General features: G+C 67.8%; 52 protein-coding genes, 2 tRNA genes and 1 pseudogene (1 of these 55 running past the window's edge). 16 read left to right on the forward strand and 39 right to left on the reverse strand.

Annotated elements, in window-relative coordinates:
* Positions 1-549 precede the first annotated feature (549 nt).
* The 23 genes from murA to argS all read right to left on the reverse strand — a co-directional run bounded on the left by murA (position 550) and on the right by argS (position 25,826).
* Positions 550-1,809, reverse strand: a complete 1,260-nt coding sequence (gene murA, locus ACWCPQ_RS17570; protein WP_449899906.1) for a UDP-N-acetylglucosamine 1-carboxyvinyltransferase — start codon at positions 1,807-1,809, stop codon at positions 550-552.
* A 154-nt stretch (positions 1,810-1,963) separates the two neighbouring features.
* On the reverse strand, positions 1,964-2,596 hold the full coding sequence (locus ACWCPQ_RS17575; protein ID WP_449899908.1) for a cob(I)yrinic acid a,c-diamide adenosyltransferase: 633 nt from the start codon (positions 2,594-2,596) through the stop codon (positions 1,964-1,966).
* Positions 2,597-2,692: 96 nt separating this feature from the next.
* Positions 2,693-3,115 (reverse strand): DUF2550 domain-containing protein, encoded by a 423-nt coding sequence (locus tag ACWCPQ_RS17580; RefSeq protein ID WP_449899910.1) that lies wholly within the window; start codon positions 3,113-3,115, stop codon positions 2,693-2,695.
* A gap of 256 nt (positions 3,116-3,371) precedes the next feature.
* Positions 3,372-3,752, reverse strand: a complete 381-nt coding sequence (locus tag ACWCPQ_RS17585; protein WP_449899912.1) for a F0F1 ATP synthase subunit epsilon — start codon at positions 3,750-3,752, stop codon at positions 3,372-3,374.
* Positions 3,753-3,758: 6 nt separating this feature from the next.
* Positions 3,759-5,207, reverse strand: a complete 1,449-nt coding sequence (gene atpD / locus ACWCPQ_RS17590) for a F0F1 ATP synthase subunit beta (protein ID WP_449899914.1) — start codon at positions 5,205-5,207, stop codon at positions 3,759-3,761.
* Between the two features lie 24 nt (positions 5,208-5,231).
* A complete protein-coding gene (locus ACWCPQ_RS17595; RefSeq protein ID WP_449899916.1) occupies positions 5,232-6,203 on the reverse strand; it encodes a F0F1 ATP synthase subunit gamma in 972 nt (323 codons plus the stop codon).
* Between the two features lie 58 nt (positions 6,204-6,261).
* Positions 6,262-7,899, reverse strand: coding sequence for a F0F1 ATP synthase subunit alpha (atpA, locus tag ACWCPQ_RS17600; RefSeq protein ID WP_449899918.1), 1,638 nt, complete (start codon positions 7,897-7,899; stop codon positions 6,262-6,264).
* 81 nt (positions 7,900-7,980) lie between these two features.
* The gene (locus ACWCPQ_RS17605) at positions 7,981-8,790 is read right to left on the reverse strand and encodes a F0F1 ATP synthase subunit delta (protein ID WP_449899920.1); all 810 of its coding nucleotides are present in this window, start codon (positions 8,788-8,790) and stop codon (positions 7,981-7,983) included.
* Between the two features lie 19 nt (positions 8,791-8,809).
* On the reverse strand, positions 8,810-9,370 hold the full coding sequence (locus tag ACWCPQ_RS17610; protein WP_449899922.1) for a F0F1 ATP synthase subunit B: 561 nt from the start codon (positions 9,368-9,370) through the stop codon (positions 8,810-8,812).
* Between the two features lie 5 nt (positions 9,371-9,375).
* Positions 9,376-9,624: an ATP synthase F0 subunit C gene (locus tag ACWCPQ_RS17615; RefSeq protein ID WP_030522398.1), complete on the reverse strand. Its 249-nt coding sequence runs from the start codon at positions 9,622-9,624 to the stop codon at positions 9,376-9,378.
* A gap of 77 nt (positions 9,625-9,701) precedes the next feature.
* A complete protein-coding gene (atpB, locus tag ACWCPQ_RS17620; RefSeq protein ID WP_449899924.1) occupies positions 9,702-10,427 on the reverse strand; it encodes a F0F1 ATP synthase subunit A in 726 nt (241 codons plus the stop codon).
* Positions 10,428-10,822: 395 nt separating this feature from the next.
* On the reverse strand, positions 10,823-11,290 hold the full coding sequence (locus ACWCPQ_RS17625; protein WP_449899926.1) for a hypothetical protein: 468 nt from the start codon (positions 11,288-11,290) through the stop codon (positions 10,823-10,825).
* Positions 11,291-11,300: 10 nt separating this feature from the next.
* Positions 11,301-12,467: an MraY family glycosyltransferase gene (locus ACWCPQ_RS17630; protein WP_449899928.1), complete on the reverse strand. Its 1,167-nt coding sequence runs from the start codon at positions 12,465-12,467 to the stop codon at positions 11,301-11,303.
* Between the two features lie 61 nt (positions 12,468-12,528).
* The gene (locus ACWCPQ_RS17635; RefSeq protein WP_449899931.1) at positions 12,529-13,194 is read right to left on the reverse strand and encodes an L-threonylcarbamoyladenylate synthase; all 666 of its coding nucleotides are present in this window, start codon (positions 13,192-13,194) and stop codon (positions 12,529-12,531) included.
* A 984-nt stretch (positions 13,195-14,178) separates the two neighbouring features.
* A complete protein-coding gene (gene prmC, locus ACWCPQ_RS17640) occupies positions 14,179-15,069 on the reverse strand; it encodes a peptide chain release factor N(5)-glutamine methyltransferase (RefSeq protein WP_449899933.1) in 891 nt (296 codons plus the stop codon).
* A gap of 42 nt (positions 15,070-15,111) precedes the next feature.
* On the reverse strand, positions 15,112-16,188 hold the full coding sequence (gene prfA / locus ACWCPQ_RS17645) for a peptide chain release factor 1 (protein WP_449899935.1): 1,077 nt from the start codon (positions 16,186-16,188) through the stop codon (positions 15,112-15,114).
* Positions 16,189-16,287: 99 nt separating this feature from the next.
* Positions 16,288-16,518: a 50S ribosomal protein L31 gene (gene rpmE / locus ACWCPQ_RS17650; protein ID WP_030522405.1), complete on the reverse strand. Its 231-nt coding sequence runs from the start codon at positions 16,516-16,518 to the stop codon at positions 16,288-16,290.
* Positions 16,519-16,816: 298 nt separating this feature from the next.
* A complete protein-coding gene (gene rho / locus ACWCPQ_RS17655; RefSeq protein WP_449899938.1) occupies positions 16,817-18,886 on the reverse strand; it encodes a transcription termination factor Rho in 2,070 nt (689 codons plus the stop codon).
* A gap of 312 nt (positions 18,887-19,198) precedes the next feature.
* Entirely contained in the window at positions 19,199-20,146 is a 948-nt protein-coding gene (gene thrB, locus ACWCPQ_RS17660) for a homoserine kinase (RefSeq protein ID WP_449899940.1), read from the reverse strand.
* A gap of 26 nt (positions 20,147-20,172) precedes the next feature.
* Positions 20,173-21,312 carry a threonine synthase gene (gene thrC, locus ACWCPQ_RS17665; protein WP_449899942.1) on the reverse strand — a complete coding sequence of 380 codons (1,140 nt, stop codon included), beginning with the start codon at positions 21,310-21,312 and terminating at the stop codon, positions 20,173-20,175.
* Positions 21,309-22,670 (reverse strand): homoserine dehydrogenase, encoded by a 1,362-nt coding sequence (locus tag ACWCPQ_RS17670; protein WP_449900245.1) that lies wholly within the window; start codon positions 22,668-22,670, stop codon positions 21,309-21,311. Before ACWCPQ_RS17670 ends, thrC begins: the two co-directional genes overlap by 4 nt.
* A 23-nt stretch (positions 22,671-22,693) precedes the next feature.
* Positions 22,694-24,109 carry a diaminopimelate decarboxylase gene (lysA, locus tag ACWCPQ_RS17675; protein ID WP_449899944.1) on the reverse strand — a complete coding sequence of 472 codons (1,416 nt, stop codon included), beginning with the start codon at positions 24,107-24,109 and terminating at the stop codon, positions 22,694-22,696.
* Positions 24,110-24,167: 58 nt separating this feature from the next.
* Positions 24,168-25,826: an arginine--tRNA ligase gene (gene argS, locus ACWCPQ_RS17680; protein WP_449899946.1), complete on the reverse strand. Its 1,659-nt coding sequence runs from the start codon at positions 25,824-25,826 to the stop codon at positions 24,168-24,170.
* A gap of 92 nt (positions 25,827-25,918) precedes the next feature.
* Between argS and ACWCPQ_RS17685 the strand changes: the two genes are divergently transcribed.
* The 3 genes from ACWCPQ_RS17685 (at position 25,919) to ACWCPQ_RS17695 (ending at position 27,763) form a co-directional block, all read left to right on the forward strand.
* Positions 25,919-26,869 carry a DUF3105 domain-containing protein gene (locus tag ACWCPQ_RS17685; protein ID WP_449899948.1) on the forward strand — a complete coding sequence of 317 codons (951 nt, stop codon included), beginning with the start codon at positions 25,919-25,921 and terminating at the stop codon, positions 26,867-26,869.
* The gene (locus ACWCPQ_RS17690; RefSeq protein ID WP_449899950.1) at positions 26,869-27,597 is read left to right on the forward strand and encodes a DUF305 domain-containing protein; all 729 of its coding nucleotides are present in this window, start codon (positions 26,869-26,871) and stop codon (positions 27,595-27,597) included. The genes ACWCPQ_RS17685 and ACWCPQ_RS17690 overlap by 1 nt, the downstream gene beginning before the upstream one ends.
* Before the next feature lie 93 nt (positions 27,598-27,690).
* Positions 27,691-27,763 (forward strand) — tRNA-Arg (locus ACWCPQ_RS17695).
* Positions 27,764-27,841: 78 nt separating this feature from the next.
* Here the strand turns inward: ACWCPQ_RS17695 and ACWCPQ_RS17700 are convergent.
* Positions 27,842-29,050 (reverse strand): FAD-dependent oxidoreductase, encoded by a 1,209-nt coding sequence (locus ACWCPQ_RS17700; RefSeq protein ID WP_449899953.1) that lies wholly within the window; start codon positions 29,048-29,050, stop codon positions 27,842-27,844.
* A 318-nt stretch (positions 29,051-29,368) separates the two neighbouring features.
* Between ACWCPQ_RS17700 and ACWCPQ_RS17705 the strand changes: the two genes are divergently transcribed.
* The 3 genes from ACWCPQ_RS17705 (at position 29,369) to ACWCPQ_RS17715 (ending at position 31,283) form a co-directional block, all read left to right on the forward strand.
* Positions 29,369-30,538 carry a helix-turn-helix domain-containing protein gene (locus tag ACWCPQ_RS17705; protein WP_449899956.1) on the forward strand — a complete coding sequence of 390 codons (1,170 nt, stop codon included), beginning with the start codon at positions 29,369-29,371 and terminating at the stop codon, positions 30,536-30,538.
* Positions 30,539-30,781: 243 nt separating this feature from the next.
* A complete protein-coding gene (locus ACWCPQ_RS17710) occupies positions 30,782-30,985 on the forward strand; it encodes a hypothetical protein (protein ID WP_449899959.1) in 204 nt (67 codons plus the stop codon).
* Positions 30,975-31,283: a hypothetical protein gene (locus ACWCPQ_RS17715; RefSeq protein ID WP_449899961.1), complete on the forward strand. Its 309-nt coding sequence runs from the start codon at positions 30,975-30,977 to the stop codon at positions 31,281-31,283. Before ACWCPQ_RS17710 ends, ACWCPQ_RS17715 begins: the two co-directional genes overlap by 11 nt.
* Before the next feature lie 24 nt (positions 31,284-31,307).
* On the opposite strand, the gene ACWCPQ_RS17720 is transcribed toward ACWCPQ_RS17715, so the two are convergent.
* Complete coding sequence (locus tag ACWCPQ_RS17720; protein ID WP_449899964.1) at positions 31,308-31,781, reverse strand: nitroreductase family deazaflavin-dependent oxidoreductase; 474 nt, start codon at positions 31,779-31,781, stop codon at positions 31,308-31,310.
* Positions 31,782-32,080: 299 nt separating this feature from the next.
* The gene (locus tag ACWCPQ_RS17725; protein WP_449899966.1) at positions 32,081-33,112 is read right to left on the reverse strand and encodes a hypothetical protein; all 1,032 of its coding nucleotides are present in this window, start codon (positions 33,110-33,112) and stop codon (positions 32,081-32,083) included.
* 176 nt (positions 33,113-33,288) lie between these two features.
* On the opposite strand from ACWCPQ_RS17725, the gene ACWCPQ_RS17730 reads away from it, so the two are divergent.
* Both ACWCPQ_RS17730 and ACWCPQ_RS17735 read left to right on the forward strand, forming a co-directional pair.
* A complete protein-coding gene (locus ACWCPQ_RS17730) occupies positions 33,289-33,840 on the forward strand; it encodes an Rv0361 family membrane protein (protein ID WP_449899968.1) in 552 nt (183 codons plus the stop codon).
* A complete protein-coding gene (locus ACWCPQ_RS17735) occupies positions 33,824-35,269 on the forward strand; it encodes a metallophosphoesterase (protein WP_449899970.1) in 1,446 nt (481 codons plus the stop codon). Before ACWCPQ_RS17730 ends, ACWCPQ_RS17735 begins: the two co-directional genes overlap by 17 nt.
* 135 nt (positions 35,270-35,404) lie before the next feature.
* On the opposite strand, the gene ACWCPQ_RS17740 is transcribed toward ACWCPQ_RS17735, so the two are convergent.
* Positions 35,405-35,476 (reverse strand) — tRNA-Cys (locus ACWCPQ_RS17740).
* A 180-nt stretch (positions 35,477-35,656) separates the two neighbouring features.
* Here ACWCPQ_RS17740 and ACWCPQ_RS17745 point away from each other — a divergent pair.
* Positions 35,657-36,214, forward strand: coding sequence for a MarR family winged helix-turn-helix transcriptional regulator (locus tag ACWCPQ_RS17745; protein WP_449899972.1), 558 nt, complete (start codon positions 35,657-35,659; stop codon positions 36,212-36,214).
* A gap of 142 nt (positions 36,215-36,356) precedes the next feature.
* On the forward strand, positions 36,357-37,442 hold the full coding sequence (locus tag ACWCPQ_RS17750; RefSeq protein WP_449899974.1) for a hypothetical protein: 1,086 nt from the start codon (positions 36,357-36,359) through the stop codon (positions 37,440-37,442).
* Here the strand turns inward: ACWCPQ_RS17750 and ACWCPQ_RS17755 are convergent.
* The 6 genes from ACWCPQ_RS17755 to ACWCPQ_RS17780 form a co-directional block, all read right to left on the reverse strand.
* Positions 37,429-38,205, reverse strand: coding sequence for an enoyl-CoA hydratase (locus ACWCPQ_RS17755; protein ID WP_449899976.1), 777 nt, complete (start codon positions 38,203-38,205; stop codon positions 37,429-37,431). The genes ACWCPQ_RS17750 and ACWCPQ_RS17755 overlap by 14 nt on opposite strands.
* Positions 38,206-38,487: 282 nt before the next feature.
* On the reverse strand, positions 38,488-39,378 hold the full coding sequence (gene mmsB, locus ACWCPQ_RS17760) for a 3-hydroxyisobutyrate dehydrogenase (RefSeq protein ID WP_449899978.1): 891 nt from the start codon (positions 39,376-39,378) through the stop codon (positions 38,488-38,490).
* Positions 39,378-40,463 (reverse strand): enoyl-CoA hydratase/isomerase family protein, encoded by a 1,086-nt coding sequence (locus tag ACWCPQ_RS17765; RefSeq protein ID WP_449899981.1) that lies wholly within the window; start codon positions 40,461-40,463, stop codon positions 39,378-39,380. Before ACWCPQ_RS17765 ends, mmsB begins: the two co-directional genes overlap by 1 nt.
* Positions 40,464-40,500: 37 nt before the next feature.
* A complete protein-coding gene (locus ACWCPQ_RS17770; protein WP_449900247.1) occupies positions 40,501-41,652 on the reverse strand; it encodes an acyl-CoA dehydrogenase family protein in 1,152 nt (383 codons plus the stop codon).
* A gap of 5 nt (positions 41,653-41,657) precedes the next feature.
* Positions 41,658-43,157: a CoA-acylating methylmalonate-semialdehyde dehydrogenase gene (locus ACWCPQ_RS17775; RefSeq protein ID WP_449899983.1), complete on the reverse strand. Its 1,500-nt coding sequence runs from the start codon at positions 43,155-43,157 to the stop codon at positions 41,658-41,660.
* Positions 43,158-43,337: 180 nt separating this feature from the next.
* Positions 43,338-44,474, reverse strand: coding sequence for a DUF2157 domain-containing protein (locus ACWCPQ_RS17780; RefSeq protein WP_449899985.1), 1,137 nt, complete (start codon positions 44,472-44,474; stop codon positions 43,338-43,340).
* A gap of 125 nt (positions 44,475-44,599) precedes the next feature.
* Here ACWCPQ_RS17780 and ACWCPQ_RS17785 point away from each other — a divergent pair, with 125 nt between their 5' ends.
* Positions 44,600-45,658: an amidohydrolase family protein gene (locus ACWCPQ_RS17785; RefSeq protein WP_449899988.1), complete on the forward strand. Its 1,059-nt coding sequence runs from the start codon at positions 44,600-44,602 to the stop codon at positions 45,656-45,658.
* A gap of 161 nt (positions 45,659-45,819) precedes the next feature.
* Here the strand turns inward: ACWCPQ_RS17785 and ACWCPQ_RS17790 are convergent, their stop codons facing one another.
* Positions 45,820-46,536, reverse strand: coding sequence for an SWIM zinc finger family protein (locus ACWCPQ_RS17790; protein WP_449899990.1), 717 nt, complete (start codon positions 46,534-46,536; stop codon positions 45,820-45,822).
* 47 nt (positions 46,537-46,583) lie between these two features.
* A complete protein-coding gene (locus ACWCPQ_RS17795) occupies positions 46,584-49,394 on the reverse strand; it encodes a DEAD/DEAH box helicase (protein WP_449899992.1) in 2,811 nt (936 codons plus the stop codon).
* Positions 49,395-49,704: 310 nt separating this feature from the next.
* Between ACWCPQ_RS17795 and ACWCPQ_RS17800 the strand changes: the two genes are divergently transcribed.
* On the forward strand, positions 49,705-50,067 hold the full coding sequence (locus tag ACWCPQ_RS17800) for a hypothetical protein (protein WP_449899994.1): 363 nt from the start codon (positions 49,705-49,707) through the stop codon (positions 50,065-50,067).
* Positions 50,068-50,121: 54 nt separating this feature from the next.
* Positions 50,122-50,829 (forward strand): HNH endonuclease family protein, encoded by a 708-nt coding sequence (locus tag ACWCPQ_RS17805; RefSeq protein ID WP_449899996.1) that lies wholly within the window; start codon positions 50,122-50,124, stop codon positions 50,827-50,829.
* Between the two features lie 33 nt (positions 50,830-50,862).
* Here ACWCPQ_RS17805 and ACWCPQ_RS17810 read toward each other — a convergent pair whose 3' ends face one another.
* The 4 genes from ACWCPQ_RS17810 to pdhA form a co-directional block, all read right to left on the reverse strand.
* Positions 50,863-51,687, reverse strand: coding sequence for a sulfurtransferase (locus ACWCPQ_RS17810; RefSeq protein WP_449899998.1), 825 nt, complete (start codon positions 51,685-51,687; stop codon positions 50,863-50,865).
* Positions 51,688-51,790: 103 nt separating this feature from the next.
* Positions 51,791-53,224, reverse strand: coding sequence for a dihydrolipoamide acetyltransferase family protein (locus ACWCPQ_RS17815; protein WP_449900001.1), 1,434 nt, complete (start codon positions 53,222-53,224; stop codon positions 51,791-51,793).
* Positions 53,225-53,266: 42 nt separating this feature from the next.
* Complete coding sequence (locus ACWCPQ_RS17820; protein ID WP_449900004.1) at positions 53,267-54,241, reverse strand: alpha-ketoacid dehydrogenase subunit beta; 975 nt, start codon at positions 54,239-54,241, stop codon at positions 53,267-53,269.
* Positions 54,238-55,368, reverse strand: a complete 1,131-nt coding sequence (gene pdhA, locus ACWCPQ_RS17825) for a pyruvate dehydrogenase (acetyl-transferring) E1 component subunit alpha (RefSeq protein ID WP_449900006.1) — start codon at positions 55,366-55,368, stop codon at positions 54,238-54,240. The genes ACWCPQ_RS17820 and pdhA overlap by 4 nt, the downstream gene beginning before the upstream one ends.
* Before the next feature lie 144 nt (positions 55,369-55,512).
* On the opposite strand from pdhA, the pseudogene ACWCPQ_RS17830 reads away from it, so the two are divergent.
* The 3 genes and pseudogenes from ACWCPQ_RS17830 to ACWCPQ_RS17840 form a co-directional block, all read left to right on the forward strand.
* Positions 55,513-55,998, forward strand: a pseudogene (locus ACWCPQ_RS17830) (Lrp/AsnC family transcriptional regulator); the annotation flags it as partial.
* A 151-nt stretch (positions 55,999-56,149) separates the two neighbouring features.
* Positions 56,150-56,995, forward strand: coding sequence for an SDR family oxidoreductase (locus tag ACWCPQ_RS17835; protein WP_449900008.1), 846 nt, complete (start codon positions 56,150-56,152; stop codon positions 56,993-56,995).
* A gap of 169 nt (positions 56,996-57,164) precedes the next feature.
* Positions 57,165-57,671: the 5' portion of a TetR family transcriptional regulator gene (locus ACWCPQ_RS17840; protein WP_449900010.1), read on the forward strand. 198 nt of this gene lie beyond the right edge of the window; only the first 507 of its 705 coding nucleotides appear in the window; its start codon is at positions 57,165-57,167; the stop codon falls past the right edge of the window.

Below are 57,671 nucleotides of genomic sequence, written 5' to 3' on the forward strand. Positions count from 1 at the left end.
CAGCGTTCGTCCTGAGCCAGGATCAAACTCTCCGTTGAAGACTCACAATCACACCCGAAGGCGCAATCAAAAGTACAAACTAGAGTCCGAAAACCTAGCAAAACAAATCGCCAGCTGGAATTTAGCTGACTTAAATGTTCGGCCCTCCACACGGGGGTATGAAGAACCGAAACCAAATTAAATATTTGGCACTGACATTCATCAACACACTATTGAGTTCTCAAAGAACACACGCACACACTTTCTCGCGGCCTTTAAGCCGTCCGATCTGTGAGGCAACTTCTAAAGCTTAGCTCATCCGTTTTCCCGATTGCAAATCGGTGTCCCGGTCGAACCAGTGTGATAGTCAGGCGCTCATCGTCCTACCTCGTTTCCCTGGTCCCTCCGGCTCGGCGTTTCCGCCTCGCTCCGGGCCCCGGGTCGGTGTCCGTGTCGCTCTGACTTGGATAAAGTTACGTGGCATCTAATTCAATGTCAAATCGCCTGGTCAAGAGCGGTTTTCAGCGACTGTTTCCGAGACCGTTTCCGAACTCGGGCCGCCGAAAACGATCAAGTTCCCACTCCGACCCGTTCCACCCCGGCTCCGAGGGCCTGGAGCTTCTCCACGAAGTTCGGATATCCACGGTCGATATGGAAGACGTCGTGCACTTCGGTGACCCCGTCGGCGACCAGCCCGGCCAGCACCAGGCCGGCACCGGCGCGGATATCCGAGGACCAGACCGGGGCACTGGACAACCTGGGGATGCCCCGGACCACCGCGTGATGTCCGTCGGTCCGTGCATCGGCGCCCAGCCGGATCATCTCCTCCACGAAACGGAAACGCGCTTCGAAGACGTTCTCGGTGATCATCGAGGTACCGTCCGCGATCGCCGCGAGGCCGATCGCCATCGGCTGCAGATCCGTGGGGAAACCCGGGAACGGCAGCGTGGAGAAGTTGACCGCGCGCGGGCGATCGGGCTGAACCACTCGGAAACCGTCCGGTTCGAACGAGATCCGCGCACCGGCCGAGCGCAGTTTGTCCAGGACGAGAGCCAGGTGCTGCGGATTGACTCCGGTCACCCGGACATCGCCCATCGTCATGGCGGCGGCGATACCCCAGGTGGCCGCGACGATACGGTCGCCGATCACCCGGTGCGTGATCGGCGACAGCCGTTTCACGCCGTGAATGGTCAGCACCGAGGTGCCCGCACCGTGGATACGCGCACCCATCTGGGTGAGCATGGTGCACAGGTCGACGATGTCGGGTTCGCGGGCAGCGTTGTCGATCACCGTCTCCCCCTGCGCCAGGACCGCGGCCATGAGGATGTTCTCGGTGGCGCCGACCGACGGGAAGTCCAGGCGGATCCGCGCACCCTGCAGCTCGTCGGCCCGGGCGACCACGCATCCGTGCTCGATCTCGCTGGTGGCACCGAGCAGCCGGAGCCCCGCCTGGTGCATATCCAGCGGCCGGGAACCGATCGCGTCACCACCGGGCAGCGCGACCACTGCTCGCTTGCATCGGGCCATCAGCGGTCCGAGCACACAAACCGAGGCCCGGAACTGCGTCACCGCCGGGAAGTCCGCGTGGTACTTGGGTTCGGCCGGGGTGTCGATGGTCACCACATCGCCGGTGATCGTGACATCACAACCGAGACCGCGCAGTACCTCTGCCATCAACGGCACATCGAGGATGTCCGGGCAGTTCGTGATGGTGGTCGTGCCTTCGGTGAGCAGAGCAGCGGCCATCAGCTTCAGGACGCTGTTCTTGGCGCCTCCGACCGAGACCTCACCGACCAGCCGGTTGCCGCCAGTTACCAAAAACCGTTCCATGCCGCCTCTCCGAGTATTCGGCGCACCAGTGAGTGCAAGGATAGAGCGCCCGCGATCGCATCACGCCGCCGGTCGAGACAACGCCGAACCATCGCGCGCGGCGGCCCCGCGACCCCATCACCAGGAGCAGTTTCCACCGTCGGGACGGAATCCGTCAGCTTTCGGACGGAGGCCCGGCGCCGGGCTCCTCCGAAGCCGGCCCACCGGCTTCAACGACCCGGCCACCGCCGGGCTGCCAGAGCACGTCACCCGCCGGATTGGTGTACCGGCTGAGGATGAACAACAGATCCGAGAGCCTGTTGAGGTACTTCGCCGGCAGGACAGCGGTGTCCTCGGGATGGGCCGCCACCGCCGCCCACGCCGATCGCTCGGCGCGCCGGACGATCGTGCGCGCGGTGTGCAGTAGCGCGGCCAGCGGGGTACCGCCGGGCAGGATGAACGAATTCAGCGGCGCCAGTTCGGCATTGAACCGGTCACACCACCGCTCCAGGCGCGCGATATAGTCCGCGGTGATCCGCAGCGGCGGATACTTCGGGTTCTCCACCACCGGAGTCGACAGATCCGCGCCCGCGTCGAACAGGTCGTTCTGGACCCCGCGCAGGACGGCTGTCAGTTCCGGATCCGGGCCGCCGAGCGCAATCGCGACTCCGAGGGCGGCATTGGCCTCGTCGCAATCGGCGTAGGCGACCAGCCGCGGATCGGTCTTCGGCACCCGGGAGAAATCACTGAGACCGGTGGTCCCGTCGTCGCCGGTGCGGGTGTAGATCCGCGTCAGGTGCACGCTCACAGGACCCACCCTAAACGCTCGCGCCGACCGGGCGGTGTTTCCGCGGATGCGCATTTGCGCCGCAACCACGGCATCGACCGGGACGACGAAGCGACCTCAGTGGCCGCGGAGCCGGCGCGCGCGTTCCGAGGGCCGCGACTCCACCCAGGACAGGAACGCGGTGAGCGCAGCCCGGTCGAGGGCCAGCTCGTAATCGCCGTTGCGATCGGATACACCGATGACCGCGATCCCCTCGGTCATGATGTCGTACTCGTCACCCTGCGGGCCGCGGCGTTCGCCGATCTCGATACCGCGGCGGTGGATCACCGAATCGGCGCCGAGTTTGAGACTGGTGAGCTTGTAGAAGACGAGATGGTCCTCGTCGTAGCGGATGACGCCGTGACGCCAGCGCTCACCGCCGCGAGCCGGGAGTACGCGCAGGATGGCCGCGGTGCCGCCGCGCCGCAACATGACCAGGCGATAACTGGAAACCAGAGCCAATGCGACCAGCACGAGCACCAGAATGATCAGAAACACCATCCCGGTCTGCAATGCTGCACATCCCTTCGCTCGAGGCGATCGCCGGATCGGACCGGCAGATGCACCCGCCGCCATTCAACCACGAACCAGTTTACAAATCGCACGGGGATGTCTCCGATAATGCGACGTCATCGATCCCGGCGGCCGCCGACGGCAACGTGCGGGTGAACCCGCCGCCGCCGAAACGGCTCCGGCCGGCGACGAGGATTCGCCGCCGGCCGGAGCCGAAATGATTCTGTTGTGCTCCCGAAGGAGATCAGGACGCCGCTTCGGCCTGTTCCACCGCGCGGACCCGGCCCTGCGCGACCCGCTGAGCCTCCGCGGAGGCCGACCCGTCGGACAGCACCTGACGTGCGGCCGCGATATCGACCTCGGTGGAGAACTCGGCGGACTCGGCCAATACCCGCACCGTATCGGCGGTGACCGAGAAGAACCCACCGTGTACCGCGGCAACGATCCGGGTGCCGTCGGTATCGACGATCGTCACGGTGCCGCCCTCGACCAACTGGCCGAGGAGAGGCTCGTGACCGGGCATGATGCCGATCTGTCCCTCGGTGGTCTGGGCGCTGACGAAACTCGCCCGGCCCGACCAGAGCCGCCGCTCGACCGCGACGAGATCAACTGACATATCCGCCATGGAGGGCTACTTTCCGGCGATCTTCTTCGCGGCCGCCTCGACATCGTCGAGACCACCGCAGCTGTTGAACGCCTGCTCCGGGAAGTGGTCGAATTCGCCCTTGCAGACCCGGTCGAAGTCGTCGACGGTCTGCTCCAGCGGCACGACCGAACCGGGCTGACCGGTGAACTTCTCGGCCACGATGAAGTTCTGGCCGAGGAACTTCTCCAGGCGCCGGGCCCGGCCGACGAGGACCTTGTCCTCTTCGGAGAGCTCGTCCATACCGAGGATGGCGATGATGTCCTGCAGTTCCTTGTACTTCTGCAGGATCCGCTTCACCTCGTTGGCCACCGCGAAGTGCCGGTCGCCGACGATCGATGCCTCGAGGATACGAGAGGTCGAGGTCAGCGGGTCGACGGCCGGGTAGATACCCTTCTGCGAAATCGGGCGGGAAAGCTCGGTGGTCGCGTCCAGGTGGGCGAAGGTGGTCGCCGGCGCCGGGTCGGTGTAGTCGTCGGCAGGGACGTAGATCGCCTGCAGCGAGGTGATCGAACGACCACGGGTCGAGGTGATGCGCTCCTGCAGTTCACCCATCTCGTCGGCCAGGGTGGGCTGGTAACCGACAGCGGAGGGCATACGACCCAGCAGGGTCGAAACCTCGGAACCGGCCTGGGTGAACCGGAAGATGTTGTCGATGAACAGCAGCACGTCCTGGTGCTTCACATCGCGGAAGTACTCCGCCATGGTCAGCGCCGACAGGGCGACGCGCATACGGGTGCCCGGCGGCTCGTCCATCTGGCCGAAGACGAGGGCGGTGTCCTGGAGGACGCCCATCTCTTCCATTTCCAGGTGCAGATCGGTGCCCTCACGGGTGCGCTCACCGACGCCGGCGAACACCGAGGTACCGGAGAACTCCCGCGCGATACGAGTGATCATCTCCTGGATCAGCACGGTCTTACCGACACCGGCACCACCGAACAGACCGATCTTGCCGCCCTTCACGTACGGGGTCAGCAGGTCGAGCACCTTGACGCCGGTCTCGAGGATTTCGGTCTTACCCTCGAGCTGGTCGAAGCTCGGCGGCTTGCGGTGGATACCCCACTGCTCACCGTCCCGGCCCAGGCCGGGGCTGTCGAGGCAGTCGCCCAGGGCGTTGAACACGTGCCCCTTGACGACATCGCCGACCGGCACCGAGATCGGCTTCCCGGAGTCACGGACCTCGGCGCCGCGGACCAGGCCGTCGGTGGGCTGCATCGAAATGGTGCGCACGATGTTGTCACCGAGGTGCTGGGCGACCTCGAGGGTCAGCGTCTTGGCCACCGACTTCAGGGTGATCTCGGCGGCGAGGGCGTTGAACAGTTCCGGGATGGAGCCCCGCGGGAATTCGACGTCCACGACGGGGCCGATGACGCGGACCACGCGGCCCGTGGCGGCGCCGGTCCGGCTCGACTCTTCTCGAGTAACAGCTGCGGTCATTTGTCTGGTTTCTCTTCCTGCGTCTCAGTCGCGTTCCGAGCTGGCCGCCAGGGCATTCACGCCGCCGACGATTTCGCTGATTTCCTGCGTGATGTTGGCCTGCCGCAACGAGTTGGCCTGGCGAGACAGGGAACTCGCCAATTCGTTGGCGTTATCGGTGGCCGCCTTCATTGCGGTGCGCCGAGCGGCGTGCTCGGATGCCGCTGCGTCGAGCAACGACGCGTAGATCCGCGTGTTGATGTACTTGGGCAGCAGCGCCGCCAGCAGCACATCGGCGTCGGGCTCGAATTCGTACTGCGCGCTCACCTCGGCCGTGGGCGAATCGGACAGCATGTCCTCGCCCAGATCGAAGTTCTCGTCGACGAAGGAGATCTGGATCGGCGCCATCCGGCGCACCTCCGGCGTCTGCGACAGCATGCTCACGAACCGGGTGTAGACGATATGGAGCTCGTCCACGCCCGCGATCGAATCGGTGCCGTCCGGTGCCGGGACCTCGCCCGCGGACCCGGCCATGAAGCTGTCGACCAGGTGGTTACAGGCCGCCGAGGCATCCGGGTAGGACGGCTGCTGGGAGAACCCTGTCCACGAGGCGACCGGCCGGCGGTCACGGAAGGTGTAGTACGTCAGGCCCTTGCTGCCCATGACGTAGAGCACCGGTTCCTTGCCCTCGTCGCGCAGGGTGGTCATCAACTCCTCGGCGCGTTTGAGCACATTGGAGTTGTAGCCACCGCACTGGCCGCTGTCGCTGGTGATCACCAGTACCGCGGCACGCTTCGGATCGGGGCGTTCGGTGAGCAGCGGGTGCGACAGACTCTTCGACGCACTCGCCAGCTCCGCGACCACCTTGGTGATCTCCTCGGAGTACGGCTTGGCGGCCGCGACCCGAGCCTGGGCCTTGGTGATCCGCGAGGTCGCGATCAGTTCCTGGGCCTTGGTGATCTTCTTGATCGAGTTGATACCACGAATACGGGAGCGCAGCTCGCGCAAGGTAGCCATCGGTTCACACTCCCCTCATTCGCGGCGTGACAGGAAAACAGCGCATGGTTCGCCCGGTCTACTTCTCGACGTGCTTGCGGGTGACCGACAGCGACTCGACCTCTTCGTGGCCGAGTTCGTCGGCGCCGGGCTCGTTCACGACCCGGCTGCCGTCCGAAGCCAGGAAGCCCTGCTTGAAGTTGTCGGTCGCGGTCTTGATCTGCTCGGCGGCGTCGCCGGTCAGCACCTTGCCACCCTCGATGCTCTTGAAGGCATCGGCGGCATTGCTGTGCAAATCCTCGAGCAGCTCGACATTGAAGCGACGGACGTCGGCGACGGGCACCGAATCGTAGTAGCCACCGTCGACCAGGTAGATCGAGACGATCTGGTCCTCGACGGCGACCGGCGAGTACTGGTCCTGCTTGAGCAGTTCCACCCAGCGGGCACCGCGCTCGAGCTGGGCCAGCGAGGCGGCGTCCAGATCGGAGGCGAACGCGGAGAAGGCTTCCAGCTCGCGGTACTGCGCCATTTCCAGACGCAGCGAACCGGCGACCTTCTTCATACCCTTGGTCTGGGCGGCGCCACCGACACGGGAGACGGAGGTACCGACGTTGATCGCGGGACGAACGCCCTTGTTGAACAGGTCGGACTCCAGGAAGACCTGCCCGTCGGTGATGGAGATGACGTTGGTCGGGATGAAGGCCGAGATGTCGTTGGCCTTGGTCTCGATGATCGGCAGACCGGTCATCGAACCGCCGCCCATGGCGTCGGAGAGCTTGGCGCAACGCTCCAGCAGACGCGAGTGCAGGTAGAAGACGTCACCCGGGTAGGCCTCGCGGCCCGGCGGGCGGCGCAGCAGCAGCGAGATCGCGCGGTATGCCTCGGCCTGCTTGGTCAGGTCGTCGAACACGATCAGAACGTGCTTGCCCTGGTACATCCAGTGCTGGCCGAGGGCCGAACCGGTGTAGGGAGCCAGCCACTTGAAACCGGCGGAATCGGAGGCCGGGGCGGCGACGATGGTGGTGTACGCCAGGGCGCCGTGCTCCTCGAGGGCGGATTTGACCCCCGCGATGGTGGAGCCCTTCTGGCCGATCGCCACGTAGATGCAGCGCACCTGCTTGGCCGGATCGCCCGACTCCCAGTTGGCCTTCTGGTTCAGGATCGTGTCGATGCAGACCGCGGTCTTACCGGTCTTGCGGTCGCCGATGACCAGCTGACGCTGCCCCCGGCCGATCGCGGTGAGCGCATCGATTGCGGTGATGCCGGTCGCCATCGGCTCCTCGACCGGCTGCCGCTCCAGCACGGTAGCGGCCTGCAGTTCCAGCACACGCCGGTCGTCGGATTCGATCTCGCCCAGACCGTCGATCGGCTGACCGAGCGGGTTCACCACCCGCCCGAGGAAATTGTCGCCGACCGGGACCGAGAGCACATCGCCGGTACGGCGCACCTGCTGGCCCTCTTCGATCTCGGCGAATTCGCCGAGGATGACAGCACCGATCTCGCGGTCCTCGAGGTTCAGCGCGACGCCGAGCACACCGCCCGGGAATTCGAGCAGCTCGTTGGCCATCGCCGAAGGCAGGCCACTGACGTGCGCGATGCCGTCACTGGTATCGGTGACGACACCGACCTCCTCGATGGAGGTTTCCGGGGTGTAGCTCTGGGTGTAGCTTTCGATCGCGCTACGGATCTCGTCGGAGGAGATCGTCAGCTCCGCCATGTTCTTCCTGCTCTCGGTCTCTGGTCGTGGAATGTCGGGGGTGTGGAGCGGCCGGCACCGGTGGATCCGGCGCCGTCGCCGCTAGGTCAGCGAGCGGCGCAGCCGATCCAGCCGGCCGATCGCGCTGCCGTCGATCACATCGTCGCCGATGCGCACGACGAGCCCGCTCAACAGTTCGGGATCGACCTCGACATGCACGGTGACAGCCTTGTTGTAGATACGCGCCAGGGCGCCGGCCAGCCGCTCACGCTGGGAGTCGGTCAGCTCGATGGCCGACCGCACGTGCGCGACGATCTGTTCGCGCCGGGCCGCGGCCAGGTCGGACAGTTCGTCGAAGGCCACACCGATCCCGGAACGCTGCCTGGTCACCACCTGCTCGGTGAGCGCCTGGGTGATGGTCTCGGTTTTGCCGGACAGCAGCCGATCGAGCAATTCCCGTTTGGCCGCGGCCGAGGCGGCGCGGTCGGACAGGGCCTGGTCCAGCACCGGGTTGTCGGCGATGATCCGGCCGAACCGGAAAAGTTCGTCCTCGACCGCGGTCAGCCGACCCTGCTCGGAGGCCGATTCCAGGTATGCCAGCTGACCGAGCAGCACCAGGGTGTCGACCAGATCCCGGGGACGTGACCAATCCTGGGCGACCGCAGTGGTCAGCACCGCCTGAGTGGCAGCGCTGACCCGGCTCCCGAAGATCCGCTCGCTCAGTTCGGCGCGGGCCGAACCGGGCACCGATACGTCCGCGAGCGCCACACGCAGCGGACGCTGGTCGTCCAGTACGTCGACAACGGCGAACAGTTCGGACCCCGTCGTGGCCGCAACACCGTTGCTGCCGGTCAGCGCGGCCCGGAGCGCCTCCTTGGACCGGGAGCTGGCCTCACGGCTCGCTGCGTACATGGTTCTCACTCCTCCGTCGTTACCTTCCGACCCCGATACCGGCGTCCGAACGGTCGATCTCGTCGAGGAATCGCTCGATCGTCGCGGCCTGTTTGGCCTCGTCCGATACCGACTGCCCGATGATCTTCTCGGCCAGGTCCACGGCGGTGCGGCCGACCTCGGCACGCAGCTCGGTCAGGATCTGCTGGCGCTGGGCTTCCAGCTGGGTGTGCCCGGCCGCGACGATACGGTCGCTCTCGGCCTGGGCGTCCGCCTTCATCTGGGCGAGGATCTGCTGGCCCTGGGTGCGGGCGTCTTCGCGGATCTTCGCGGATTCCAGGCGGGCGTCGGCCAGCTGCTTCTGGTACTGCTGCAGCGTCTCCTGGGCTTCGGCCTGCGCGGCCTCGGCCCGTTCGATGCCACCCTCGATCTTGTCGGCGCGCTCGTCCAGCACCTTCATCAGGCGCGGAACGGCGTATTTGTAGACCACGAAGGCGATGATCGCCACGCAGATCGCCGACCAGACGATGTCGTACGTCGCGGGGACGAGAGGATTCACATCCTCTCCCTCTTCCGCTGCGAGCAGAATGAACTCGTTCATCGGAATCAGAAGATGAAGCCGGCGACGAGACCGATCAGTGCCAGGGCTTCGGTGAACGCGATACCCAGGAACATGTTGGTCCGGATGGTGCCGGAGAGCTCGGGCTGGCGGGCAATACCCTCGATCGCCTTACCGACGACGATACCGACGCCGATGCCGGGGCCGATCGCGGCCAGGCCGTAGCCGACGGCGCCGAGGCCCTTCAGCGTGGATTCGTTGGTGGCAGCTTCCTGGGCCAGGTACGAGAGGCTCATGAGTCTTCCATTCCCTTTCTGTTGCTCACCCGCCGGACGGCGTGGTGCAGCAGGTCCTTATCGGTTGTTCCGGTCGGTCAGTGTTCGTCGGCGTGCTGGGCAAGGCTGATGTACACGGCGGTCAGCAACGCGAACACATAGGCCTGCAGGAAAATCACCAGCAGTTCGAAGAGGGTGAATGCGAGTCCGCCCAGCAGCGAGAAGGGCGAGAACACCTTCATCCAGGCATCCGCGTCGAAGAGGAAGAACTGGGTCGCGCTGAAGAAGAGCACCAACATGATGTGACCGGCGAGCATATTGGCCATGAGTCGGACGGTCAGCGTGAACGGGCGCAGCACGAAGGTCGAGATGAACTCGATCGGAATGAGCAGGACGTGCATGGCCGGCGGAACATTCGGAACGACGATGCTGCTGCGCATATAGGTGAAGAAGCCGTACTTCTTGATGCCCACGTAGTTGAACGCGATATACGCGATCACTGCCAGTACCAGCGGCATGCCGATACGCGCGTTCGACGAGATGTTCAGACCGGGGATCACACCCGAGAAGTTCAGGAACAGAACGGTGAAGAAGATCGTCGCGATCAGCGGGAAGAACTTACGGCCGCTTTCCTTGCCGAGGATCTCGTCACAGATCTGCTCCTTGACGAAGACCAGACCCATTTCGCCGATGTTCTGCAGCTTTTTCGGCACGATTCGCGGAGTCCGGAACGCCAGGAACAGGAAAGCGATCAGGACGGCGGTCATCACGAGCCGGACCAGCATCAGCCGATCGAGTTCGAAGGGGGTCCCCTCGAACAGCACCGCTGGAGGGAAGAAGTCGGTTAGCGACGGCGCGTGGAACTCCGCGGCCAAGGTGGTGACGCTCAGCGTTCTCTCCCGTGTTCGGGCCGCGGGAAGTTTTCGCTCCCGCGGTTCGATCGGACATTGACGATCAATGTGGGTCGACTGAGGTCGGCTCGAGGTCGTCAGCAGCTGTAGCGGCGATCCGCGCTGGCGTCTGTACGTGTGTCGGCGACATCGTCGACATGCAGAACCGAACCCTTGACGAGCACGGCACGGCAGTAGCATAGCGGTAGCTGGTCGGGCCTGGTCGGCGCCCCTGGCTTAGTCGCTTGCTTACCAATACTTTACCAAGAGAACTACGACAACGTGTAGCGGGGGCGATGTAATCTACGACAAATTGTCGTAGATCCTGGTCACCCCTGGTCGGAGCCCGCTTCCCGGCCCTGCTCAGAGACGGTCACATAGGGCACTTTCTGTCTCAATACACCGTAAGTTTCCGCCCCCAGCACGATGACCAGGGCGCCCACGACGGTCAGGAACAGCGCCACCCGGTCGTAGAAATCGAATCGCTGCAGAATCGCAATGACGATCAGCGCGACCAGCAGCTTCCCCACCCAGCTGATCAGCATGACCAGCCCCGCCGTGGTGGGCGGCAGTTTCGCGCCGAGCAGCACCACCACGGCCGTGGTCAGGATGAACCCACCACCGATCGCGGCCCCCAGCAGCGCGCCCCACAGTCCGGCCACACCGGCGAAAGCAGTCGCGATCGCCACCGACAACACGGTCAGCACGACCAACCCGATCAACCCGTACCGCAATGCTGCACGCAGTGGGGCATCGGCGCTGTCGGAGGAACTGGGACCGGCAGGACTCGTGGACACGGGCCGAACTCTACCCGGACTCCGAAACCGAACCCGCCGCGTCCCGCCGCGCCTGCCGACGCCACAGACCCGGAACAGCGGTTACGACCAGGGCGAACAGCAATCCGGCCGCCATCATCAGCACCACCACCCGGCGATCCATCACCGAGGTACCCACTGCCCCGAACGCGAGAATGCCGACCCACAGGTAGATCACCAGCACGACCCGGCGCTGCGAATGCCCGATCTGCAACAGCCGGTGATGCAGATGCATCTTGTCGGGCGTGGAGAAACTGACCCCCGCCCGGACCCGGCGCACGATCGCCAGCAACAGATCCAGAACCGGGATGAACATCACCGCGCCGACCAGCAACAACGGCGACAGCAGACCGACGATATCGCGCGGGCCGTACCCCTGCAGCGGGATCCGGCCGGACGCACTGGTCGACACAGCGGCCAGCACCAGCCCGATCAACATGGACCCCGAATCCCCCATGAAGATCCGAGCCGGCGAGAAATTGTGCGGCAGGAAGCCGAGACAAGCACCGGCCATGGCCGCGGCCAGCAGCGCGGGCGGATAACTGTCCACCGAACCGCCCTGTTCGGTGAGCAGGCCCACCGCGAAAGCGAACACCGCGAAGGACGCGATCAGGCCCAGCCCGGCGGCCAGTCCGTCCAGGCCGTCGACGAAATTCATGGCGTTGATCAGCGTCACCGCCACAGCCACGGTGACCAGGCCGCCCTGCAATCCGTCGAGGACGACCGTGCTGTTGTTGAACGGGTCGTAGATCAGGTACCAGCCCAGGCCCATCACCGCCATCACCCCGGCAGCGGTGACCTGACCGGCGAATTTGGTGAGCGCGTCCAGCCCCCAGCGATCGTCCACGATGCCGACCCCGACGATGATCGTCGCCGCCACCAGTACGGCGGCGATATCGGGCCGGTAATCGAAACCACGACGCAGCGCCGGCAACTGATGAGCGAACAACACGGCCGCCACTACACCGAAGTACATCCCCACCCCGCCCATCCGGGGAATCGGCTTCACATGCACATCGCGATCACGCGGAATGGCCACCGCGCCGAACCCGATCGCCAGCGTGCGGATCCCTCCGGTGGCCAGAAAGGTCACCGCCGCCGAGATCAACAGCACCAGGAGCAGCTCGCGCAGCGGGACGACCGCACCGTAACCGGTCATAGCGCCGACCACCGCCCGGCGGCCGGGGATACTGCCCGGACCTTCATCGAAACCGGTACTTTCACCGCGCGACGGACCCGATCAGATCATCGGGAGCGACTCCCAGCACTTCGGCGACCGCCTCGGTCGGCACCGCGCCCGCCCGCAGAATCCGCGGCTGATCAGCGGTGAGATCGACAATGGTGGAGGCGGTGGCGTGCTGGGCGGGGCCGCCGTCCAGATACACACCGACCCGGTCCGCGAGCTGCTCACGCGCCTGGGTCACATTCTCGGCCGGGGGCCGGCCGGAAATATTCGCACTGGACACCGCCAGCGGACCGACCTCCTGCAACAACTCCAGCGCCACCGGATGCAGCGGCATCCGCAGCATCACCGTGCCACGCGCGTCACCGAGATCCCAGGCCAACGAAGGTGCCTGCTGCACAACGATACTCAGCCCACCGGGCCAGAACGCCCGGATCAGGTCTCGCGCCTGTGGCCGCACCGAGAACACCAGCCCGTCGATCGTGTTCCACGACCCGACCAACACCGGAACCGGCATATCCCGACCCCGCCCCTTGGCCGCCAGCAACGACGCGACAGCCGCCGAATCGAAAGCGTCGGCAGCCAGACCGTAAACGGTATCGGTGGGCACGACGACCAACCGCCCCGATCTCAGAGCACTGGTCGCCGCGGCCAGGCCGGCGGCGCGCGAGTCGGGATCGGCGCAGTCGTAGACGGTACTCACGCCGACCATGGTATGGGCTGTGATATGGCCCCGCCTCCGGCGGGGCAGGGTCGGGGCCCTAGTGACCCCGGTTCTTCACTCCTGCGCTCCTCCGCTTCGCTCCCCCGCTCCGTCGCTCCGGAACCGGGGCGGGCCCCGACCACGAATGCCGGCCACCCGCGGCTGGCAGACGGGCTATTCGCACCGAAAATCGAAGACCGCCCAATCGGAATCCCCCTTCAGGGACAAGACACGCATGCGACCCAGCCGTCGAACGCCGACGCAACCGCGTGCGTCGAGTTTTACGAGACACCTCAAAGGGTCGAGGCCCGTCTCGCCCTTGGTCGAAGGTGCTCAGGCGGCTGCATTCTCCGGATGGCCGACCGCACGTCGCATGAGCCGAAGGCTCGAGTCTCGAGGCCTGAACGGCGAGACTGAGGGGGCCTCGACCCCGCGCGCGCCAGCGCGCCAAAAACACAGCACCTTCGCGAACAACCCCACCTCTCACCTTCGCGAACAACCCCCTCACCTCCGCGAACAGTCCCCTCGCCTCCGCAACCAATCCTCACCGTCGCGAACAACCTCACCCCCGCGACTTCGCGAACAGCCCCTTACCTCCGCAAGCACTCAGCGCCGCACCGTCACAACCAGCCCCAGTTCTTTGCGAGCGACCCCTCACCTTCACGAACAGCCCGCCCCGCACCCGCGACCGATTCATGGACCGCCGCTGCTCATGGCCCCCGATATTCGGGGTATCCGGCCCAGCGTGCCGAACTCGGTGCCTCGTACGACGCGGCGCTCGCGGTGATCGCCGTGATCGCCGTGATCGCCGTGGGCGAGCCCAGCCCTACCTCTCACCTTCACGAACAACCACCCCCACCTCCGCGTTCGGGCCTGTGCTCCTACTTCGACACGCAAGCTCATATTTTCCGAGGGACCAGCCCTTTTCCGAGGAACAACTCCGCTTCGGCGAGCTCACCCACCGCCCCACCGGAGCCCGCCCCCTCAGCGGTTATCCGGTCGGTCCACCCGCAGTGCCGCCACGAATCGTGGCTTCCCCGCCAGATCGGGATGTTCGACGATTTCGGCGAATCGCCCGTCCGCCGCCAGCAGGGCGGCCACTCCACCACCGTTGCTGTCATCGTGTTCGACAGCCACACCTCCGCCCGGTCGCAGCAGGCGGCCGACCAGCGGTACGAGCGGGCGGATCACGGCCAGGCCGTCGGGACCGCCGAAGAGCGCACCGTGTGGGTCGTGGTCGGCGACTTCGGGGGCGAGTTCCGCGCCGTCGGGAATGTAGGGCGGGTTCGCGACGACCAGGTCGACGTAACCGTCGAGTTCGGTGAGCAGATTCGGGTCGGTGACATCGTCGTGGTGCAGCGTGATCGGGGTATCGCCGGCGGCGGCCCGCTGTTCGGCGTTGCGGCGGGCCCAGCTCAGGGCGTCGGGATCCAGTTCTACGGCGTGCACGACGGCATCGGGGCGGGCATGCGCCAGGGCGAGTCCGAGTGCGCCGGAGCCGGTGCACAGGTCCACGACGACCGGGGCGTGGTCGTGCCGGACCGCCTCGAGGTGTGCGAGAGCCCAGGCGAAGAGCAGTTCGGTTTCCGGGCGGGGAACGAATACGCCGGGTCCGACTTCGAGATCGATCTCGCCCATGAAGGATTGCCCGGTCAGATGCTGCAGCGGGACTCGTTGCGCCCGGCGCGCCACCAGCGCCCGATAGTCGGCGAGCCGATCCGGGCCGATCAGCGGATTCAGCAGTAGCCGCGAGCGGTCCACCCCGAGTACGTGCGCGGCGAGCAGCTCCGCGTCCGTCCTGGGGCTGGGCACACCGGCGGCGTGCAGGGTATCGGTCGCCTCGACGAGGACAGGGCGCAGCTGAACACGGGTCACCCCGACATTGTGGTTCATCGGCGGTGCCCGCGTTCGGGCGAACTACTCGGACATGCGGGCGGCGCGGTCGGCGGTGGCCAGGGCATCCAGCAGGGCGTCCATTTCTCCGTTCAGTACCGCGTCCAGGTTGTGCGCTTTGTAGCCGATGCGGTGATCGGCGATGCGGTTCTCCGGGAAGTTGTAGGTGCGGATGCGTTCGGATCGGTCGACCGTACGGATCTGTGCGACCCGGCCCTCCGCGGCTTCCTGTTCCGCCTGTTCCTCGGCGAGGGCCTGCAGACGGGCGGCCAGGACCTGCATGGCGCGGGCCTTGTTCTGGAGCTGGGAGCGTTCGTTCTGGCAGGTGACGACGATTCCCGAGGGGAGGTGGGTGATCCGGACCGCCGAATCGGTGGTGTTGACCCCCTGGCCGCCCTTACCCGAGGAACGGTAGACGTCGATGCGCAGGTCGTTCTCGTCGATCTGCACTTCTTCGACCTCGTCGGGTTCGGGGTAGATGAGAACACCGGCTGCCGATGTGTGGACCCGGCCCTGGGATTCGGTGACCGGCACCCGCTGCACCCGGTGGACACCGCCTTCGAATTTGAAGCGCGACCACACCCCGTCGCGGGCGGCATCGCGGCTCTTGATGGACAGCGTCGCTTCTTTGTAGCCGCCCAGATCGGAGACGGCCGCGTCCAGGATCTCGACCTTCCAGCCGCGGCGTTCCGCGTATCGGACGTACATCCGGGCCAGGTCGGCGGCGAACAGTGCCGATTCCTCGCCGCCTTCACCGGATTTCACTTCCAACACCACATCGTCACCGTCGTGCGGATCGCGCGGGGCAAGTAGGTCGGCGAGCTGTTTCTCGAGTTCTTCGAGCTGTTCTTCGAGGCCGGGCACCTCGGCGGCGAACGCCGAATCGTCGGCGGCCAGTTCCCGGGCGGCCTCCAGGTCGTCGCGGGTGGCGGAGAGCTTCTTGTAGGTGGTCATCACCGGGGCCAGTTCGGCGAACCGCTTCCCGACCCGCCGCGCGGCGTCCGGGTCGTTGTGCAGCGCCGGGTCCGCCAGCTGGGTTTCCAGTCCGGCGTATTCGGCCAGCACATCGTCGATCGCGGACGGTGCGGTTTTCTCGGCCATGAACGTGGCTCCTACTCGAAAGGACGACGCGGGGCGGGTGGGTAGAAAAGCACCAACGCCCGGCCTGCGAGTGGGCAGGACCGGGCGTTGGCGAGAAAGCTACTTGGCGTCGGCTTCCTTCTTGGCACGCTTGCCGTAGCGGGCCTCGAAGCGGGCCACGCGGCCGCCGGTGTCCAGGATCTTCTGCTTGCCGGTGTAGAACGGGTGGCACTGCGAGCAGACCTCGACGGTGATGTGTCCCGATTCCTTGGTGGAGCGGGTCTGGAAGGTATTACCGCAACCGCAGACCACCGTGGTGTCGACGTAGGTCGGGTGAATTCCTGCCTTCATGGGTGTCCTCTCGATATTGGTCGCCGGGTCGCTCGGGCATCTGCGCCGAACGTGAACCGGAACCGACTTCAGGCGGGATTGTCTGCGTGAATCGCAGACGCACGGCGGTCAAGTATGCCAGACCACCGATGCCTGCTGAAACGCGCCTCTTGCTGTATTTATTTCGGCGCTGCGGGGGACGGATTCGATCGACCGGTTCTCCACTCCGCCGCCGGACCGCCGCGCTCTTCCGATGCAACGAGAGACGGGGTCCGCCCTTCGGCGAACCCCGTCCACTCCACTCGTCGAGCGGGTTATCTCATTCGTCGAGTGCGCCCGGCGCGGTCTTGGAGACCTGCATCAGGAACTCGAGGTTGTTCTTACTCTTGCGCAGGCGGTCGATCAGCAGGTCGATCGCCTGGTGCGAGTCCAAACCGGACAGGACACGGCGCAGTTTGTGCAGGACCGCGGCCTCGTCCGGGTTGAGGAGCAGTTCGTCCTTACGGGTACCGGACGGGTTGACGTCCACCGCCGGGAACACGCGCCGCTCGGCGATCTTGCGGTCGAGTTTGAGCTCGGCGTTACCCGTGCCCTTGAACTCCTCGAAGATCACCGTGTCACCGGTCGAACCGGTTTCCACCATTGCGGTCGCGATGATGGTGAGCGAGCCGCCGTTCTCGATATTGCGTGCCGCACCGAGGAACCGCTTGGGCGGGTACAGCGCGGTGGAGTCGACACCACCGGACAGGATGCGCCCGGAGGCCGGCGAGGAGTTGTTGTACGCACGACCCAGCCGGGTGATGGAGTCGAGCAGCACCACGACGTCCTTACCCATTTCGACCAGGCGTTTGGCCCGCTCGATGGCGAGTTCGGCGACCGAGGTGTGATCCGACGGCGGCCGGTCGAAGGTGGAGGCGATGACCTCACCCTTCACCGAACGCTGCATATCGGTGACCTCTTCGGGACGTTCGTCGACCAGGACCACCATGAGGTAGCACTCGGGGTTGTTGATCGCGATCGCGTTGGCGATGTCCTGCATGATCGTGGTCTTACCGGCCTTCGGCGGAGACACGATCAGCGCGCGCTGGCCTTTACCGATCGGCATGATCAGATCGATCACCCGGGTGGTCAGCTTGTTCTGCTGGGTTTCCAGGCGCAGCCGCTGGTTCGGGTACAGCGGGGTGAGCTTGTTGAAATCGGGGCGGCGCTTGGCCGAATCGATTTCGGCACCGTTGACGGTGTCCAGCCGCACCAGCGGATCGAACTTCTGCCGCTGGTTGCTCTGCTCGCCGTCCCGCGGGGCGCGGACCGCGCCGGTGATGGCGTCGCCGCGGCGCAGGCCGTTCTTGCGCACGAGGTTCATCGAGACGTAGACGTCGTTCGGTCCGGCCAGGTAGCCGGAAGTGCGCACGAACGCGTAGTTGTCCAGTACGTCGAGAATGCCCGCGACCGGCTGCAGCACATCGTCTTCGCGAATCTCGGGCTCCCGCGATTCACCGCCGCCACCGTCGCGATCGCGACCCCGGCGGCGTTCGCGGAACCGCCGGCCGCGGCGGCCCCGGCCGCCTTCTTCGTCGTCGCCACCGCGATCGCCGCCCCGGTCGCCACCGCGGTTCCCACCGGAGCCGCCCTGGTTCTGCTGGCCGGACTGGTTGCGGTCACGACGGCGTTCGCCCTGCTCGCCGTCCTTGCCGTCCTGCTGCTTGGCGCTGTCCTGTTTGGTGTCCTGTTTGGCGTCCTCGCCGGCCGGCTCACCGTTCTTGCCCTGCTGATCGCGGCCACGACGCTGGCGGCCACGGCCACGCTGGCCGGAATCCCGGCCCGAATCCTCGGCGCCCTCGGCCGGCTTGTTGTCGGCTCTGCCTTCGGTCTTGGCGCCGGAATCGGTCTCCGCGGCATTGCCTGCGGCACCGTTGGCGGTGGCCGTGCCGTTGGTGGCGGCCCGGGTGGTCTTGCCCTTGTCCGCGGCCGCCGAATCCTTGTTCGCGGCGGTATCCGCGGCGGGTGCTTCCGCGACCGGAGCCGACGCGGCGGCGGGCGCGGCCTCGACGGCAGGCGCCGCGGTCCCGGCCTCGACGGGCTGGTCTGCGATTTTACGTTCTTTGGCAGACTTCGCGCGGGTGCTGCGTTCCGCGGCGGCGGGTCTACCGGCCTGGTTTTCCTTGATGGCGGCGATGAGATCACCCTTGCGCATACCGGAGGTGCCCCGAATTCCGAGTTCCCCTGCCAGTGCGCGCAACTGCGGCAACAACATTCCAGTCAGCCCCGATCCGATGTCGGTATTTTCGCTCATCTTCGAAGAAATCTGTCCGGAGTCACTTTCGCGGTTGCCCGAGGGTTCGGAGTCGGATGCCACCCCGGGTGTCGCGAGCAGGTCCGTATCTGTCACGGAGATCCTTTCCTTCCCTCGATGGCCGTGTGCTGTGTCGAGGGTTCGTTCCGTAGCCCGATCTCGCTGCCGGACTCGGATTTGTAGCCGTATCGCCTGCCCCTCCGGGACCGGGTGCTTCGCCACCGCTGAAAAAGGTGGAAGAGATCATTCCAGTTGAGCGGCTGCGCGGCACCCCCATGGCATGAGGGCTCGAGCCTGGAGCCTGCTGGAGCGATTGCCCTGATGAAGCACCGGCGTCTGATGCGCGCGATGTACGGACTTGCCCAGGATAGCGGGCAAGTACGAAGGTCGGCAAGGCGGACGCGCCCGTCAGCTGATCTGGACGCCCTCGGAGAGCCCCGGCTCCACGACGCGGAGGCCGTCCGCGGCGGCCCGAGCACGCAGTTCCTCGGGAAAAACGCTGGTCACAAGGGCGAGCACAGTGGGTCCGGCACCCGACACCGTTGCCGCGATCCCGTGGCCCCGCAGACGCTCGATCCAGGCGGTGGTGAGCGGCAGCGCCGGGGCGCGCTGGGTCTGGTGCAATCGGTCCGCGGTGGCCGGAAGCAGCAGATCCGGCCGCTGGGTCAGCGCGACCACCGACAGCGCCGCCCGGCTCACATTGAACGCGGCGTCGCGGTGCGGGACCAGGTCGGGCAGCAGGCCGCGCGTCTGCGCGGTGGAGGACCGTTCCTCGGGAATCAGCACCACCGGGCGCAGCGTGGGATGCGGGTCGAGGCGAACGGCTCGGTAGAGACGCTGCGGCGCGGCGATATCGGTATCCGGGCCCGGCCCGGTCTCGGTCCAGGACACGACGATTCCGCCGAGCACACTGGCGGCCGCGTTGTCCGGATGCCCTTCGAATTCCGCGGCGAGCTGTACCAGCCGATCGGAGTCGACGGCCAGGGCCGGATCGAATTGCGCGGCCAGCGCGCAGCCGGCGGCCAGACCGCCGACCGCGGCCGACGCCGAGGACCCCAATCCACGCGAGTGCGGAATCGCGTTACGGCACACCACGTCCAAGCCGTCGGCCCAGATCCCGGCGGCTTCCAGTCCGCGTTCGATCGCGCGGACCACCAGATGCTGTGGCCCCCAGGGCACCTCGTCGGCGCCTTCGCCCTCCACCTCGATGTTCAGCCCGGATTCGGTGCTGCGCACCTCGATCTCGTCGTAGATTCCCAGCGCCATCCCGAGGGAATCGAAACCGGGACCCAGATTCGCGGTGGACGCGGGCACCCGGACCGAAACGGTGAGACCGGCGGGCAGGGTCGGGGACATGAGCCGGCTTTCACGGGTTTCCACTGTCAGGCCAGCTCGAGTCGGGCGGCCACGGCCACCGGGTCGACCGCGATCGCCTGCACCTCGGGCATACCGAGGAGCGCGGTATCGGGGTCTTTGAGGCCGTTGCCGGTAACCGTGCAGACCACGGTCTGCCCGGGTTCGAGCCAGCCCTCGGCATGCGCGGCCAGCACACCGGCGACACTCGCCGCCGACGCGGGCTCGACGAAAACGCCTTCCTCGGCCGCCACCAGGCGGTACGCGTGCAGGATCTCCTCGTCGGTGGCCGCACGGAACGCGCCACCGGATTCCTCCTTGGCCGCCACGGCACCGTTCCAGGAGGCGGGCGCGCCGATCCGGATGGCGGTCGCGATGGTCTCCGGATGGCTGACCGGCGCACCGTTGACCAGCGGTGCCGCTCCGGCGGCCTGGACACCGAGCATGCGCGGCAGCGAATCGGTCACACCGTCGGCGCGGTATTCGCGGTAACCGCGCCAGTAGGCGGTGATATTGCCGGCGTTGCCCACCGGCAGGGCGTGCACATCGGGTGCCCGGCCGAGCACATCGCAGATCTCGAAGGACGCGGTCTTCTGGCCTTCGATCCGGGCCGGGTTCACCGAATTCACCAGACCGATGGACGGGAAATCCGAGGTGACTTTGCGGGCCAGTTCCAGGCAGTCGTCGAAATTGCCCTCGACCTGGATGACCTTGGCGCCGAGCATGACGGCCTGGGCGAGTTTGCCCATCGCGATCTTGCCCTGCGGGATCAGGACCGCGCAGGTCATCCCCGCACGGGTGGCGTAGGCGGCGGCGGAGGCCGAGGTGTTACCGGTGGAGGCGCACAGCACCGCCTCCTGGCCCCGGTATTTGGCGTCGGTCATGGCCATGGTCATACCGCGGTCCTTGAACGAACCCGTCGGGTTGGCGCCCTCGACCTTGAGGTAGACCTCGCAACCGGTGAGTTGCGACAGGTGCGGCGCCGGGACCAGCGGAGTCCCGCCCTCGAAAAGGGTCACCGGCTCCCAGTCGGCGGCACCCGCGAGCCGGTCGCGATAGGCCGCGATGAGCCCGGGCCAGCGGGAGTGGACGCCGGCCTGCGGCGCGACACCGGTGGTGGCCGCCGGGCCCGCGCCCCGCACGGAATCGCTGCGCGATGCTGTCGTCATTCCTCGGTGCCTTCCAATCTCAGGACGCTGGTGACAGATGTGACGGATTCCATATCCGCCAGGGCGGCGACGGTCTCGGCGAGGGCCGCCTCGGTCGCGAGGTGGGTCACGACCACCAGTCGCGCCTTGTCGTCGTGACCTTCCTGCCGGACCGTCGAGATGCTCACTCCGTGCTTGGAGAATTCGCCCGCCACCCGGGCCAGCACGCCGGGACGGTCCTCGACCTTGAGGTTCACGTGATAGCGGGTGGGCGTATCGCCGATCGGCGCGATCGGAAGCTCAGCATAGACCGATTCTCCGGGAGCACGGCCACCGAAGAATTTGTTGCGCGCGGCCATGACCAGGTCACCGAGTACGGCCGAAGCGGTCGGCGCACCACCGGCGCCCTGCCCGTAGAACATGAGGCGGCCGGCGTTCTCGGCCTCCACGACCACGGCGTTGAACGCCCCGTTCACCGCCGCCAGCGGATGTTTGCGCGGGATGAGCGCCGGATACACGCGCACCGACACCCGTTCCTTCCCGCCTTCCTCCGGAGTCGGCTCCCCCGGCCCGGCCGGCACCCGCTCACAGATGGCCAGCAGTTTGACGGTGCAGTCCAGCGCGGACGCCGTTTCCAGATCTTCGGCGGTGATCTCCGCGATGCCCTGCCGGAAAACGTTCGCGGCGGTCACCCGCGTGTGGAATGCCAGCGAGGCCAGGATGGCCGCCTTCGCGGCGGCGTCGTAGCCCCCGACATCGGCGGTCGGATCGGCTTCGGCGTATCCCAGGCGGGTGGCTTCGGCGAGGGTGTCGCCGTAATCGGCACCCGTCTCGTCCATCGCCGAGAGGATGAAATTGGTGGTGCCGTTGACGATGCCGACCACTCGGTTGACGCGGTCACCGGACAGCGATTGGATCAGCGGGCGCACCACCGGGATGGCACCGGCGACCGCGGCCTCGAAGTACAGGTCGGCGCGGCTGCGTTCCGCGGCGGCGGCCAGTTCGCCGGTGTAATCGGCGAGCAGCGCCTTGTTCGCGGTGACCACCGATTTCCCGGCGTTGAGCGCGGCCAGGATGAGTTTGCGGGCCGGATCGATACCGCCCATCACCTCGACCACCACATCGACATCGGGCCGGGCCACCAACTCTTCGGCGTCGGTGGTGAGCAGTTCGGCAGGTACGCCCCGGTCCCGGTCGAGGCTGCGTACCGCGACCCCGCGCAGGGTCAGCGGCGCGCCGACCCGCGACTGCAGATCGTCGGCGTGGTCCCGCAGGATCCGCACGACCTCCCGGCCGACATTGCCCATTCCCAGAACCGCGATACCGATCGGCCGGTCCGGACCCCATCGACCCGGCACCACCTCGGCCCCCTCTGGCATGGTCTCCCCTTTCGTCGCGTCCATCAGACCTCCAGGCCGAGCAGGTCCTCGACCGTTTCCCGGCGCAGGATCAGCCGGGCCGCGCCGTCGCGCACGGCGACGACGGCGGGGCGGGTCAGCATGTTGTACCGGCTGGACATGGAATAGCAGTAGGCACCGGTTCCGGCCACCGCGATCAGGTCGCCGGGGCCGGCATCGGCCGGCATCCACGTGTCGCGGATGATGATATCGCCGCTCTCGCAGTGCTTTCCGACCACGCGGGCGACCACCGGGCCGGCCTCCGATCCGCGCGAGACCAGCTGGCAGTGGTAGTCGGCCTGGTACAGCGCGGGCCGGATATTGTCGCTCATCCCGCCGTCCACGCTCACATAGCGGCGGCGCAGGCCACCGTCGAGCGAGACATCCTTCACCGTGCCGACTTCGTACAGGGTCACGGTGCCGGGGCCGGCGATGGCACGGCCCGGTTCGACCGCGATCCGCGGTACGGGCAGTCCCGCGAGCTCGGCCTCACGCGCGACCAGGACGCGGAGTTTCTCGGCGAAGAGATCCAGCGGCGGCGGATCGTCCGACGGCAGGTAGGAGATACCGAGACCGCCGCCCAGATCGAGCAGCGAGATCTGGGCGGTACGTTCCACGCCGAATTTGTCGACGGCTTCGCGCAACAGTCCGAGCATGCGGTGCGCGGCGATTTCGAATCCGTCGATTTCGAATATCTGCGATCCGATATGACTGTGCAGTCCGACCAATCGGAGATTATCGGCTTCGAATACCCGGGCCAGCGCTTCCATGGCATCGCCGCCGGAAATGGAGAAACCGAATTTCTGGTCCTCGTGCGCGGTGGAGATGTATTCGTGGGTGTGCGCCTCCACACCCACGGTGACGCGGACCAGGACGTCCTGCACCACACCGGCCGCGCCGGCGACGGCTTCCAGCCGTTCGATCTCGATCAGCGAATCGACCACCACATGCCCGACACCGGCCGCGACCGCGGCTTCCAGTTCGGCCACCGATTTGTTGTTGCCGTGCAGCGCGATGCGTTCGGCGGGGAAGCCCGCGTGCAGCGCCACCGCCAGCTCACCGCCGGAGCACACGTCCAGCGAGAGTCCTTCGTCGCGGATCCAGCGGGCGATCTCACCGCAGAGGAAAGCCTTGGAGGCGTAGTGGACTCGCGAATCCGCTCCGAACGCGCGCACCATATCGCGGCAGCGGGACCGGAAATCGTCCTCGTCCACCACGAACAGCGGCGTACCGAACCGCTCGGCGAGTTCGGTGACCGGCACCCCCGCGAGCCGGACCACATCGTCGGCGTCGCGGGTGGCGTTGCGCGGCCACACCTGCGCGGGCAGGTCGATCAGCTGCCGCGGGTCGGCCGGGCGTTCCGGCAGGTTCGGCGCATGCGGTATCTCGGCGTGCCGGGGCCCGGCGGGATGGACACTCATCGGTCTTCCTTCCTCGTCCACTGCCGGAACAGTCGGTCGATACGTTGACAGAGCTCGGTCACATCCGCTCCGGGGCGGTGACACCGAGCAGGGCCAGGCCGTTGGCCAGCACCTGACGGGTGGCGTTCACCAGCACCAGGCGGGCGGCGTTGACCGGCGAGACGGGTTCGTCGCCCAGCGGCAGCACCCGCAGGGCCTTGTTGGTCTGGAACGGGTGATAGGCACCGGCCAGTTCCTCCAGGTACCGGGCGATGCGATGCGGTTCGCGCAGCGTCGCCGCACTCGCCACCACCCGGGGGAACTCACCGATGGTGCGAATGAGGGCGCCCTCGAATTCCGAATCGAGCAGCGCGAAATCCGGTGTCACCGTGTCGTATTCGAATTCCGCGGCATTGCGCGCGATGGACGCGGCGCGGGCGTGGGCGTACTGGACGTAGTACACCGGGTTCACGCTGTCCTGTTTGGCCCACAGGTCCAGGTCGATATCGATACTCGAGTTCACCGAACTGCGCACCAGTGAGTACCGGGCGGCGTCCACTCCGATCGCCTCGACCAGATCGTCGAGGGTGACCACGGTGCCGGCCCGTTTGCTCATCCGGACCGCCACGCCGTCGCGCAGCAGGTTCACCATCTGGCCGATGAGTACCTCGACGCTGTCGGGGTCGTCACCGAACGCGGCGGCGGCGGCCTTCAACCGGCCGATGTAGCCGTGATGGTCGGCGCCGAGCATATAGATGCACAGATCGAATCCGCGCGACCTCTTGTCCTGCAAGTAGGCGATATCGCCGGCGATATAGGCGGCATTGCCGTCGCTCTTGATGACCACGCGGTCCTGATCGTCACCGTATTCGGAGCTCGCGATCCACCAGGCGCCGTCCTCGGAATACAGGTCACCGGAATTCTTCAGTGTTTCCACCGCGCGTTCCACGGCGCCCGAGGCGAACAGCGAACTCTCGTTGAAATACACGTCGAAATCGGTGCCGAATTCGTGCAGGGTCTTCTTGATGTGCGCGAACATCAATTCGACGCCCTCGGCGCGGAACAGTTCCAGCCGCTGCCCGGGTTCGAGTTCGACCGCGCCGGGATGGGCGGCGATGATCCGGTCGGCGATCTCGCCGATATAGGCGCCCGCGTACCCGTTCTCCGGGGTCGGCGCACCGGTGGCCGCGGCGACCAGGGATTCGGCGAACCGGGTGATCTGCCCACCGTGATCGTTGAAGTAGTACTCCCGGGTGACCTCGGCGCCCTGAGCGGCGAGGATCCGGCCCAGGGCGTCACCGACCGCCGCCCAGCGGGTGCCGCCCAGGTGTACCGGGCCGGTCGGGTTGGCGGAGACGAACTCCAGGTTGATCTTGGTTCCGGCGAGCAGATCGGCGGTGCCGTACGCGGCCCCGGCCGCATGGACCTGATCGAGTACCGCACCCTGCGCCGAGGCGGCCACCCGGATGTTCAGGAACCCCGGCCCGGCGACCTCCGCGGACGCCACGGCATCGGTGCCGCTCAACGCCTCGGCGAGCCAGCCGGCCAGCTCCCGCGGGGCGGTACCCGCCTTCTTCGCGACCTTCATCGCTACATTGGTGCTGTAGTCACCGTGCTCCGGGTTCCGCGGACGCTCCACATCGACCGAGTCGGGCAGCACCGAGGCGTCGAGTCCCCGTTCGGCGAGGACCTTCGCCGCGGTGGCGTGAAGGAGATCTGCAAGGTCGGCTGGAGTCACGAGTCTCTATCCTATGGTCCGAGTGGGTGCGCGCCGCGAGTGGGCACCGCAGCTCGGCACTGTTCATCGACGTGGAAAGAACTGGGACCGGTATGCCGAACAGGACGAGCGCCAAATCGGCGAAGGCCGTGAAGGCGGCGGGCAAAGTCGCGGGCGCCCGCACGAGCAGTAACAAGAACAAGGGCAAACCCCCGATTACGCAGCGAATCCCCTGGCTGACCATCGGCGCGGTGGTGTTGCTCGTCGGGTTGGTCGCGGCGCTGGCGGTGAATCTGGTGCCCAAGTACCAGGAGAAGGCGGCGCTGGAGAAGTTCACCCCCTCGGAGCAGAAGCAGGACCCTTCCGACCAGATCGAGGGTGTGGTCAAGAAGGAATATCCGGCGGGTCTGCACCTCGACGCGACCCAGCGGGTGGCCTACGACCAGACCCCGCCGTTCGGCGGTCCGCACGACGCCTCCTGGGCCAACTGCATGGGCACCGTCTACGACAAGGCGCTGCGCGACGAGAACGCGGTGCACTCGCTGGAACACGGCGCAGTGTGGATCACCTACAACCCGGACAAGCTCGACCAGTCGGGGATCGACACGCTGAAGAAGAAGGTCGAGGGTGAGCAGTACATGCTCATGTCGCCCCATCCCGGCCAGGAAGCCCCCGTCTCCCTGCAGTCCTGGGGACATCAGCTCACCGTGAACAGCGCCGACGACGAGCGGGTCGGCCAGTTCATCACCGCGTTGCGCCTGAACAACTTCGCCTACCCCGAGGTCGGCGCCGACTGCGCGACCGTCGCGTTCGACACCCAGAACCCGCCCCCCTACGACCCGAGCGACCCGGGACCCGGCGCGGTGCCGATGGACGGCTCCGGCCTGCAGCCCGACCAGGGCGAGCTGGGCGGTATGGGTGCCCCCGGCGGGGGTCTGCCCGGTGGCCTTCCGGGCGGTCTGCCCGGCGGTATCCCGGCGATTCCGGGAATGCCCGGCACGCTGCCCGACCAGCAGGCGCCCGGGGCGGTTCCCGAGCAACCGGCGCCCGGAGCCGGGCAGTAATGACCGACCCGGACAGCTCCGAGGCCGAGCCTCGACCCGAATCCGGTCTGCGCGCCCAGCTGCGCGGCCAGCGCACTCCTTTGCTGGTCATCGCCGCGATCGCGCTGCTGGTGATCGGATTCGGCGCGGGTGTGCTGCTGTCGCCGGACGATTCCGGTGACAGCGCACCCGGCCCGGTCGATATCGGATTCGCGCAGGACATGTCGGCACACCACACCCAGGCCGTCGAGATGTCCGGGATCGCGCTGCTCGGTTCCACCGATCCGGCGGTCCAGCGGCTGGCCTACGACATCCTGACCACCCAGCAGAGCCAGATCGGCCGGATGCAGGGGTGGTTGCAGATGTGGGGCGCACCCGCTCGCGGCAGCGACGGCTATATGGGCTGGATGCACGACGAGCAGAGCGCGGACGCGCACGGCGGCCACCACGAGCACGGTTCCGGCATGCCGGACTCGGGGGCGATGGCCGCCATGCCGGGTATGGCGAGCACCGAGGATATCCAGCGGTTGCGGACCGCGAAGGGTGACGAACTCGACGTGCTGTTCCTCCAGCTGATGCTGCGCCATCACGGAGGTGGCGTGCCGATGCTCGAATACGGTGCCGAACACGCCGAAACCGGTGAGATCGGCATCCTGGCCGGGCAGATGCTGGCCGCACAACAGGGCGAAGCCCGGTTGATCACCGATATGCTCACCGCCCGCGGCGGGCAACCGCTCCCCCTGAACTGACCCGCCACCACTCGTTTTGGCCGCACCGGCGGTGATGCGATACGCTGTGGTCCGCCCGACAGACCGGCCGACGGTCGAATCGGGTGGATCCCCGCCCTCGTAGCTCAGGGGATAGAGCGTCTGCCTCCGGAGCAGAAGGCCGCAGGTTCGATTCCTGCCGAGGGCACATATGAGGAAGGCCCCCGACCAGCTGGGTTCTGGTCGGGGGCCTTTTTCGTTCCCGGTACCGGGGCCCGGACGCGGACTAGTTGTTCGCGCGCTGGATCGAGCGCCGGACGAGATCCCGGATACCGGGGAGTTGGATGGCGCGAAGCATGAGATCCCCGGCCCAGACGTGCGCCCGGGTGGGTGGAGCGAACCGGCTGATTCCCCTGCGGGCCAGCGCCTGCCGTTTGCGGACCTCCGGGCGCAGCGATTCCGCCCAGGCGTCGAGTGCCGCGGGGAGATCGGCGCCGTGGGCTTCGACGGCGGCACCGAGGCGGTCGGCACCGTCGAGGGCGAGAGCCGCGCCGTAGCCGGCGAACACGGTCACGCACCATGCCGCGTCGCCGAGAAGCACCACCCGCCCACGACTCCACCGGTCCATGACGATCTGACCGACCGAATCGAAGTACGCGCCGGCCGGGTCGGCGGTGAGCTGCCGGAGCGCCTCGGCGACGCCGCCGCCGAGGTCACCGAAGGCGCCGGTGAGCGCGGGTGCGGCACCGCGCGCGGTGTCGGCCGCCGGATCAGGGCTGCGGTAGGTGAAGAACGCCGAGGACCGGCCGGGACCCAGATTCATCACGGCCGCGGTACGCCGGGGGCCGAGAAATGTCGTACCGACGCCTTCGGGAACGTGCGCGGGCACGGTATCGAGCGGGAAAGCGCCCACCATATGGCCCAGGTCGACGAGAAATTCGGCTTCGGGACCGAAAACGAGTTCACGGACCCGGGAGTGGACGCCGTCGGCGCCGATGAGCAGGTCGGCCCGCAGTTGTGTGCCGTCGCCCAGGACGATCTCGACAGCATCGGTTTGCAGGGTCACCGACCGCACTGTCGTACCGAACCGGATATCGGCGTCGCCGGCCACCGCCTCGTACAACACGGCTTCCAGATCGCCGCGGAACAGGCTCAGCGCCCGGTCTCCCACGGCGGCCTGCGCGACGGCGGCCGGCACGGTGAACTTCTCCCGGCCGTCGGCGTGCACCAGTACCGAGGTGAAGAAACCGATATCGCGCGGCGCGAGCGCGGGCAGCAGGCCGAGGCGTTCGGCGGCGTCGTATCCCGGTCCGTGCAGGTTCAGCAGGTAGCCGCTACTACGCCGCGTGGGCGACCGTTCGATCACGACGACGTCCCAGCCCGCCCGGCGCATCCGCAAGGCCGCGGCCAGCCCGGCGATACCGGCACCCACCACCACGGCCCGTTTCCTCCCGGAACCGCCGGGGTGTCGTACCGCGTTCTCGAGATCGTCCACAACCACTCCTGAAGTTCGCCACCGTTCGAATATCGTCAACTAATAGTTGACGATGCCGTCACCGTCAACCTAAAGTTGACGAATGGAACGTCAGGTGGCGGCCGATACCGGATCGCGCATGCTGCATGCCCTCCGCTGCGTCGGTCACGCGAGCGCAGCGCGACTGTCGATGGTGACCAGACCACCTGCCCGTGTGTGCGGACGAGCAGTGATTGCGGCACCTGTGGTGACGACGAACGGCTACACGCCGCACATACGGCCCACCCCTTGCCGATCGAACGACGACACGAAAGACGAAGAGTCCGTACGCTCGAAGCTATGACTGCGGATCTCGGCGACCGCGTCGCCTCCGTTCGTAAGCGTCGCGGGTTGTCGCAAAGAGAGCTGGCCGAGCTGAGCGGTATTTCGCTCTCACTTGTGAAGAAGATCGAACAAGGGCAGCGTGGGACGGTCCGGCTCGAAACCCTTCGCGCGCTGGCCGTCGCACTCGGTGTCCGCACATCCACGCTGCAGGACCAAGGCGATGCCGAGTGGGCGTCGGCGGAGACCGTCGATCTCTGGGGACCGGTACGTCGCGCACTGGCGGCACGGGGCGACGATCTGGAGGAACGTCCCACGATCGAAGGGGTGCGGGCGAGTTATCAGAATCTGCTGCCGGCTCTCGGTAGGCACCTGTACAGCGAGGTGGCCGCCGGCCTCCCCGCACTATTGCGCGATGCCTGCGCACTCGACGAGAGCGAGGGCCGCGCTCTCAGATCCCGCATTCTGGGCATGACCGGTTGGCTACTCGTTCAGAATCGCCAGTTCGACAGCGCCGCCGATGCGTTGGCGCGGGCAATCGACGAGGCACCCGACCGCGGAACCGCTGCCGCGCCCGTGAATGCCCTGGTGTGGAGTCATCTGCGCCAAGGCCAGCTCCGCGCGGCTGCCGACCTCGCGCAACAGTGGGCCGACGATATCGAGCCACGTTTCTCCCGGGCGACACCTGTGCAGCTGGCCCTGTGGGGTCGGTTGTGGTTGTACGTGGCGAACGTAGGAGTACGCGACAACAGCCCCGGAATCACCGAGGACGCACTCTCGCTGGCAAGATCCGCAGCCGATCGAATCGGCCGGGAGATGTCCTACGACCCGGCGCCGCACCGGCCGTACGGACCGGTCACCGTCGCCCAGATAGCGGGCGAATGCGCCGTCATCACCGGTAGACCGGACCGAGTGCTCGCGATAGCGGATTCCATACCGGCAGCCGCCGTGCCGTCGCAGACCGCCGCACCACGGCTGCGCCACCGGCTGGATGTGGCCAATGCCCATGTCGCGCTTCGCAACTACAGCGAGGCCGTGGCCACACTCCAGGATATCCGCGCTCTCGCCCCGGAATGGTTGCCCCAGCAGCGCTACGCTCGCGATATTCTCGGCTCGATCGTGCGGCATCGCCGGACGCTCACGCCCGAAATGCGTGAACTCGCCGACGCGGTCCGCCTGGAATACTGATCCGCACCCGAGCATTCGCTTGTGCTCCTTCGATCAGAACTCGACCGGAATGGACACAGACACAGCAATTTTTAGCTGACAGTCTCTCTCCCGGCCCCGGCGTCGGGTCGATCGGCTTCCGCTCGGTGTCGAGAATTCTCGCTCCTCGGACCTCCCCGGCGCCGGGTGCCTGCCAACACCACTCATCCGGGGAGAGATATGCACGAGCGCAGCCCTGCCGGCCGTCCGCCTTCGAATCCGGCCATGGCCGAAACCATCCGACTTCTGCACGACGACTACCGCACGGACACCGAGACCCTCCGTCGGGTCGCGACGGCGATCCGGGCGCTACCCGGCCGGACCCGGCAGCCCACAGCGGACGATATCGCCCGGCTACGCGGCGAATTCGATCGAGTGATCGCGCGGTTGCGGGCGGCCGACCATCTGGAACTCGACCGTGGCCGGTGACAGCAGGCGCGCGCTCGTCCTGCGGCGGGTCGATGCCGACCCCGGGGATATCGAGCGGCTGGTGCGGCGGTACCACCTCGATGTGGTCTTCACAGCGGTGGTCGATACGACGTCGAAGCTCGCGGTGATCATCGCTGTACAGCATCTGCTCGAGCACGATGCCGAGGTGGTCGTCGTCCCGCATCTCACGGTGGAGGGGCGGACGGGTGCACATTGGCGCGCGGTGACCGTACTGGCGGACCTGGTCACCGCCGGGACCGTGGTCGAGCGGGGCACGTTCGATCGGTCGACGCGGTGAACCGATCCGATCTCCGGCGATCCGTCAGCGCGGCGTGAGCCGGACCACCGGGTATTCGCGGTCGGATTTGCGCTGGTACTTGTCGTACCGGGGCTGTGTGGCCGTGATGTGCTGCCAGGCCCGGGCGCGCGCGTCGCCGTCGAGCCGCTGCGGCGTCACCGGTACGGCGGCGTGCCCGTGCAGTTCCACCGCGACACCGTCGGGATGAGCGATCAGGTTGCTGTACCAGTCCGGGTTGCGGTCGCCGCCGCCGGAGGCGACCAGCAGCCAGGTGTCCTCGCCGTCGGCGAACCAGGTGATCGGGGTTTCGCGGGGTTGTCCGGTGCGGCGGCCGGTGGTGTGCAGGATCAGCATGTCCATGCCCAGGTATCTGCCGCCTTTACGGCGGATCCGGGCGGTCGTACGGGAGTTCATCTTACGCTGGAACCACAGCGACAGCCTCCGCAGCGGACCGTTCGCGGAAGTGCCGGGACTGCCCTGCTCCTGATTCGGTGCCATCTGCCTGCCTCCAGTCGGTCGTCCGGATCGCGATGCCCTCGGTAGGCCGCGTGGGACCGCGCGGCCGGTGTAGAGGCTAGCGCGGGTTTCCGCGTCCGGCGTCCAGCGCCGCCCGGCCGCGACGGAAAACGCCTGGAATGCGGCGCATCCGTTCGCTGTGGGGTGACGAAATGCCCGGGACGGGCGGATCGGAGCACGGTCGGCGACGGACGCATCACCACTGCCGGACTGCCCACCGTGCCGATACACCGCACCGGCCGCGATATCCGGGAGAGACCGCGGGGTGCCGGGAGTGACCCTCAGTCCAGGGAATTCGCCAATCGCGCGTGCAGGTCCAGCAGGTCGGGAATCTGGCCGGCCGGACGACGGCCCATCCCGCATTCGGTGGCGATCCCGAACTCGGATACGAACGCCGACGCGGCCTTGATCCGGCGACGAGCACCCTCGAAACCGTCGGAGGCGTGCACCAGCCCCAGGTAGAGGGTGGTCTCCGGTTCGATGGCGAGGCCCGCCAGCGGCGCGAAATACGCGGGGTCGGCGCGCTCCTTGGGTACGGGCAGATGGACCCAATCCAGCGAGCGGGACAGCGCCACGGCTACTCCGGACGCCACATCGACCAGTTTCGAGGTATCGGCGGGCTCGACGAAATGCTGATGGCCGAAATCGCCATAGCAGAGGTGATAACCCAGCTGCACGCCCGGGGGAACCGCGTCACCGAGACGGGACAGTCGCTCGATGACCCCACCGAGCCGAGCCGGATAGTCCCCGCCGAACCAGCTCGGGAAAACGCCCTCGAACAGCGCGAATTCGACGGCCGCGTCCCATTGGATCGCCAGATCCTCATGGGGAATCGCCGAGGTGATCTGATCCAGTTCGGCCAGAATCGCGGCCTCGTAGCGGGTTTCCAGTTCCGCCTGCGGGCCGGCGACGAACGCGCCGACCACCGCGATCGCAGTCGGCAGGCTCACCTGGAACCGGACACCGGGCCGGATCAATCCCTGATCACGGAGTTGTTCGAATACCCGCCACGATTCGCGCGCCGCCTGCGCGTACCCCAGCGCGCCGAAATCGATACTCGCCGGATCGACGCCGGGAGCCGGCTGCACCCGTTCGCTCGGCCCGTACTCCGGGCTCGGCGGCGGCACGGTGACCAGCGCGGGATGTGCCTGCAATCTGGGCAGCTGCCACACCACCCAGTTGTCCCGGACGCCGGTCTCGCCGTCCGGGATCCGGGATATGTGCCCACCCAGCCGCGTGGCGACCTGCGCGAAAACCGCCGCGGCGTCGGAGAGCGGCACACTGCCGCACAGGTGGACACCACGACCGACCATGACACATACCTCCACGTACTCTCGGGATCCCGCCGCAAGAGTGTATGAGCGCGGGCGCCGTTGCGCGCGCGGAGCACTCGGCTGTCGGCCCCGATACCCACGCCACCCGCCGAACCGGACGGGCATGTGGAGCGTGTCGTAGTGTTCGGGAAAATCCCCCGGGAACGGAGAACGTTTTGACTCAGCCACCGGCAGGCCCGACCGGGCCGCAGCCGTCCGACGGCACTCAGTCCGGCCGACCGGCCCCGGACGGGCACCCGCAGCCACCCCGCAAACGGCGCACCGGTCTCATCATCGGCGTGGTGGTCGCCGTGGTCGTGGTGGTCGCTGCCGTCGCCGCCGGCGTGGTGCTGACCGTACAGGGACGCACTCCGCTGTCTTCCGACGAACAGCAGGTCGAGGCCTCGCTGCGCGAGTTCTACGGCACGCTCAGCGATGACGGTTTCGCGGCGGCCACCCAGCTCGCCTGCAAAGCCGACCGCGACGAATTCGACGCGATGTCGGACACGGAGAAATCCGAGGCCGAGAAGCTCGGTTTCAAGGTCGCCATCGACTCGGTCGACAATATCGCCGTGACCGGCGACCGGGCGAAGGCCGAGATCAAGGGCAAGTTCAGCCTGTCGGCCCCCGGCGGCGAGGACGAGCAGATGGACGACAGCTCCGAAGAGAACCTGGTGAAAGAGGACGGCGAATGGCGGGTCTGCTCGTCGGGTGGCGAGGAGAAGTGAGCCCGGGCGGACACCGATGAGCTGCTGCGGGCCGACGCGGCGCGGCGTACTCGGCGCATTCGGCCTCGCGGCACTGCTGTCCGTCGCCGGACTGTCCGCACCGGGCCGGGCGAAAGCCTCGCCCGGCCGGGTGTCGGCCACCGAACTCGAAGTCGTCACGGTCACCGACACCTCCGCCGTGCTCACCTGGACCACCCGGGACCCCGACAGCGGGATCCCGGTGGACACCCCCGGCGAGGTGCTGCTGGGTCCGGCCGACAGTCCGCTCCCGTTACGCCCGGTGTGGGCCGCCGACGGCGTGACACCCTTCCACTACGCCCAGATCGACGGCCTGGAGCCGGGCCGCCCCTATCGGTTCGAAGCCCGTTCGGCCGGGGCACGCGCCACTCCGGCGGTCTCGGTCGCCACCGGGCTGCCGGGGACGCCGGAAACCACCGGTTCGTTCACGACCCTGGTCCCGCCGCCGGGCCGGCTGCTGCGGACCGTCGCGCTGGCCAACGACATCCATTACGGGGAGACCGTCAGCGGTCTGGTGGCCGGCGGTCTGCCACCCGGAATCAGTCAGGAGCCGGGTCTGCCGCCCTACCCGGAGGTCATGTTCGACGCGGTGCTCGACGATCTGCGCCGACCCGACCGCGGCGCGGAGCTGCTGTTGCTGGCCGGAGATCTGACCACGGAGGCCGAGCCCGCGGACCTCCACGCGGTCCGCGACCGGCTGGACCGATGGGGTACGGCGGGCCGGGACTATCTCACTGTCCGCGGTAACCACGACCGCCCGCACACCGGCGCCGAGTACGCGGAGTGTCCCGCCGTACCCGGTGCCCCGGATCACCGTGATTGCTGGAGTACGGTTTTCGGGCCCCGGCAACAGGTGGTCGAACACGAACTCGGTGGGCTGCGCGTACTCGGCCTGGACACCAGCGCGCTGGACGGGGCGGGAGGTGTGCTCGATGCCGGGCAGATCGACCGGATCACCGACCTGCTGCGGGCCGAACCGGACCGACCCACCCTGGTTTTCGGGCATCATCCAGTGACGGTGGAAGCCGGACTGACCAATACGGCGGGCCCGGGATTCGTCCTCGACCGTGCCGCCGGGCTGCGGCTGCAGCAACTGTACGAGCACGCGCCGGGAGTCTTTCTGCAGCACAGCGGACACACCCACCGCACCCGGCGGACCCGGCCGGATACCGCCTGCGCGGTCGAATTCCTGGAGGTCGGCGCAATCAAGGAATATCCCGGCGGATACAGCCTGCTGCGGATCTACGAGGGCGGCTACACGGTGAACTTCTACAAGACGCGGACCCCGGACGCCCGCCGCTGGAGCACACTGACCCGCGCCGAATACTTCGGCCTGCTTCCCGAATACACCCTGGGCACCTTCGCCGACCGCAATCATGTTGTGCTGCGAGATTTCTCGGGACTCGACTGATCCGTGGCGGGTACGCGACCGTCCCCCGCGACCCGGAAGTCGTCGCGGCCGGGCAGCAGACCGGTGCCGGACCTGCCGCGGTCCCGATTACGGACCGCATAACGCAGATTCCGGCACCGATCTCCCGAACCATCGAGCGAGCGGCGGGAATCGAACCCGCGTGAACGGCTTTGCAGACCGTTGCCTGAACCACTCAGCCACGCCCGCGTGACTCGAATGATCATGGCTCGCCGCCGCCCGGGATCCCACAGTTGGGTTCAGCCGGATCACAACCGGTGACAGCGGAGGTTCCGGCGGTGACACCGCGCCGCGTACCGGGTGACACCCCCCACGGGCGGGCGCCCGCGCGGCGGCTCACGGTCGGGGGGCCGTGCAATGATCGAACACATGTCTCGCCCCCGCCCGCTACCTGTCGACCCCATCCAGGAAGCCCACCGCCAATGGGTCGGCCACGGATGGGGCGCGGTCGCCGATGGGATGGCCGCGGTGACCTCGCTGGTCCGTGCCCAGCAGATCGTGATGGCGCGGGTCGACGAAGCCCTGCGGCCGACCGGCTTGACGTTCTCCCGGTACGAGCTCCTGCAACTGCTGAACTTCAGCGCCACCGGCGCGCTGCCGATGGCGGTGGCCAGCGCCCGGTTACAGGTGCACCCGACCAGTGTCACCAATTCGGTGGACCGGCTGGAGGCGGCGGGTCTGGTCGATCGGGTACCGCATCCGAAGGACCGGCGGGCCACGCTGATCGAGATCACCGAGGCCGGACGCGCTCTCGTCGCCGAGGCGACCGGATACCTGAACGAGCGCGTGTTCGCCCGGCCCGAACTTCCGGCCGACCGGTTGCGGACGCTGCTGCAGTTGCTCGCCGAGTTCCGGCACACCGCCGGGGACTTCGATACGGGCGAGGAACCACCCCGCTGGGCCGAATCCGGGCCCGGCACCGACTGACCGGCAACCCGCCCCGGATCCGCGCATACCGAATATTCGCCGGGGCCGACGACCGGCGAACAGATGACGCCCAGGCACCCGTTCAGCAAATTTCTCAATGGTTCGGCTTGGCAACTACCGGCCCGCGGCGCACCATATGTTTATGGTGCTGGTTCTCGGGGTATCAGTAGGCGCTTCCGGAGCGCGCGCGGTACTGACCCATTCCGATCAACCGCACCTGCCTGCGATCGACCGGTGCCATATCCCCCGCCCGGCGCGCACCTCGGTGGCCGACCCGGTTCTCATCGCGATCCGCCGGATGTACAACGCCGCCCACCGGCGTGACGAATACATCACCGGAACTGCCGTGACCTGCCAGAACAGAGAGCAGGCCGAGGTCGTGGGTGATGCCCTCGGCACCGGCCGGGTAACCCTGGTGGACGAGCCGCTGGCGCAGCTCCGCTACCTCAGATTCACCGAGAAACTCCCGGCGTCCGGGGTCGTCTCCCTGTTCGACCTGGGTTCCTCCGGGCTGACCCTCACCCAGATCGACTGCCGGACCGATACGGTGCTGGCCGGAACCCACTGCCCGGGGCTGGGCGGCGACGGCTACAACGAGCTGCTGTGCGACTGGCTCGACGGAGCCGGTGTGTTCACCGACGAGGCGGCGGCCCGACGCTACCGGGAGGCATTGAGCAGCGCCCGGGTGGTGACTGCCGCCGATCCCGAAACCGCCGAACGCGCGGTCATCACCCGCAGCGATCTGGCCGAGCTCTGCGCGGACGCGGTGGAGTCGGCCGCGACCCTCGTGCACCGGGTGGCGGAACAGACGGAGGCGGCGCCGGACGCGGTGGCTCTGCTCGGCGGCTGCGCCCGCAACCCGGCCCTGCGCGCCCGGCTGACCGATCTGCTCGGCCTGCCGCTCGTCTGCGATTCCGAACCCGAATACGTCTCGGCCCGCGGCGCGCTGCTGTTCGCAGCCGAACGCCCCGCCGCCGGTATCCGCACCGCGCATATCCGGGCGGGCGGACAGGTGGTGCACATCGCGCCTCCACCGGTCGGGCGGCGCAAGATCTACGCGGCCGCGGCCGTGACGATCGGACTCGGTGCGACAGTGGCCGGGCTGCTGACGGCCCAGAACGGGTCGGCGCAGCCCACCAGGAACAATTACGTGCCCACCGATATCCAGGATGCGCCGCCGCCCGGCACTGATCCGCACCCGGGCGCGCGAACGGTCAGCGGTTGGTGAACTCCGCGGGCCGCTTGTCCACGAAGGCCGCCATTCCTTCGGACTGGTCCGCGGTCGCGAACAGGGAGTGGAACACCCGGCGCTCGAAGCGCAGCCCCTCACCCAGGGTGGTCTCGAAGGACCGGTTCACGGCTTCCTTGGCGATCATGGCCACCGGCAGCGACATCGACGCGATGGTGGCGCCGACCTCGAGCGCGGTGTCCAGCAGTTCGGCGGCCGGGACGATCCGGGCCACCAGGCCGGCGCGCTCGGCCTCCTCGGCATCCATATTGCGTCCGGTGAGCACCAGATCCATGGCCTTGGCCTTACCGACCGCGCGGGTGAGCCGCTGCGAACCGCCGATACCGGGGATGACACCGAGCTTGATCTCCGGCTGACCGAACTTGGCCGTATCCGCGGCGATCAGGATGTCGCAGATCATGGCCAGTTCACAGCCGCCGCCCAGCGCGTATCCGGCGACCGCGGCGATGGTCGGCTTGCGGAACTGCGCCAGCCGCTCCCAGCGGGCGAAGTAATCGTCCATGAACATGTCCATATAGGACTTCGGCTGCATCTCCTTGATATCCGCCCCGGCAGCGAAGGCCCGGTCGGAACCGGTGATCACGACTGCGCCGATCTCGTCGTCTCGTTCGAGTTCGTCGAGAGCGGCGATCACATCATCGAGGACCTGCGCGTTGAGCGCATTGAGCGCCTTCGGCCGGTTCAGCGTGATGAGGCCGACCTTGTCCTTGCGCTCCAGCAGAATCGTCTCGAAGTCGGTCACAGCACATCCTCTGGTCGAAACGGTTATGAATATCGGTGACGATACCGCGCGGGTCACCGGCCACGGCGATGTGGTTTTGCCCGGGATCACCGCCGGCGGCGAGTGCGGTGGCGGGGTTGCCGAAGACCGGTCCGAAGGCTTCCGCGGTGGTCGCCTGTTCGGCCTGATCGATCTCGACCAGCAGCACGGTGAGCTCTTTCCGCTTGATCCGGCACCGCGGCTGCTGCCACGGTGCCGACTCGGCCGGGTGGTGTGCCGCACACACGACCCGGCCGAAGGGAACTATTCGGCCGAGCTACGCCCGCGGATATCGGTGATGACGGCCGAGAAATCCCGGTCGCCGGAATTCTCGTTGAATTCGCGATAGATCTGCGCCGCGAGCTCGCCGATCCGGCCTTCGACTCCGTTGGCGCGCAAGGCCTCCACCGCGAGGCCGAGATCCTTGTTCATCAGTGCGGTGGCGAACCCCGGCTTGTAGTCGTTGTTCGCCGGGCTGGTCGGCACCGGGCCCGGCACCGGGCAGTAGGTGGTGAGTGCCCAGCTCTGGCCGGATGCCGTGGATACGACATCGAAGAACGCCTGATGGCTGAGGCCGAGCTTCTCACCCAGCACCAGCGCCTCCGACAGTCCGATCATGGAGATGCCGAGCAGCATGTTGTTGCAGATCTTGGCCGCCTGCCCGTTCCCGGCGGCACCGGTGTGCACCACCTTGGCACCCATTACTTCCAGCGCCGGCAGCGCCTCGGCGAAATCGGTGTCCGCGCCGCCCACCATGAAGGTCAGCGTTCCGGCGGCCGCACCCGAGACCCCGCCGGAGACCGGCGCGTCCAGCGCCCGGTGCCCGGCCGCGGCAGCGGCCTCGGCCGCTGCCCGGGCGTCGGCCACATCGATGGTCGAACAGTCGATGAACAGCGTGCCCGGATCCGCGGCCGGCAGCAGTTCGGCGTACACATCGCGCACCAGTTTGCCGTTGGTGAGCATGGTGATCACGATGTCGCGTCCGGTCGCCGCGGCCACCCCGGTATCCACCAGTGCGACCCCGTCGGCGCGGGCCTGCTCCTGCGCCGCGGGCGACGGATCGAACGCGTGCACGTCGTACCCGGCCCGCACCAGGTTGGCCGCCATCGGGCCGCCCATATGGCCGAGGCCGAGGAAGCCGATCGTCTTGCTCATCACTTGTCCTCCGGAATCGTCAAACCCAGCTCCCGCGCACCGAGTTCGGCGAAATATCCGTCGACCTGCGCGGTGGTCACATCGGACAGGGTGGCGGGCGACCACTGCGGGTTGCGGTCCTTGTCGACCACCTGCGCACGGATGCCCTCGACCAGATCGTGCGAGGCCAGCGAGGCGATCGATACCCGGTACTCCTCGTTCAGCACCGCTTCCAGGCTGCCGGCGCCCCGCGCCGAACGCAGCGACCGCAGCGTCACCTGCAGTGCGACCGGCGATTTGCCCAGCACGTCGGCCGCGGCCTTGTTCGCGTCCGCGGCCGCGTGGGCCTGTAATGCGGTGACGATCTCGGCGACGGTATCGGCGCTGTAGCAGGAATCTATCCAGTCGCGTTGCGCGAGGAGGGTCGATTCCGGTGCCTCGGTGGCGAATTTCGCGATGGCGATATCCGCGGCTTCGGTCTCCAGTGTGGTCAGCAGTGCCGGGATCTGTTCGGCCGGAACGTAATAGTCGGCGAAACCGGTCGCGACGGCATCGCCGGCGCCGAGGCGCGCGGTGGTGAGCGCGATATGTGTACCCAGTTCGCCCGGCGCCCGGGAGAGCAGATAGGTTCCGCCGACATCGGGGATGAAGCCGATACCGACCTCGGGCATGCCGACCTTCGACCGTTCGGTGACGATCCGGTGACTGCCGTGCGCGGAGAGCCCGACCCCGCCGCCCATCACGATGCCGTCCATCACCGCGACATACGGTTTCGGATAGCGTCCGATCAGCGCGTTGAGGATGTACTCGTCACGCCAGAACTTCCCGGTCGCCGAATCCGCCGCGGCGCCGATATGGCCCGCCGCCTGCTGTTCCTTGGCGTCGTGGTGGATGGCGACGATATCGCCGCCCGCGCACAGGCCTCGCTCCCCGGCACCGGTGATCGCCACTGTCCGCACCGAATCATCGGTGGCCCAGGCACGCAACTGCTCGGTGATGGTGAGTGTCATCGCGTGATTGAGGGCGTTGATGGCCCGGGGCCGGTTCAGGGTGATCAGGCCCAGGCCGCCGCGCTGGGCGACCAGGACTTCGGGTTCGTCGCTCATCTATTTCCTTTCGCGCTCGCCGCGGGACGGCCGCCGGTCACGGCACACCCGCCACAGACGCTGTCATCGACCGGGCGACCACCATCCGCATGATCTCGTTGGTGCCCTCCAGGATCTGGTGCACCCGCAGATCGCGGACGATCTTCTCCAGGCCGTATTCGGCCAGGTAACCGTATCCGCCGTGCAGTTGCAGAGCAGCGTTGGCGACATCGAAACCGGCATCGGTGGCGAAACGTTTGGCCATGGCGCAGAGTTCGACCTTGTCCGGTGCGTCCGCGTCCAGTGCGGCCGCGGCCCGCCACAGCAGCGTCCGGGCCGCTTCCAGATCGGTACGCATATCGGCCAGCTGGAACTGCAGTGCCGGATTGTCCAGCAGCGGGCCGCCGAACGCGGTGCGCTGGGCCAGGTAGGGCACCGTTTTCTCCAGTGCGGCCTGTGCACCGCCCACCGAGCAGGCGGCGATATTGAGCCGCCCGCCGTTGAGCCCGTTCATCGCGATCCGGAACCCGTCGCCCTCGGCGCCGAGCCGGTTGGCGACCGGCACCCGGGCATCGGTGAGGATCACCTGCCGGGTGGGCTGGGCATTCCAGCCCATCTTCTTCTCGTTGGGCCCGACCTCGAGGCCGGGGGTGTCGGCCGGGACGACCAGTGTAGAGATACCCCGCGCCCCGGTGTCCTGGGTGCGGACCATCATGACGTACAGATCGTTGCTACCCGCACCCGAGATGAACTGTTTGGACCCGTTGAGCACATAGTCCTCGCCGTCGCGCACGGCCCGGGTGGTGATGGCGGCGGCATCGGAGCCCACGCCGGGTTCGGTGAGCGCATAACTGGCCAGCTTCTCCATGGCGGTCAGCCCGGGCAGCCACTGCCGACGCTGGTCGTCGTCACCGTAGGCGTCGATCATCCACGCCGCCATATTGTGGATCGAGATGTAGGCCGCCACCGCCGGGCACCCGGTGGCGAGCTGTTCGAAAATCCGCACCGCGTCCAGCCGGCGCAGCCCGGATCCGCCGAACTCCTCGTCCACATAGATACCGCCGAGCCCGACCGCACCCGATTTCCGCAGCACATCCACCGGGAAATGCTTTTCCTGGTCCCATTCCACGGCGTGCGGCGCGAGATATTCGTCGGCGAACTCCCGGGCGGTATCGCGGATGGCCCGCTCGTCGGAATCGAGAGTGAACACGTTCGTCATTCCATCGTCGGGATGACGAAGCTGTTGCTCTCCTTCAGTCCCGCGGGCCAGCGCTGAGTGACCGTCTTGGTCTTGGTGTAGAAGCGGATCGAATCCGGGCCGTGCTGGTTCAAGTCGCCGAATCCGGAGCGCTTCCAGCCACCGAAGGTGTAGTACGCGATCGGCACCGGGATCGGGACATTGATACCGACCATGCCGACCTGCACCCGGGCCGCGAAATCACGGGCGGTGTCACCGTCGCGGGTGAAGATCGCCACGCCGTTGCCGTACTCGTGGTCGTCGGCCAGCCGCAGGGCTTCCTCGTAGTCCGCGGCGCGGACGACGCTGAGCACCGGACCGAAGATCTCGTCGGTGTAGATCGACATCTCCTTGCCGACCCGGTCGAAAAGGGTCGCGCCGACGAAGTAGCCGTTCTCCGCGCCCTCTACCGTCAGGCCGCGGCCGTCCACCACCAGTTCGGCGCCCTCGTCGATGCCCTGCTGGATGTACTTCTTCACCCGGTCCACGCCGTCGAGCCCGACCAGCGGCCCGTAGTCGGCGCCCGGGTCGTCGGATTTGCCGATATTGAGCTTGTGCACCCGTTCGGTGAGCTTCTCGACCAGCCGGTCCGCGGTCTCCTCCCCTACCGGCACGGCCACCGAGATGGCCATACAGCGCTCACCGGCCGAACCGTAACCGGCTCCGATGAGCTGATCGGCGACATCGTCGAGATCGGCGTCGGGCATGACGATGGCGTGGTTCTTCGCCCCGCCGAAGCACTGAGCGCGTTTACCGTTCGCGGTGGCGGTCTCGTAGATGTACTGCGCGATCGGGGTGGACCCGACGAACCCGACGGCCTTGATCCGGGGATCGTGCAGGATCGTGTCAACGGCTTCCTTGTCACCGTTGACGACGTTGAACACACCCGCGGGCAGTCCGGCCTCCAGGAACAGCTCGGCGAGCCGCAGCGGAACCGACGGGTCGCGTTCGGAGGGCTTGAGCACGAAGGCATTTCCGGTGGCCAGTGCGGGCCCGGCCTTCCACAGCGGGATCATGGCCGGGAAGTTGAACGGGGTGATCCCGGCGACCACGCCCAGCGGCTGGCGCATGGAGTACACATCGATTCCGGTGCCCGCGCTCTCGGTGTACTCGCCCTTGAGCAGATGCGGGATGCCGACCGCGAATTCGATGACCTCGAGGCCGCGCTGGATATCACCCTTGGCGTCGGCGATGGTCTTGCCGTGCTCACTCGACAGCAACGCGGCCAGGGAGTCGATCTCGTCGTTGACGAGGGTCAAGAACTTCATCAGCACCCGGGCCCGGCGCTGCGGGTTGGTCGCGGCCCAGGCCGGCTGCGCCGCCTCGGCGTTCGCGATGACCGCCTCGACCTCGGCGCGGGTGGCCAGCGGTACCCGGGCCTGTACCTCGCCGAGGTTCGGGTCGTAGACATCACCGAACCGGCCGGAGGTGCCGGGGACGTGCTGCCCACCGATGAAATGTGTGAGTTCTCGAGCCATGCGATTCCTGCCTCGTGTCGGGGTGGCGGGCGCGGCGCTGCGGCTGGCCGTCACACGAAGATCTTTTGCGGGCTTCCAATAGTTGGACGTCCAAGCAAAACGATACACCGGGCTCCGGACCGAAACCAGAGCTGTCCACAAATGTCGCGCGCGGACCGGCGAGTCGTGCTTCCCGGCTCGCTAACCGGCGGTTCTCGTGGACCGGGACAGCAGATAGCTGCCGATCCCGAGCACTACCGCGCCGATCACCAGAATCGCTCCGGACGCACCCGCGGAGTCCCCGGTCCAGTCCGCGACCGCCTCCACCGCCGCCAGGGTCAGCGCGGCAGCCCCACCCAGGACCAGCACCCAGGACCGGTCCGTGGCGTAGACCCCGAAGCACACCACCGCGACCACCGCGGTGAGCGTGTAGGCCGGCCACATCCCGTCGAACGCGTCGACGGTCTGCGCTCCCGATACCGCCAGCGCCGCACCCGCCGAATACCCGGCCCACACTTCGAACACCACGCGGGCCCGCGTGAGACCGAGCCAGGCGATACCCAGCACCAGCACCCCGCCGCCGACCCAGCTGTCGTCGAGTTCGAAGACCTCGTCCAGCAGACCCACGACCAGCGCCACGCTGAACCCCACACACACCAGCAGACCGAGCAGCGACGGCAGCGCCGCGTAACCCGCGGCGGCGGCCAGCAGACCCGCACCCGCGGCATACACCCAGGTGGTATCGCCACCGGCGTCCCCGCTGTCGAAAGCCGAACCCGCGGCCGCGGCCACGCTCGCCGCGGCGAGCGCGAACAACACCACCGCGAGCCGGGTGCGGGCAGTGTGCCCGGTATCGGGTACCGACCGCCAGGCCGCCCGCAGCAGAACCGAAGGCCCGCCCGCGGTCGCCACCCCGGCCACGATCAACCCGAGGGCGACCAGCGCGAACAGCGCGAACCGGCCGAGTTTCGCCATATCGTCCCAGGATTCGACCAGGATCAGCACCAGCCCGCTCAGCAGGAGTCCCGCACCGGCGTAGGCCGCGATCTCGGCCAGTAACCGGGCCGGGGTGGGCCGCGGCCGATCGTGCTTCAGCGCCGTGACCACCGCGGTCAGCTGGGTTTCGTCGAGCACACCTTGTTCGACCAGCTCACGCAACGCGGCGGGCGCCCGCTCCGGTTCCGCCGGCACCGTGAGCGCCCCGCCTGCCCGGGCCGGCACCGGATCGGCGGCCGGGCGCGCCGCGGAAGCCGGGGCGGATTTCTCCGGCCCGACCCGATCGGGAACCGTATCGGCCCCCGATACCGGCGCCCGCGGCGCCGAATCCTGTTCGGCCACAGTCCCAGTATGCCGCCCTCGCCGCCGACCACGCCCGGCGCGCGCCCGATCCGGCCCGTCGACGCCGGTCACGCGCTACGCTCGGCGACCAGACCGCAGACGATCGCAGGAGGTGGCGCACCGAAATGGACATCGGCGATATCCGGATCATCGACGCGCACATCCACCAGTGGGACCCGTTCGGTAATCCACGCGAATTCAGCCGCACAGCGAAATTACTGCGAGCCGTACCGGTCCCGCTCTCGCTCGCCGTGCGCCTCGCACCGCGTAGAGACCGCGAATTCATCGGCGAACCGTCGGCCTACCTCGCGCCCTACCTGCCCGCCGACTACCGGGCCGACGTCGGCGACCTACCGGTCGAATCGGTGGTACACATCGAGGTCGAATGGACCGGGCCGAAGGTCGAAGAGACCCGATGGGTCACCGCGCTGCCCTTCGGCGTGGACACCCCGGCTCTCGCCGCCGTCAGCGCGAGCGCGTTCCCGGGAGCCGCCGGATTCGCCGAACTGCTCGACGCCCACCTGTCGGCCTCCCCGTTGGTCCGCGGTATCCGCAGTATGGTCGCTCACCATCCCGATCCGGGTATCCGCGGTTTCACCAGCGATCCGGGCGCGCTGCGCAGTGCCTCGTTCCTGGACGGATTCGCCGATCTCGTCGCCCGCGATCTGCTCTTCGAGGCATGGGTGTACTCCCACCAGATACCCGACGTCACCGCCCTGGCCCGGCGCTACCCCGAAGCGAAGATCGTGCTGAACCACCTCGGCACCCCGGCCGGGATCTTCGGGCCGATCGGCGAGAACACCGGCAACGACGCCGAACAGCGGGCCGCGATATTCGAGCGCTGGCGCACCGATATCGCCGCACTGGCCGAATCTCCGAACGTGGTGGCCAAGGTCAGCGGTCTGATGATGCCGATCCTGGGACATCCGGTCCCACGCCCCGGAGAACCCACCCCGCTACCCCGCCTCGTCGAACGGATCGGACCGCTGCTGCGGCACGCGGCCGACGTCTTCGGAACCGAACGCCTCGTCTGGGGATCGAATTTCCCGGTCGACCGGCCGATCACCTCCATCACCGGCAGCGCCACCGCGGTGGCGACCGTGCTGAGCGAACATCTGGGTGGTTCGGAACCCCTGGAGAAGGTGTTCCGGACCAACGCCCAGCGGGTGTACGGGCTGGAGTGACCGGGCCGCGGCTACGTGAGGTGGAAGGTGCAGGTCTCGAGCAACCCACCGCCCTGCCCGAAATGGATGGGGTCGGTTCCGTTCTCCTCGGCGTCGCAACACCGCCCATTACCACGTATCCCGCTGGATACGTCATGGCCGCCGGGCGAATTCCGGGGGATCTAGCCGCCGGTGAGGGTCGAGTACACGACCACCAGGGCCCGTCCGGCCGCGGCGGCGGTCGACTCGTCCTCGGACAGCATCCGCAGGGCCCGGCGCAGCAGCGCGGGGTCCAGTTCGTCGGGTGCGGGCCGGATCGGCGGCGCCGGTAGTGCGGGCAGTTCCAGACTCTCACCGTACGGGTCGGTGAACTCGTCCCCGTCCGGGCCGGTGGACTCGACCCCGCCGATCAACGTGTCCAGGCTCAGCCCGCGCAGGGTCAGCAGATCGCGTGGATGTTCGTCGAGTCGTTCGGCCAGCAGACAGGCCACGGCGACCGCGTGCTTACACGGCCAGCCGGGATCCGGGCAGGTACAGCCGAAGTCGATATCCGCGGCGGTCTCGGGAAGCAGGTGGGGCGCGAGTTCCCGGGGAAGATCACCGGAGACCACGCGCGCCAGCATCCCCGGCGACGCCCGGATCACCTCGATGAGCAGATCCACTTCCTCGTCACGCAACCGGCGGATATCGCAGGTCGTGCGGAACGGGCGCGGCTGACTGCCCTGTACCTCGGCGATCACCGCACCGGGCTCGATCCGGTAGCTCACCACCTGGCCCGCCCGGGCGTAGGTCCGACCGCGGGACAACCGGCCGGAATCGGCCAGTCGTTCCACCACCTCGGTGAATGCCTTTCCCCAGAAGGTCCGTGCGAACGCACCACGCCGGCTGCGTGCGCTCACACCACCGGAAACCGCTCGGCGCCTACCGAATTCACCGAAATCGGCCACTACTCGCCCACCGCCTCGGCGCCGAGGGTGAACAGCCGGGCCAGATCGTCGTCACCCAGCTCGGTGATCCAGTTCTCGCCGACCCCCACCGCCAGATCGGCGAGTTCACTCTTCCCGGTGATCATCTCGTCGATCCGTTCCTCGATGGTGTCGACGCAGACCAGTTTGCGCACCTGCACGGCACGCTGCTGCCCGATCCGGAAAGCGCGGTCGGTGGCCTGGTTCTCCACCGCCGGATTCCACCAGCGGTCCAGGTGCACCACATGATTGGCGGCGGTCAGGTTCAGTCCGGTCCCGCCGGCCTTGAGCGAGAGCAGCATGATCGGCGGTCCCCCGGCCTCCTGGAACGCGGCGACCATCGTATCGCGGCGCTTCTTGGTGACACCGCCGTGCAGGAACGGGATCTCGCTGCCGAACCGTTCGACCAGATAAGGCGCGATGAGCTCGCCGAATTCCCGGAACTGGGTGAAAAGCAGCGCCTTCTCCCCCTCCGCCAGGACCGCGTCGAGGACGTCCTCGACCAGCGCGAGTTTGCCGGAGCGGTGCGCTCCGCGCCGCAATACCGCTGAGGAATCGCCGAGGAAATGGGCCGGATGATTGCAGACCTGCTTCAACCGGGTGAGCGCGCCGAGCACCGCGCCCTTGCGCGCCATTCCCTTGGCGTCACGCAGTTTTTCGAGCATGTCCTGCACGACCGCCTGATACAGCGCCGCCTGCTCGACGGTGAGATTCGCCCGGACCGTCATCTCGAGTTTGTCCGGCAGGTCGCTGATGACGGTGGGGTCGGTCTTCACCCGGCGCAGCAGGAACGGGGAGGTCACCGTACGCAGCCGGGCCACCGCGTTCTCGTCGTTCTCGCGTTCGATCGGCACCGCGAAACGGGCGCGGAAACTCTGCGGACTGCCCAGCAATCGCGGTACTGCGAAATCGAAGATCGAGCGGAGTTCCTCGAGGCGGTTCTCCACCGGAGTGCCGGTGAGTGCCAGCCGATGCCGCGCGGGCAGCGCGCGGGCGGCGCGCGCCTGCCGGGTCGCCGCGTTCTTGATGTGCTGGGCCTCGTCGAGCACCACCCGCTCCCACTGCTGCCGGGACAGGTCGGCGATATCGCGAGCGAGCAACGCGTAGGTGGTGACCACCAGATCGGCTCCGGCCACCGCCGCGTCCAGGTCGCGCCCCTGTGCCCGCCCGGTGCCGTGATGCACGAGCACCCGCAGATCCGGGGTGAACCGTTCGGCTTCGCGCTGCCAGTTGCCGACCACCGACATCGGGCAGACCAGCACTGTCGGGCCGGGCGCGGTGTCCCGCTCGCGTTCGTGCAGCAACAAAGCCAGCACCTGCACCGTCTTACCCAGCCCCATATCGTCGGCGAGGACGGCGCCGCAGCCGAGCCGGTTCATGGTGGCGAGCCAGGACAGACCTCGTTCCTGGTAGGGCCGCAACTGGGCTTTCAGCCGGCCGGGCACGGTCACCGGATCCACCGGGCGCTCAGGATCGAAGAGCGCGGCGGGCCAGCCGGTCGCCGTGACCTCGGTGAGCGGCACCCCACCGGCCCGGTTCTCGCTGATCTCGCCGATCAGATCGGACAGGGTGATCTCGTTGTCGCCGTGATGCATCGCCACGAATTTCGCGGCGGCGGCGAGCGCGGTGTGATCGGCCTGAACCCATTCCCCCCGCAGCCGGACCAGATCGGACTGGGCGGTGACGAGCCGCTGCATATCGTCCGGGGACAGCACGGTATCGCCGAGAGCGAGTTCCCAGCGGTAGCCGACCAGGCCGTCCAGCCCGACCGTGCTCTCGGCGGCGGGTACCGCGGCGCCCTCGACCCGGAGCCGCAGGCTGGGCTCGGCGATGTTCCAGGCCCGCGGCAGCAACAGCGGAATACCCGCGGCCGACAGCGCCTGCGCCCCGTGGGCGACCAGATCGGCCACCACCTCGGTGGGCAGCAACAGATCGAGACTGTGCGGGTCGCCGGGGACATCGCGCAGCCGGGGATAGGCGCGCTGCGCCCGGCCCAGCCATTCCAGGCCGGTCCGGACCTCATCGGTCCGACCGGGGACCGGTACGGTCCGCGGTGCCGTCCCGTCCGCCCGCAGGCAGACCTCGAGCCGCCACAGCGCGGACGCGTCCGGGGCGTCGGCGAACTCTCCTTCGGGTTCGCACAGCCGCAAGACCAGACCGGTTTCCTCGGCGGCCCGGGTATCGCGCCATTGCCGCAGCACCTCCGCGGCCTGATGACTCCCGGTCTCCACCGGTACATCGGTCCGCAGACCGTGCACCAGCGGATGCGGATGCGGATCCGCGGCGATCAGTTCCCGGACCATCGGGTCGGTGAGCTCGGTGACCATATCCTCGAGCACGTCGGCGGCCGGACCGGCCACCCGCAACGCCGGGGGCAGTAGGGCGGCGAGTTCGGCGAGCCAGGCCCGCTGCCCCGCGCCGCCGGACAGCGTCCAGCGCGCCCACCATTCACCGTCCTCGCGTCGCAGCTCCGGGACCACCATCCCGGCCCGCACCCAGCGTTCGAGGCCCTGGGCGATATGCCCCAGGAACCGCAGATCCCCGGCCACGGCGCCGGCCGGTAACCGCTGCCGCAGGGCGGCGGCGGCGGGTCCCGGTGCGAGCGCGTGCGCGCGTACGGTCTCCCGCCGGGTGCCCGCGTCGTCGGCCACGAGCACTTCGGCCCGGTGCCGGAACCTCGATTCGCCCACCACCGACCCGAGCAGACCGGGTACCGGCTCGGCCGCGTCGCCGGTACGCGGGGCACGCCACAGCAGCAGCCCGGAACCGGGCGACCACAGTCCGTGCAACATGGCCCCCATCAAATCAGCCGGGTGCGACAGGCCGCGGCAGGGTCCCCCACCCGGGCCCGCCGGTGGGCGCGATACGAGACCGGCTCACCCACCGTTGTGTCTGGATTTATCCCCCGCGACGGCACATACTGGGAAATATCCGCTGGTCATCGCTGATATCCATACCCGCCGAGCGCAGCCCCGCCGGGCACATGGCGCTGCCTCCGGCGGCCGGGCGCGGCCCCCGGCGAATCCCGGCCCGCGAGCAGCGGTCCCATCACACAGCGGCGTCTCGGCACCGTGGTGCCATCGAAAAGCGGAGGGCAGCAGTATGACGATCCTGCTCCAGGTTCTCGAGCAGAGCTACACGCCGACCACCCCGTGGGAGCGGCGCAAGTTCACCTTCGTGAATGCCGACAAGATCGTCGGTATGCGGCTGGACGGGCAGTGCGGGGTCTGGCTGGATCTGTCCCGGCCCGGGGAATCGCAGCGGCTGGCCCATACCGCGATGCCCGAGGAGGCGGTCACCTTTCTGCTCACGGCCTTCGCCAAGATCGCCGAATGCACCGACAGCGGCGGATCCTGGGTGATCGGCCACGACGGGGTGCATATCGATTCCCTGGTCGCCACTCGTTTCCCGCCCCGCAGCAACCGGGTCGACAACGATGAACTGCTGGCCCGCGCCTGGCTGTAGATCCGCCCGCATCGCCGGAAGCTGTCGGAGCGGTCCGGTATACCGGTAGCCGTGATGACACGGGGGATGATTCACGCGCTCGCCGCTCTGTGTGCGGCCTTTCTACTGCTGGCCACCGGGGCGGGCTGCGCCGTCACCGGGCAGCGGCCCGCGCCGGGGAGCCCCGGGCGGGTTCAGCTCGAGGAGTTGCTCGCCGCGGTCCGGGTGATCGCGGACCGTCCGCATCCGGGCGGATACGAGCGCGGTTGCGGCGCGGGGCAGGGTTGCGTCTTCGGGCCGGCCTGGTCCGACGACCACGACGGTCCGGGCGGCCGGGACGGCTGCGATACCCGCAACAATGTGCTGGCCCGCCAGCTCACCGGCGTCGGGTACCGGCCCGGCAGCGGGCGATGTGTCGTACAGTCCGGCACACTCGCCGACCCGTACACGGGGACCCTGCTCGTATTCAGCAAGGAGACCGCCCGGCGGATACCGATCGACCATATCTATCCGCTGGCCGCCGCCTGGGATCTCGGCGCGGCCCGATGGCCGGCGGCGCAGCGTATCCGCTTCGCCAACGATATCGATTACAACCTGCAGGCCACCGATGATGCGGCGAATACCGACAAGAGCGACAGCACCCCCGGGGACTGGTTGCCACCGGCTCGATCCGGCCACTGCTACTACGCGGGCCGCTACCTCACGGTCGCGCTGCGCTACGGGCTCCCGGTGACCACGGCCGATCACGCGGCACTACGCCGCATCGCCGGTGGTTGTGGATGAGTTCGCCGGCGATAGCCGGCGGCCGCCGCCGGATCATCCGGCGTGCGCACCCGTCGCGACCGGCCGTTTCGGATCATGTGCCCACTGCGACCAGGACCCCGGATACAGCGCGGCCTGTACGCCCACCACCGCGAGCGCGGCGATCGCGTGTGCGGCCGTGACCCCCGATCCGCAGTACACCGCGACCGGGGCCGCGCCGATCTCCCCGAACCGTTCACGCAGCAGTTCGGCGGGCAGGAAGTAGCCGTCCGGGTCGAGATTCTCGCTGGTCGGCGCACTGATCGCCCCCGGTATATGCCCGGCGCGCGGATCGAACTGCTCCTGCTCGCCGCGGTACCCCTCGGCCGCGCGCGCGTCCAGCAGCACGCCCTGCCACCGGGCGACGGCGTCCGCGTCGATCACCGGCAACCGGCCGGGTTCGCATTCGATATCGCCCGGCGCCGGATCGGGCTCCACACCGGCGGCCAGCTCGCCGCCGGCTCGGATCCAGGCAGGTAGCCCGCCGTCCAGGATCCGGACATCGGCGATCCCGGCCCAGCGCAGCAGCCACCACGCGCGGGCCGCGGACATACCGCCGATCGCGTCGTAGACGACCACCGGATCGCCCGTGCACAGACCCCAGCTGCGGGCGCATCGCTGCAACTGGCTCGGCTTCGGCAGCGGATGTCGGCCGTGGGCCGGTGAGGGCAGGGCGGCGAGTTCGGTATCGAGATCGACGAACACCGCGCCGGGAATATGACCGTCCTGATAATGCTGCGGTCCGTCGGGATCGCCCAGTTGCCAGCGCACATCGAGCAGGCGCAGATTCTTCTCTGTTGATTCCCGGAGATCTTCAGCCGAGATCAATACCGCGTTCAACGCAGCTCCTCGTCCAAGCGTCTGGAACAGATTGCGTCACCGTACGCGGGGACAGTCGGCGAAGTCCATGCGTACACGGATATCGGCGGTCGATTTCGCGGTATCAGATACGGGCGAGCAGGGTGAGCGGGTCCTCGAGCAGCCCGGCGACCGATGCCAGGAAACGCGCCGCGGCTTCGCCGTCGATCATCCGGTGGTCGAAGCTCAGGGTCAGTGTGGCCACCGAGCGAATCGCCAGCTCGTCACGGAAGACCCAGGGGCGTTTCACCACCGCACCCAGACAGAGAATTGCCGCCTCACCGGGATTGACCAGCGGCATACCGGATTCCACACCGAAGACACCCACATTGGAGATGGTGAACGTGCCACCACGGAGATCGGCCGGGCCCGACCGGCCGTCCCGGGCGGTCCGGGCCAGCCACCCGATCTCCCGGCACAGTTCGCGCAGGCTCAGGGTCTGCGCCTCCTTGATATTCGGCACCAACAGCCCGCGCGGGGTGGCCACCGCGATACCCAGGTTGACGTAGTGCCGGGTGACGATCTCCGCATTCGCCTCGTCCCAGAATGTATTCAGGACAGGATATTCGGCCAGTGCGGCGAGCACCGATTTCGCCACCAGCGCAAGCGGGGTGGGGGTGATTCCCTCGAACGCCCGGGTGGCCCGGAGATGTTCCAGGAGTTCGAGCGAGGCGGTGACATCGACGGTGATCGAAGTGGCGGCCTGCGGGATCGTCCGCGCGCTGAGCACCATGGCAGCGGCGGTCCGCTTCCGGACCCCCGCGATGGGTGTGCGTTCCTCGCGGGCGGCCCCGGCGGCCGGCTCGGCTGCCGCCCCGTCTCCGGGCCGGCTCTCCCGGGTATCCGGCTCCGAAACCGGTACCGCACCACGGACATCCGCTACGGTGACCGCGCCGTCCGGCCCCGACCCGGCCACATGCCAGAGGTCGATACCCAATTCCCGGGCCAGCTTCCGTGCGCCCGGCGTCGCGGCGACCCGCTGCGATTCCGCCGCCGCGCGGCCCGGTTCGCCGCCGCGTTCCGCGGGTCGGTCCACCGGCTGCCGCACCGACTCGTTCGACCCGCCGACGATGACCCCGTCCTCGTACGACATCCCGTTACCCGCGGTCGATTCGGTGGGCGGCGCCGTCGCGCCGCCGGGATGCTGCCGGCCACGACGGCGGGTGACCCGCTCCTCCGAGGGCCCGTACCCGACGAGTACCGAGCGGCGGCCGCCGGATCTCGGTTCCGCTGCGGCCGTGCGGATCCGGATCAGCGGCGCGCCCACCTCCACGGTCGCCCCGGGTTCGGCGAGCAGTTCCACCACCGTGCCCGCGAACGGAGACGGCAGTGCGACAACCGCTTTGGCGGTTTCGACCTCGGCGATGGTCTGGTTGAGCGCGACCTCGTCGCCCACCGCCACCGTCCAGTTCTGGAATTCGGCATCGGTGAGCCCTTCGCCGAGATCGGGGAGACAGAACTCCAGGATCTCGCCGGTCGCTGCGGCACGATCTTCGTCGGCGCGGGCGTCTTCGTCCACGGTTTCGGGCACCTCCGGCTGGCGTCAGGGTGGGATCACGCTTCAGGCGGCAAGCGTTCGATCGACCGCCTCCAGGATCCGATCCGGGTCGGGCAGATGATGCTTCTCGAGCTTAGCCGGAGGGTAGGGGATATCGAACCCGGCGACCCGCAGTACCGGCGCCTCGAGCCGGTAGAAACACCGTTCGGTGATCCGGGTGGCGATCTCGGCACCGATACCGCCGGTGCGCTGGGCTTCGTGGACCACGATCAGCCGGCCCGTCCGCTCCACCGATGCCGCCACGGTGTCCACGTCCAGTGGTGCCAGACTCCGCAGATCCACCACCTCCAGCGAGATCCCCTCCTCGGCACCCGTCTTCGCCGCGGCCAGTGCGGTGGCGACGGTGCCGCCGTAGGCGACCACGGTGGCATCGGTACCGCGAACGCACACCCGGGCCCGGTCCAGCGGTAGGTCCGGTTCGGCCGCCGGATCGAATTCGGCCTTGTCCCAGTACCGGCGTTTGGGTTCGAAGAAGATCACCGGATCGTCGAGCGCGATGGCTTGGCGGATCATGGTGAAGGCGTCGGCCGGATTGCTCGGCGCCACCACCCGCAGACCGGCCGTATGGGCGAAATACGCCTCGGGTGATTCGGAGTGATGTTCCACCGAGCCGATACCGCCGCCGAACGGGATCCGGATGGTCAGCGGCGCCCGTACCGCGCCCCGGGTGCGGTAGTGGATCTTGGCGACCTGGGAGACGATCTGGTCGAAGGCCGGATAGACGAATCCGTCGAACTGGATCTCGCATACCGGGCGGTAGCCGCGCAGCGCCATCCCGAAGGCGGTGCCGATGATGCCCGATTCGGCCAGCGGGGTGTCGATGACCCGGCGCTCGCCGAAATCCTTCTGCAGCGCGTCGGTGACCCGGAAGACGCCGCCGAGCCGGCCGATGTCCTCACCCATCAGCACCACTTTCGGATCGTCCTCCAGTGCGGTGCGCAGCCCTGCGTTGAGTGCCGCGGCGAAGGTGGTGATCATGAGCGGACTCCTTCCTCGCGCGCGGTCGGCGCGACGGTGGCGAGTGCGGCGGCCGGGTCGTCGGCCAGATACGCGGCATACTCGGCGCGCTGTTCGTCCAGACCCCGGTGTGGAGTCGCGTAGACGTGGGCGAACAGTTCCGACGGCTCGGGGTCGGCCATCGTGAGGGTTTCGGTGCGCATCAGGTGCGCCACCTCGTCGGCCCGTTCGTCCACTCGCTGCCGGAACTCGTCGTCGAGCAGTCCTTCCCGTTCCAGCAGCAGTCGCATCCGCAGGATCGGATCCCGCCGGGCCCATTCCTCGGTTTCGGCGGCGGTGCGGTAGCGGGTGGGGTCGTCGGCGGTCGTATGCGGGCCCATTCGGTAGGTGACAGCCTCGATGAACGAGGGCCCACCGCCGCTGCGGGCGCGTGCCGCGGCCTGCCGGGTGACGGCCAGCACGGCCAGTACGTCGTTCCCGTCCACTCGGGCCGCGGGGATTCCGTATCCGATCGCGCGACGCGCGATCGGGGTGGCGCTCTGCAACTGGACGGGCTCGCTGATAGCCCAGTGGTTGTTCGTGCAGAAGAACACCACGGGCGCGCTCCAGCTCGCGGCGAAGGTCAGCGCTTCGGCGATATCGCCCTGGCTGGTGGCACCGTCGCCGAAATAGGCGACTGTCGCGATCTCGGCGCCGTCGAGGTGGGCGGCGTAGGCGTAACCGGTGGCGTGCAATCCCTGGGCTCCGACGACGATCGCCGGGTTTGCCATATTGGCGATCGCCGGATCCCCCGAGGAGTGCGAGACGCCCCGCCACATCGCGGCCATCGCACTGGGCCGCACCCCCCGGCAGTAGGCGACGGCACTTTCGCGGTAGCTACCGAAGACATAGTCGTCGGGACGCAGCGCGTGGGCCGAGCCCACCTGGGCGGCTTCCTGCCCCTGGTACGGCGCCCAGAGCCCGAGCTGCCCCTGCCGGGCCAGCGCGACGGCCTCGGTGTCGATCCGCCGGGTGACCACCAGGTCTTCGTAGAGCTGCCGGAGTTCGCCGGGTCCGATATCGGCGACCAGGGCCTGATATTCGGGGTGGTGCACCCGAGCGCCGTCGGGCTGGATCAACTGCACCGGATACTCGGTTGTGCCGGGCATCTGCATCGCCTCCTCACGCGGGTCACGCGCTGATGTGGCCTGTACCACATAGCATCCACGATTAAGCGATATGCGCAAGTGCCTATTCGGAAACTGATCAGAATGCACGGTTTCGAACCGACCGATGCTGTCATACTGCGTCATATGACCAGTCCGGAGAAAACCGAAGCAGTAGCCGACGCCACCGACGCCCGACTGCTCTTGGAACTCATCGCCAACCCCCGGGCCACCGGTGTCGAACTGGCCGCCCGGCTCGGCCTGTCCCGCAACACCGTGCAGGCGCGGCTCACCCGCTGGGAGGCCACCGGCGTGCTGGGCAGTTTCGAACGCCGGGTCGAACCGCGCGCCCTCGGCTACCGCCTGTCCGCCTTCGTCGCGGTGGTCGTGGACCAGCACCGACTGGAGGCGGTGGTCGATGAATTGGCCGAGATACCGGAAGTGACCGAGGTGTGCGGGATGACCGGACCCACCGACCTGACCGTCCGGGTGGTGGCGCGCGATGCCGACGATCTGTACCGGATCACCGGGCAGATCCTCAAGATTCCGGGGGTTGTCCGCACGAATATGGCCCTGGTGATGCAGGAATCGGTGGGGCCACGGACCGCTCCACTACTGCGCCGCCTGGCCGAGTCGTATCGGCCGTCGGGCAATCCCCGCCCGCCGGCCGATACGGGTCGAACCGCCGCGGATACGCCACCCGGCCGGGGGCCGGACACCGGCCCGGAAGTCGATTAAGCGACATATAAAGGTGAATGTCGCAAAGAACGGCTAAGGTGCCAGCATGGAGCTCTCAGGCACAGTATCGGACACCTACTCCGGCCGGACCGCCATCGTCACCGGCGGCGGATCCGGAATCGGCGAAGCGCTGGCCCGGCGGCTGGCCGACCACGGCGCGAAGGTCGTAGTGGCCGATCTCGATCCGGCCGGCGCACAGCGAGTGGCCGGCGAGATCGGCCCGGCCGCGGTCTCCGCCGCCGGCGATGCCGCCGATCCCGAGGTGATCCAGCGGCTGATCGATACCGCGGAATCCGCCTTCGGTCCGGTCGACCTGTACTTCGCCAATGCCGGTATCGGCGGCGGCGCCGGACTCGACAGCACCGACGCCCAGTGGGCGGCGGCACTGGAGATCAACACCATGGCCCATGTGCGCGCCGCCCGGCTGCTGGTCCCGGGCTGGCTGGCGCGCGGGACCGGCTGGTTCGTGAGCACCGCATCGGCGGCCGGGCTGCTCACCCAGCTCGGGTCGGCGCCGTACGCCGTCTCCAAACACGCCGCGGTCGGGTTCGCCGAATGGCTGTCGGTCACCTACGGCGACAAAGGCGTTCGCGTCAGCTGTGTATGCCCCATGGGCGTCGACACCGCGCTGCTGCGCGAGGGGATGATCCCGCCGGACAACGAGGAAGCCGGGCGGCTGGCGATCAACGCCGTGAAGTCCGCGGGCGCCGTGCTCACTCCGGAGGAGGTCGCCGATACCGTACTCGCCGGGGTGGCCGGCGGACAGTTCCTGATCCTGCCGCACCCCGAGGTCCTGACGATGTTCCAGCACAAGGGGTCGGACTACGACCGCTGGATCCGCGGTATGCGCCGCTTCCAGCACGCGCTGGAAAACCCCGGCTCTCCGCAGTGACCGGACGCGGCCGCGCGCGGGACCGGTACCGTTGTCCCGCAACGGGTTCGGCCACGCGCCGCCGCTCCACCGGATACGATCGCGCCGTCGAAGGCAGGTAGCGGCGCGACCCCCACGAGCGGCGAGAGATGCGCACCGGTCTCCCGAAATACCGGGTTACCATAACCCGGTGAATGGGTCCGTTGAGGTGGACACCGCAGCGCGGATTCTCGATTCCGTGGTCGAGATCATCGAATCCGACGGTTACGACGCGGTGCAGTTGCGTACTGTCGCGAAACAGGCCCGGGTATCGCTCACCACCATCTACGGCCTGCACAGCAGCCGCGACGAACTGATAGTGGCGGCGGTGGAGGCGTGGATGGCCAGCCACTCCTACGTCGAGCTGGCCTCCCATCCGCAGTCCGAACCACTCGCCGACGGGTTGATGCGGCTGATCCGGCGAGTGTTCGAGCCCTGGGAGCAGAGTCCGCGGATGGCCCAGGCGTTCTTCCGTGCCCGCGCCACCCCGAGCGGACACCGGCTGGACCGCCAGGGATTCGAGGCGGTCCTGCCCGCGGCCGCCCACCTGTTGGGCGGCCTGGACCGTGATTACGTCACCGATATCGCGCTGGTCATGATCAATCTGTGCTATGCGATGGTCGGCCGGCTGGTCGACGGAACGGCCGACGTACCCACC

It is taken from the genome of Nocardia sp. NPDC001965 (assembly GCF_053594175.1).

What these genes read in the sequence shown, in the direction of transcription:
- murA (WP_449899906.1), bottom strand. Translation starts at nt 1,809, where the DNA reads ATGGAACGGTTTTTGGTAACTGGCGGCAACCGGCTGGTCGGTGAGGTC.
- ACWCPQ_RS17580 (WP_449899910.1), bottom strand. Translation starts at nt 3,115, where the DNA reads ATGGTGTTTCTGATCATTCTGGTGCTCGTGCTGGTCGCATTGGCTCTG.
- ACWCPQ_RS17585 (WP_449899912.1), bottom strand. Translation starts at nt 3,752, where the DNA reads ATGGCGGATATGTCAGTTGATCTCGTCGCGGTCGAGCGGCGGCTCTGG.
- atpD (WP_449899914.1), bottom strand. Translation starts at nt 5,207, where the DNA reads ATGACCGCAGCTGTTACTCGAGAAGAGTCGAGCCGGACCGGCGCCGCC.
- ACWCPQ_RS17595 (WP_449899916.1), bottom strand. Translation starts at nt 6,203, where the DNA reads ATGGCTACCTTGCGCGAGCTGCGCTCCCGTATTCGTGGTATCAACTCG.
- atpA (WP_449899918.1), bottom strand. Translation starts at nt 7,899, where the DNA reads ATGGCGGAGCTGACGATCTCCTCCGACGAGATCCGTAGCGCGATCGAA.
- ACWCPQ_RS17605 (WP_449899920.1), bottom strand. Translation starts at nt 8,790, where the DNA reads ATGTACGCAGCGAGCCGTGAGGCCAGCTCCCGGTCCAAGGAGGCGCTC.
- ACWCPQ_RS17610 (WP_449899922.1), bottom strand. Translation starts at nt 9,370, where the DNA reads ATGAACGAGTTCATTCTGCTCGCAGCGGAAGAGGGAGAGGATGTGAAT.
- ACWCPQ_RS17615 (WP_030522398.1), bottom strand. Translation starts at nt 9,624, where the DNA reads ATGAGCCTCTCGTACCTGGCCCAGGAAGCTGCCACCAACGAATCCACG.
- ACWCPQ_RS17630 (WP_449899928.1), bottom strand. Translation starts at nt 12,467, where the DNA reads ATGACCGGTTACGGTGCGGTCGTCCCGCTGCGCGAGCTGCTCCTGGTG.
- prfA (WP_449899935.1), bottom strand. Translation starts at nt 16,188, where the DNA reads ATGGCCGAGAAAACCGCACCGTCCGCGATCGACGATGTGCTGGCCGAA.
- rpmE (WP_030522405.1), bottom strand. Translation starts at nt 16,518, where the DNA reads ATGAAGGCAGGAATTCACCCGACCTACGTCGACACCACGGTGGTCTGC.
- thrB (WP_449899940.1), bottom strand. Translation starts at nt 20,146, where the DNA reads ATGTCCCCGACCCTGCCCGCCGGTCTCACCGTTTCGGTCCGGGTGCCC.
- thrC (WP_449899942.1), bottom strand. Translation starts at nt 21,312, where the DNA reads ATGACGACAGCATCGCGCAGCGATTCCGTGCGGGGCGCGGGCCCGGCG.
- ACWCPQ_RS17670 (WP_449900245.1), bottom strand. Translation starts at nt 22,670, where the DNA reads ATGCCAGAGGGGGCCGAGGTGGTGCCGGGTCGATGGGGTCCGGACCGG.
- lysA (WP_449899944.1), bottom strand. Translation starts at nt 24,109, where the DNA reads ATGAGTGTCCATCCCGCCGGGCCCCGGCACGCCGAGATACCGCATGCG.
- ACWCPQ_RS17685 (WP_449899948.1), top strand. Translation starts at nt 25,919, where the DNA reads ATGCCGAACAGGACGAGCGCCAAATCGGCGAAGGCCGTGAAGGCGGCG.
- ACWCPQ_RS17690 (WP_449899950.1), top strand. Translation starts at nt 26,869, where the DNA reads ATGACCGACCCGGACAGCTCCGAGGCCGAGCCTCGACCCGAATCCGGT.
- ACWCPQ_RS17705 (WP_449899956.1), top strand. Translation starts at nt 29,369, where the DNA reads ATGACTGCGGATCTCGGCGACCGCGTCGCCTCCGTTCGTAAGCGTCGC.
- ACWCPQ_RS17710 (WP_449899959.1), top strand. Translation starts at nt 30,782, where the DNA reads ATGGCCGAAACCATCCGACTTCTGCACGACGACTACCGCACGGACACC.
- ACWCPQ_RS17720 (WP_449899964.1), bottom strand. Translation starts at nt 31,781, where the DNA reads ATGGCACCGAATCAGGAGCAGGGCAGTCCCGGCACTTCCGCGAACGGT.
- ACWCPQ_RS17725 (WP_449899966.1), bottom strand. Translation starts at nt 33,112, where the DNA reads ATGGTCGGTCGTGGTGTCCACCTGTGCGGCAGTGTGCCGCTCTCCGAC.
- ACWCPQ_RS17745 (WP_449899972.1), top strand. Translation starts at nt 35,657, where the DNA reads ATGTCTCGCCCCCGCCCGCTACCTGTCGACCCCATCCAGGAAGCCCAC.
- ACWCPQ_RS17750 (WP_449899974.1), top strand. Translation starts at nt 36,357, where the DNA reads ATGGTGCTGGTTCTCGGGGTATCAGTAGGCGCTTCCGGAGCGCGCGCG.
- mmsB (WP_449899978.1), bottom strand. Translation starts at nt 39,378, where the DNA reads ATGAGCAAGACGATCGGCTTCCTCGGCCTCGGCCATATGGGCGGCCCG.
- ACWCPQ_RS17765 (WP_449899981.1), bottom strand. Translation starts at nt 40,463, where the DNA reads ATGAGCGACGAACCCGAAGTCCTGGTCGCCCAGCGCGGCGGCCTGGGC.
- ACWCPQ_RS17775 (WP_449899983.1), bottom strand. Translation starts at nt 43,157, where the DNA reads ATGGCTCGAGAACTCACACATTTCATCGGTGGGCAGCACGTCCCCGGC.
- ACWCPQ_RS17785 (WP_449899988.1), top strand. Translation starts at nt 44,600, where the DNA reads ATGGACATCGGCGATATCCGGATCATCGACGCGCACATCCACCAGTGG.
- ACWCPQ_RS17795 (WP_449899992.1), bottom strand. Translation starts at nt 49,394, where the DNA reads ATGTTGCACGGACTGTGGTCGCCCGGTTCCGGGCTGCTGCTGTGGCGT.
- ACWCPQ_RS17800 (WP_449899994.1), top strand. Translation starts at nt 49,705, where the DNA reads ATGACGATCCTGCTCCAGGTTCTCGAGCAGAGCTACACGCCGACCACC.
- ACWCPQ_RS17805 (WP_449899996.1), top strand. Translation starts at nt 50,122, where the DNA reads ATGACACGGGGGATGATTCACGCGCTCGCCGCTCTGTGTGCGGCCTTT.
- ACWCPQ_RS17820 (WP_449900004.1), bottom strand. Translation starts at nt 54,241, where the DNA reads ATGATCACCACCTTCGCCGCGGCACTCAACGCAGGGCTGCGCACCGCA.
- pdhA (WP_449900006.1), bottom strand. Translation starts at nt 55,368, where the DNA reads ATGCCCGGCACAACCGAGTATCCGGTGCAGTTGATCCAGCCCGACGGC.
- ACWCPQ_RS17835 (WP_449900008.1), top strand. Translation starts at nt 56,150, where the DNA reads ATGGAGCTCTCAGGCACAGTATCGGACACCTACTCCGGCCGGACCGCC.